Genomic DNA, 52892 nt, shown 5'->3' with positions numbered 1-52892 from the left:
TTCGGCCCCTCTGCTGCGGCCGCGCGTCTCGAAGCCTCCAAATCCTTTACCAAAGAAATCTGCGACGCCTGCGCCGCACCCACCGCGGCCTATGGCCATTTCACCGACGCTGATGCGGCAAAAGCCCATATTCGTGCCGGAACGGCCCCTGTGGTGGTCAAGGCGGACGGGCTTGCCGCGGGCAAAGGCGTCATCATCGCCGAAACCCTCGAAACAGCCTGCGCGGCCGTCGATGACATGTTCGGTGGCGCTTTTGGTGGTGCGGGCGCCGAGGTGGTGATCGAAGAATTCATGACCGGCGAAGAAGCCTCGTTCTTCGTGCTCGTCGACGGCGAAGAATGTCTCGCCATCGGCACCGCGCAGGACCATAAGCGCGTCGGCGAAGGCGACAGCGGTCCGAACACCGGCGGCATGGGCGCCTATTCCCCCGCGCCGATCATGACCGACGCGGTGACCCAAAAGGCGATGGACGAGATCGTGCGCCCCTGCATGGCCGAGATGGTCAAGCGCGGCACACCCTATCAGGGCGTTTTGTACGTGGGCCTGATGATCGAAAACGGCCAGCCACGTCTTGTGGAATACAACGCCCGCTTCGGGGACCCCGAATGTCAGGTGCTTATGCTGCGGCTGGGGGGGCAGGCGCTTGACCTGATCCACGCCTGCGCCGAAGGCCGCCTTACAGAGGCGCAAGTCAACTGGGCCGACGACCATGCGATGACCGTGGTTCTGGCCGCCAACGGCTACCCCGGCAGCTATGAAAAAGGCTCTGTGATCAACGGGCTCGACGCCCTGCCCGACAATTCCACCCAGGTCATGTTCCACGCTGGCACCACGCAGCGCGGCGGCGATGTGACGGCCACGGGCGGGCGCGTTCTCAATGCCACCGCCCGCGGGGCCACCCTCTCCGAGGCGCGCGCGCGCGCCTATGCGCTGGTGGATGCGGTCGACTGGCCCGAAGGCTTCTGCCGCCGCGATATCGGATGGCGCGCGCTGTAAGCCTCAGCCCCGCCAACAACACGCAGGTTCGAATACAAATCGGCGCGCTCATACAGCGCGCCGTTATTTAGATGGGCGTGATCACTTCGGTTTCGGTCACGATCATATCGAGCGGCTGATCGGTCGCTTCCAGTGGCAAATCGGACATTTCCTGCGCAGAAAACGCAAAACCGATGGCCAGCGTGCCCCGTCGCGCGCGCAGCTGTTCCAAGGTACGGTCGTAGAAACCGCCACCATAGCCCAGCCGCCCACCAGCGCGGCTAAAGGCCACCAGCGGCACGATCAGGATTTCCGGCTCCATATATGCGGCATCTGCCGGAATACGTGCGCCAAACGCCCCGTCCATCATCTGGCAGTCCGGCTCCCACAGCGCAAAGCGCAACGGCTGCCCCTCCGCTTCGATCACCGGCACCCCGACTGGGCCATAGGCTGCGGCCTCTGCCATGGCGGCCATCGGGTCGATCTCGGTGCGGATCGCCATATAGCCTGCCATGGGCACCCCCCGATGACCCGCCAAAATCTCGCTCAATCGGCCCGCCTGCCCGGGTGCCCGGTCAGCAAATGCCTTTTTACGTGCAGCAAATGCCGCCTTTCGTGCAGCGGCCTTGCGCGCCTCCAGCGTCACAACAACACCATCACAGCCAGCCCGAGGAAGGCGAAAAAGCCCACCACATCGGTCACCGTCGTCACAAAGGCACCAGAGGCCAGCGCCGGGTCCACGCCGACCTTGTCCAACACCACGGGAATGATGATCCCCGCAAGCCCCGCAATCACCAGATTGATCACCATGGCCGCCGCGATCACCCCGCCCAGAGCGGGCGAGCCGAACCACAAAATGCCCACGATCGCCATGATCACCGCGAAGGCCACACCGTTGATCAGCCCCACCGCGCCCTCGCGCCGGATCACACGCCACAGGTTCGAGCCGGTCAAATCCTTGGTGGCCAAGGCCCGCACGGCCACGGTCAGACTTTGCGTGCCCGCATTGCCCCCCATCGACGCCACAATCGGCATCAGCACCGCCAGCGCCACAAGCTCGGAAATGGCGGTCTCGAACTGGGCAATCACCAGCGACGCCAGAACCGCCGTCACAAGGTTCACACCCAGCCACGGAATGCGCCGTTTCACCGTGTCCAAGACGCGGTCAGACAGGCGCGATTCCCCGTCCACACCCGCCAGCCGCAGAATGTCCTCCTCGTTTTCCTCGTCCAGAACGGTCATCGCGTCGTCGATGGTGATGACGCCGACCAGACGGTCGTTTTCGTCCACCACCGGGGCCGAAATCAAATGGTACTGGTTAAATGCATAGGCGACCTCGCCCTCTTCGCGCGTCACGGGGATGGTGTGAAACGACTCTTCGGCGATGGATTTCAACGTCACGGCGCGGGGCGATGACATGATCCGGCCAAGGGTCACATTGCCCACCGGACGCAGCTTTGGATCGACCAGCACCATGTGATAGAACTGCTCTGGCAGCTGGTCGGCTTCGCGCATGAAATCAATGGCTTCGCCCACAGACCAGTGCTCGGGCGCCATGACGACCTCGCGCTGCATCAGACGCCCTGCGGAGAATTCCGGATAGGTCAGCGACTGCTCTACCGCCAGCCGGTCGCTTTCGGGCAAGGCCCCCAGAATGGTCCCCTGCTGTTCCGCATCAAGGTCTTCGATCAGGTCGACCACATCGTCGGAATCCAGCTCGCGGACGGCCTCAGCCAGAACCGCAGGCGACAGCGCGTTGATCACGTCCTCGCGCAGGGTCTCGTCCAGTTCCGACAGGATTTCGCCGTCGAATTCCTGCCCGTAGAGCCGGATCAGACGGGTCCGGTCATAGGCGTTCACCTGTTCCAGAAGGTCGGCGATATCGGCCGCATGCAGCGGCTCCATCAGGGTGATAAGCTGTTCGCGATCTTCGGTATCGACCGCATACAGAATCGCGGCCACGGCCTTGCGATCCAGATCATACCCTTCGTCGCGCACCTCTTCGGATTCGGGTGCTTCGCTGATGTCTGCCATGTGCTCGGGCCTCCGCGTGACTCGCGCTGGACACTACGTCATAGACACTGCAAACGACAGGGCCGATTGAGCTTTTGCACCCGCAGAAATACCCTGCGGCGGAAGGAGACCGAAATGACCGCAGACCTGCACCTCGGACAGCTGATCCAGTTCGACGCAAACCCGTTTTTCGAAGGCCCCGCCGCCGGTCGCCATACCGCGCGCGCGGCCCTGCTGGTCGAGGATGGCAAGATCACGGACATCGGTGCAGCCGACCAGTTGCGCGCCGCACACCCCGACGCGGTTGTCCATGACCACGGGGCAAAACTGCTCGCCCCCGGTTTTGTGGACGCCCATGCGCATTACCCGCAAACCGGCATGATCGCGAGCTGGGGCAAACGTCTGATCGACTGGCTGAACACCTACACCTTCCCCGAGGAAAGCCGCTTTCACGATCCCGCCTACGCCGCCGAGATCGCGGGCCGCTATCTTGATCTGTTGATTGCCCATGGCACGACCACGGTGTGCAGCTTCTGCACGATCCACCCGACCTCGGTCGAGGCATTGTTTACGGCGGCCGAGGCGCGCAACATGCGGGTCTTCGCGGGCAAGACCTGCATGGACCGCAATGCCCCCGACAGTCTGCGCGACACCGCCCAAAGCGCCCATGACGACAGCAAGGCCTTGCTGCAGGCTTGGCACGGGCGGGGCCGCGCGTCCTATGTCATCACGCCGCGGTTTTCCCCCACCTCGACGCCGGAGCAGTTGATCGCTTTGGGCCAGTTGTGGGCCGAACACCCCGACTGTCTGATGCAGACGCATCTGTCCGAACAAACAGACGAGATCCAATGGGTGCAGTCACTGTTCCCGCAGGCGCGCGATTATCTCGACACCTACGAGGCGCACGGCCTGCTCGGCCAGAACGGCCTGTATGGCCACGCCATCCACCTGACAGAGCGTGAACGCGCCCGCCTCTCCGAGGTCGGCGCAGCGCTGGTGCACTGCCCGACCTCCAACACATTTATCGGCTCGGGGTTGTTTGACATGGATGGGCTGACGCGCGCGGGCCACACCGTGGGTCTGGCCACCGACACAGGGGGCGGGTCGTCCTTTTCCATGCTGCGCAGCATGGCCGCCGCCTATGAGATCGGCCAGTTGCGTGGGCGCGCCCTCCATCCCGCCGAGCTGCTTTGGCTGGCGACCGAAGGCTCTGCCACGGCGCTGCGCGACACCGGCATCGGACGGCTCGCCGTGGGGGCGGACGCGGATTTTGTCGCACTGGATCTGGAATCAACGCCCGCGATTGCCCAACGCAGCCAGCGCGCCGATGACATATGGGAGGCGCTCTTCCCCACCATTATGATGGGCGACGATCGGGCCGTGGCGCAAACATGGGTCGCGGGCGTGCCGCTTAAGGCCTAACCGCGTCAGCAGCCGTCACGACCCAGCACCAGCACCCAGATATCGCCTGATGCGCGGACCAACCCGTAATCCACCACCTGCGGATGCAGCATATTCGCGCGGTGGCCATCCGACTGCAGCCAAGCGCCCAGCACCTCGCTGACAGAGGTCTGGCCTTGGGCGATGTTCTCGGCAATTGCGCAGGCTCCATAGCCCGCCTGCCGCACCCGATCCATCACCGTGCTGCCGTCAGATCCGCGATGATCGAAAAACCCCTTGCGCGCCATATCCAGAGCATGGACCTCTGCCGCGCGCTCCAACCGGGTCGAGGGGGCAAGCGGCCCCAATCCCTGTTCCGCGCGAAATCCGTTCAACATCTGGCGCACCTGCTGCGCCTCCGCCGCCTGTGCCCCAAACAGCATGGCAATCACCGCGCAAAGACCAAAAAACTGTCGCATCAATACCTCTTTGAAACCGGCGCAACACGGGCGGACGGGCGCGGTTCGTCATCCGGCCAAACGGCGCGCCAACGTGTTCTGTCGCACGATAGCCTGCGCCAGATCAAAAGTCACCAAATGGCCGTCGCGGACGATCTCGCGCCCCTCGACCATCAGATGGCGCACCTGTTGCGGCCCCGCCAGCAGCAGCGCCGCCACATCCCAACTGCCCGCGCTTTCGATCCCTGACACATCCCACATGGCGATGTCGGCCCGTTTGCCCACAGTAATCTGTCCCACATCATGACGGCCCAGCACCTCGGCGCCGCCACGCGTGGCGATGCGCAATGCCTCGCGCGCACTCATGGCATCGGCCCCGTTGACCACACGTTGCAACAGCATGGTCTGGCGCGCCTCGCCAATCAGGGACCCCGCATCGTTGGACGCGGACCCGTCAACGCCAAGGCCCACCGGCACGCCCGCATCCCGCATAGCGCGCACCGGCGCGATCCCCGATCCCAGACGACAATTGGAGCACGGGCAATGCGCCACCCCCGTCCGCGTGCGGGCGAACAGGTCGATCTCCGCGCGGTCAAGCTTGACGCAATGGGCGTGCCACACGTCATCCCCGACCCAGCCAAGCTCTTCAGCGTATTGACCGGGGCGGCAGCCGAACTGCGCCTCGCTATAGGCGATATCCTCGTCGTTTTCCGCCAGATGCGTGTGCAGCATCACCCCCTTGTCGCGCGCCAGAATGGCGGCGTCGCGCATCAGCTCTCGGCTGACCGAAAAGGGCGAACAGGGCGCGACACCGACCCGCACCATCGCGCCCTCTGACGGGTCGTGAAAGGCATCAATGACGCGGATGCAGTCCTCCAGAATGGCCTGTTCCGCCTCGACCAGCGCATCGGGCGGCAGACCACCGGCGCTTTCGCCGATGCTCATCGCACCGCGCGTGGGGTGAAACCGCAGCCCCACCTCCCTTGCGGCGGCAATGGTGTCATCCAGCCGTGCGCCGTTGGGATACAGGTACAGGTGATCGGAACTAAGCGTGCAGCCCGACAGCGCCAGCTCTGCCAGACCGATCTGCGCCGAGATATACATCTCCTCCGGTCCGAAACGCGACCAGATGGGGTACAGCGTCTTGAGCCAGCCAAACAGCAGCGCATCCTGCCCGCCCGGCACCGCCCGCGTCAGGGTCTGATACAGGTGGTGGTGCGTGTTCACCAGGCCCGGCGTCACCACGCAATCGCTGGCGTCGATCACATCCCCCGTGGTGGCAAGCCCCTGCCCCAACGCCGCAATCACACCATCGCGCACCAGAATATCCGTGTTCTGCGGCGCATCATCTGTGTCGTTCATGGTCATGACCACGCGCGCATTGCGGATCAAGGTTTCCATGGCCAAGCCCCCTTAATAGGCGCGCAGCAGATCAATGGCCTGCGCATGCAGCGTGGCGTTCGCTGCGGCGACAACACGCCCGCCCTCGTGGGCGGGGCCGCCTTGCCAATCGGTCACGATACCGCCCGCTGCCTCGATCACCGCCAAGGGCCCTTGGATGTCATAAGCCTGCAAGCCCGCCTCGATCACCAGATCAATCTGCCCCGCCGCGAGCAAGGCATAGGCATAACAGTCCATCCCGTATCGCGTCAGCTTCACCCGGTCGCGCACGGCCTCAAAGCCCGCGCGCTCCTGCGCTGTGCCGACCTCGGGGAAGGTGGAAAACAGGATCGCTTCGGCCAGATCAGATGTCTGCCGCGTGGCAAGCGGCCCGGAGCCGCGCGGCCCACGCCATGACGCCTGCCCCAGACCGCCAATAAACCGCTCGCCGGTATAAGGCTGGTCAATGATGCCAAGACGGGGTCCGGTGTCGTCAGAAACCGCGATCAGCACGCCCCATGTGGCGGTGCCGGACATAAAGGCCCGCGTGCCGTCAATCGGGTCAAGCACCCATGTCAGGCCACTGTCGCCTGAGCTGCGGCCGAATTCCTCGCCCAGAATTGCGTCACCGGCACGGCGCTGCGCCAGAACCGCCCGCATCGCCTGCTCGGCGGCTTTGTCAGCGGCGGTCACGGGGTCAAAGCCATCCGCAAGCTTGTTGTCCGCCGCGATCCCGCCCACGGGACGGAACGCCGGAAGAATGACAGCCCCCGCCGCATCGGCAAGGGCATGTGCGGTGGAAATCAGATCCGCCGCAAGATCGTCTGAAATGTCCAAAGTGTCACCTCTGCGAAAGCCGGTCCTTACCGGCTAACGCAGACAGGCCACCGGCTCAAGCAACGTCGGACAGAACGCGTGCCAGTTCAAACAGGCGGCGACGCTGGTTTTCGGGGATCGCATAGTAGGAGCGCACCAGATCCAGCGCTTCCTTGTCGCCAAGGATGTCTGCCGGAACGCCTTCGGTGCTTTCCACCTCGGGGTTGTCGCTTTCGATGCCTTCAAAGAAGAAGCTCACCGGAACTTCCAGCGCGTCGGCGATGTCCCACAGGCGGGAGGCGCTGACGCGGTTTGCACCGGTTTCATACTTCTGGATCTGCTGGAATTTGATCCCGACCTTTTCCGCCAGCTGCTGCTGTGTCATCCCGACCAGCCAGCGACGGTGGCGGACACGCTTGCCTACGTGAACATCAACGGGGTGCGCCATCTTGTCATTTCCTGTTCTATGGGTGTGACCCGATGAGATTACTCCGGCATACTAGCTAAAACCCGATGTGCGTCTCATCCTGCACGTGTATGGTATGATGTTTTACATCAATGCTCTTTATCAAATCAAGTTTCGCGACCGCCCAAGGATAGTAAACAAAGCGACATATTCGCGTAAAAGTTGTTTATTACTTCAACGATATTGATGCCTCCGTGCTTACAGTTCATCTTATGTGGCCAAACCCCGACGCAATCGCGTTGAAGTAAGTCTCAAAAGGATAGGATCGCCCTATGCGCGCGTATGTTGTGCCTACCCCAGATAGTCAGCCGGTCTTGACAACTCTCCCCATACCGAAACCCGCTAAGGGTGAAATTTTGGTAAATATTGCCGCCTGCGGGTTGAATTTTGCCGATTTGCTTATGGTTAAGGGCACATATCAGGACACGCCCCAAACGCCCTTCACATTGGGGATGGAAGTCGCAGGCACCGTCGATTCGGTGGGCGAAGGCGTCTCGGGCTTTGCGCCAGGCGACCGGGTTGCGGTGTTCGGCGGCCAAGGCGGGCTGGCGGATATGGGCTGTTTCGATGCCAACCGTGCCGTCAAAATCCCCGACAGCATGTCCTTCACCGATGCGGCCGCCTTCCAGATCGCCTACGGGACCAGCCACGTGGCCCTGGACTACCGCGCGCGCCTGCAGCCGGGGGAAACCCTGCTTGTTCTGGGCGCGGCGGGCGGTGTCGGGCTGACTGCGGTGGAGATCGGCAAGCTGATGGGCGCGACGGTCATCGCCTGCGCCCGCAGCGCGGACAAATTGGACGCCGCCAGAGCTGCAGGTGCAGACCATCTGATCGACGCCAAAACCCAGGATATCCGGGCCGAGGTCAAAGCGCTCGGCGGCGCCGATGTGGTCTATGATCCCGTCGGTGGCGAGCAGTTCGAAGCCGCCTTTCGCGCCTGCAAACCCGATGCACGACTGCTGCCCATCGGCTTTGCCTCCGGCGATGTGCCACAGATCAAATCCAACCACCTTCTGGTGAAAAATCTATCGGTTCTAGGGGTTTACTGGGGCGGCTATCTGACCTTCAAACCCCATGTGCTGACCGACAGCCTTGCCACCTTAATGGACTGGCACAGCGCGGGCCGGATCAAGCCGCATGTCTCGAACGTGTTCACCTTGGAAGAGGCGGACAAAGGGTTGGAGATGCTGCGCAGCCGCAAATCCACAGGCAAGGTCGTGATTACCATTCAGGACCTGTAACGAAACGGCGCGCGCACATCAGCACGCGCGCCCAAACCCTTAGCCGCGATCATGGGCCCAGATCATGTCGATCATGGCCTGCGTCCCGCGCGAGAATTCCAGCGGACAGGGATAGTCCGCCCCATCCAGCACCGATGCGTTGAACGCCTCCACCTGACGGACGTAGTGGTTCACTGCAGGGAAACGCCAGACCTGAAGGCCGCCGTCCTTGGCGCGCAGCTCAAGCTCGGCCTGCCCATAGACCTGCGGGTTAAACGGCGCGCTCAGCCGCAAGACGCCCTTGTCGCCGTGGAACAGCATCTCTTGGAACGGCGCCATCCGCATCGAGACGACACCGCTGTAATGAAAGCTGGGAAAGCGCGCGGTGACATGGGTCCAGATATCGACACCGTTTTCGCGCTCGATCTCGGTCGACAGGATCTCCTGCGGCTCTTCGCCGGTCACAAACCGGGCCGTGCCATAGATGTAGACCCCGATATCCGGCACCGCGCCGCCGCCCTTGGCCGCATCATTGCGGATATTGCCCGCATCAGCGCTGTTGTCGTAGGAGAACGCCCCCGATACGCGGCGCAGACGACCGATCGCGCCCGATTGCACAAGCTCGCGCGCCTTGATCCACTGCGGATGATGGACGACCATATAGGCCTCTGCCGCCAAAAGGCCGCTGCGGTCGCGCTCGGCGATCACCGCGTCGAATTCATCCGCTGCCATGGCCATGGGCTTTTCCACCAGAACGTGTTTCCCTGCGGCCAAGGCTTTTTGCGTATACTCCACGTGCAAATGGTTCGGCAAAGGGATGTAGACCGCGTCAATCTCGGGGTCGGCCAGCAGGTCATCGTAAGACAGGTGAACCCGCAAACCGGGGACAAAGGCCTGAAACGGCGCAGCTTTCTCGGTGCTAGAGGTCGCGAGCGCTGCCAGCTCCCCGCGTTCGGCCGCGTGGATCGCCCGGCCCATGTGCTCGCGGGCGAATTTCGCCGCCCCCAATATCCCCCAACGCACGTGATCTGCCATAACCTGTCCTCCTGTGGTTGCGGCGCAGGCTAATTGGCTGCGCCGGACATGCAACCCGTCAAACGGCGATTTCGCTGACAATCGACAGCCGTCACGCAAAACCCCGCCGGATTGCTCCGACGGGGACCCCGTGCCTTTGAACACGTGAGGAAAGTCTTGGGCCGGGGTATCTTTACGCCGGCCGGACGAGGTTAAACGCCCGCCAGCAGACCTTGTTCCTTGGCCAGATCACGCATGCGTTTTTGCAGCTTTTCAAACGCGCGCACCTCGATCTGGCGAATGCGTTCGCGGCTGACGTCATACTGGCCGGACAGGTCCTCCAGCGTGACAGCCTTTTCCGCCAGACGGCGCTGGGTCAGGATGTCCCTCTCACGGTCATTGAGCACATCCATCGCCTGCGTCAGCAGCTCGCGGCGCGCTTCCAGCTCGTCACGTTCGGCGTAATCACCGGCTTGGTCGGCGTCCTCATCCTCCAGCCAGTCTTGCCATTGCATCGTGCCCTCACCTTCGGAGCCGACAGTGGCATTCAGCGACGCATCCCCGCCCGACAGGCGGCGGTTCATGGAAATCACTTCCTGCTCGGTCACGCCCAGATCGGTGGCGATTTTTTCCACGTGTTCGGGACGCAGATCACCGTCTTCCAAGGCGCCGATGCGCGACTTGGCCTTACGCAGGTTAAAGAACAGCTTCTTCTGCGCCGAGGTGGTGCCCAGTTTCACCAAGGACCACGACCGCAGGATATATTCTTGGATGGACGCGCGGATCCACCACATCGCATAGGTCGCAAGGCGAAAGCCCTTTTCGGGATCAAAGCGTTTGACCGCCTGCATCAGGCCCACATTGGCCTCCGAGATCACCTCGGCCTGCGGCAGCCCGTAGCCACGGTAGCCCATGGCGATCTTGGCCGCCAAGCGCAGGTGGCTGGTGACCATCTTATGGGCGGCTGCTGTGTCCTCTTCTTCGACCCAGCGTTTCGCCAGCATGTATTCTTCTTCCGGTTCCAGCAGCGGGAACTTGCGGATTTCCGACAAGTAGCGGCTCAGACCGGCCTCCGGCGAAGGCGCCGGGAGATTTGCATAGTTGCTCATGTCTGTCCCTTTTCACGTCATATGTAACGAGCTTTAACATCCAGATGGGAAAGCTACGCCACAATTTCAAGAGGCTTGCCCAACAAACGTTTCCACCTAGTTAAGGTTTCCCTGCCCTAAGGGAAGGGTCTGTTACACGGCCTCACACCCATGTGCAGGACTGTAATACGCAGCTAGCGGGCAATTCCGTCGAGCGCGGCCTTCTCTGCGCGCCGCAGCCGGTCCAGCGCGGCGGCCTCCGACCCCTGTTCGGCCAGCGCGCGCCGCCAGATCGCAAGGCAGGATTTCGGGGACCACGGCAGGGCCGCCTCGGCCATCCAGCGGCGCACCGGTGCGGGCAAACGGTCAAACTGCGCCATCACATCCCCACCCCGCTTTTTGCGACGAAACGGAACCTGACCAAGATTGCGATTGTACATGACATCTCCCGAAGCGAACCTCGGGAGGAGGTGATATGATATAACAAAACCCCTCGCAAGAGCGGCGATCAGCCGCGCAGCGCCGCAATCATATCCGCCATGTCCGCAGGAAGATCAGAGGTGAACAGCATCTCCTCTCCCGATCCCGGATGGACAAAGCCCAGCTCCGCCGCATGCAGCGCCTGCCGGTCGAACCCCTGTGCCGCCTCGAATCCGGCGGCTGGCAGCGCGCTTTGTTTCAGTTTGCGCCGCCCGCCATAGGTGGGATCACCGACCAGCGCGTGACCGGCATGGGCCATATGCACGCGGATCTGGTGGGTGCGCCCCGTCTCCAGCCGACATTCCACCAAGGTCAGACAGGCCGGATCCCCGAAGGTTTCCAACGGCTTGGCATGGGTGATCGCATGACGCCCCTGCCCGTCAAAGAAAACCGCTTGCCGCTGGCGGTCGGTTTTATGCCGCGCCAGCCCGCTGGTGATGGTGATCTCGCCGCCGGGCGCAGCGGACACGCCGCGCGTGCCGATCAGACGCGGGTCCGACAGCATCGGCACCCCATGCACCACCGCCAGATAGGCGCGCCGTGCGGTGTGTTTTTCAAACTGCGCCGCCAGCCCGTGATGGGCGCGGTCGGACTTGGCCACCACCAAAAGACCGCTGGTGTCCTTGTCGATGCGGTGCACGATGCCGGGGCGCTTCTCGCCGCCGATGCCGGACAGGTTGCCGCCAAAATGGTGCAGGAGCGCATTCACCAACGTCCCCGAGGGCGAGCCCGGCGCCGGATGCACCACCATGCCCGCAGGTTTGTCCACCACGATCAGATCGTCGTCCTCATGGACAATGACCAGCGGAATGTCCTGCGGCAGCACGTCGTAATCCACCGCTTCGGGCACGGCGATTTCGACCACATCGCCCTCGGCCACGCGGGCCTTGGCATCGGTGACGGCCTGCCCATTTACGCTGACCGCGCCCTCGGCGATCAGCCGCGACAGGCGGGTCCGCGACAGCGATGCCTCCTCTGGCACATCGCGCGCCAACGCCTTATCAAGACGCGGCGGCGGATTGGCCGTTATCGTGACACAAAGGCGATCCATGGACGACGCTCCGAACCCTGCTGAGTATCAGCCCCCCCGCAGCCTGCGCATCCTGCAAGCCATGGTGACGCTGCTCATGGTGGTGATGATGGCCGGCATCATCGCGATCGCCAGCCTGCTTTGGCTGCGCTATAGCAAGGCACAGGCCCCGCTGCCAGAGGTCATCACCCTGCCCGGTGGCACAACCGCCACCGCCTACACCCAAGGGTCGGACTGGTATGCGGTCGTGACCGACGCCGATACCATCGTGATTTTTGATCGCGCCACCGGCAGGCTGCGCCAAACCATCCAGATCGATTAACAGACCAGACCAAGGTCGCGCAGATGGCCAAAGCCCTGCGGGACCATGTTGTGATCGGCCAGTTCCAGCACCAGATGCGGCGTGCTTTTGCACTCCGCCAGCGCACGGAACACCGCAGGCCATGCGATCTCCCCCTCGCCCGGCGGCCAGTGACGGTCGGCGTGACCATCCAGATCCTGTAGATGCACATGCGCAAGCTGAGCCCCCGCATCGCGCAGGAAATAATCCACCGGCGGGGCACCGGACTGCCGGTGCGCCAGATGCGCGTGGCCCGTGTCCACCGACAGCGCAATTGCGTCCGACCCGAAACTGTCCACCAATAGCCGCCGCACCGCCGGATCAACGTCGAGGATATTCTCGACCACCAGCGTCACGCCCATCACCTCGGCCTCGCGCACGACGGGGCCAAGGATCGCATGGATGCGCGCCAGCATCTCCTCGGCATAGCCCGCATGCGCCAAGCGGTTGTTATGAAACCAGCGATCGTAGGGGGAATGCAGCACCATCTGGCGCGCGCCGATGCGGTCTGCGGCCTCGATCCCGCGCAGATAGCGGGTGGTGATCAGCGGGCGCAGCTCGGGGTCGGGGTTGTCCATATCCAGCCCGTAAAACGGCCCGTGGATGCCGCGCCGCCCTGTGTGCCCTTGCAGCGCGGCCTGCGCCCCCGCCACCAGATCGGCGAAATCGGTGGTCAGCGCCGTGGGCCGCAGGAAATCCTGCACCTCGATGTCGCGCGCGGCGTCAAACAGCCAATCGCGATGCGTGGCGATTTGCGCCACATCCAGAGCGGCTCCGATTTTCAAGGGGGTCATGGCGGGTCTCCTGTGGCGGGGCAGTGGTCGCCCACCTCACCACCCGCAAGTAACCGCGCCACGACGCCGCTGTGACACTATCGTGACGCGGCGCTCTCGGCAGCCAGTTTGGCAGAGACTTCGGCGATCACCTCCCCCGCCAGCATCACATCCGCCCGCGTGCAGTCAAACTGCCCCACTTGAAAGCGCACAACACGGCATCCCGCGTGCATCCCTTGGGTGACATAGATCCGGCCGTCGGCATTGAGCGCATCGACAAGCGCCTGCTGCGCCGCATCATCCCCGGGGCCGCGAAAGGTGAACAAGGACAAGATCGGCTCTGTCACGATCTCGAAACCACGGGCGCGCAGGTCGTCGCAGACCTCCTGAGCCCAAAGGATATGATTGCGCATCCGCGCACGCAGACCGTCCAGCCCGTAATAGCGCAGCACAAACCACAGCTTCAGCGCGCGGAACCGCCGCCCCAACGGGATCGTCCATTCGGAATAGTTCACCACCTCCGCGCCGCTGGTGCGCAGATATTCCGGCTCGATCTTCAGCGTGTCGATCTGCTGCTGCGGGTCTTTGAGAAACTGCACCGAACAGTCAAACTGCGCGCCGAGCCATTTGTGCGGGTTGAACACGATGGAATCGCAGCCCTCGACCCCGCGCCACATCTGCGCGCGCAGCTCGGGGCAGATCATCGCCGACCCCGCCCAAGCCGCATCGCAATGCAAATACAGCCCCTCGGCCTGCGCGACCTCGGCCACCGCGGCCAGATCGTCCCATGCGCCAATCCCCGTGCCGCCTGTCACCGCCACGATGCCCGCAGGGGTATGACCCGCCGCACGGTCCGCCGCGATGGCCGCGCGCAAAGCCGCCACATCCATGCCAAAGGCAGGCGCGCCGCAATCGGGCAGTTTCACCAGATTGTCCTGCCCGATCCCCGCCACCCAACAGGCGCGATCGACCGAGCTATGCGCCTGCGCGGACACGTAAATCCGCAAATGCCCCTGCCCTGACAGGCCCGCACGGTTGCCGGTCCATCCGGTGGCCCGTTCCCGCATCGTCAGCACAGCGGACAAGGTCGCCTGCGACGCCGAATCCTGTATCACCCCCGACCAGCCCTCTGGCAGGTCCATCGCCTGCCGCAGCCAGTCGATCATGACGCCTTCCATCTCTGTCGCCACAGGCGAGGTCTGCCAAAGCATACATTGCGGCGCCATCACGCTGACCAGCATCTCCGCCAGCATCGACGGCGGCGCGGCATTGGCCGGGAAATAGGCAAAAAAACGGGGGTGCTGCCAATGGGTCAGCCGGTCAGGCACAATGTCGAGAAAGTCCTGCCAGATGTCACCCATCGCCGCGCCGTGCTCTGGCGGCGTGGCAGCGATCAGGTCACGCGCGGCCCCCGGTACGACATCCGGGCGCACGGGCCGGTCCCGCAGCCCCTTGTGATAGGCCGCACCGAACCGTGCCACCTCCTCACCCCATCGGGCAAACTCTTCCCAATCCATCGCGCTCCCCCCCTTTCGCTGTCGGACAAAGGGGTGGCGCAAGCGCGGCACAAAGGCAACCGTCAGCCGCCGCCCTGCTCGCACAACCGATAGCCGCTGTCGCGCGCGATCACATCCAGATGCAGGTGGTCGTCATGCGCCGCATTCGACCCCGGCCCCAGAACCGTGGTGAATTCCAAGCAGGCCGAGGCGCGCACCGCATCTTGAAAGGCCTCCGCCATCGACCCTTCGGCCTCGCGCGGGGTGATGGCGATCTCCGGCCCCGTGGCAAAGACAAAGCCCATCACGTCCAGCGCATTGCCCAGCCCATGCTCGGACGGCTTGCCCGATCCGTCGCCATTGCGCGACCGGCAGACGTAGCCCGATCCATTGCGCACCGCCGTCAACGCCCCGCGATCCGGGGCCACCCGTGCGGCTGCGGGCAGGACAAAATCGCGGACCCAGCGCCCGGCGGCCCGCGCCGTCTCGCACCGCATGGTCCCGCTTGGCTCCAACGCCACCCCTTCGGCCAAAGACGTCACCTTCAACGGGCGCAGGATGCCGCAAGTCAGCGAATCCTCCGGCAACATCGGGTCAATTTCGGAATACTCAACGCCAAGCGCATCCAGCTCCGCCAGACAGGCGGCATAGTCCGCATCCCCCATCCACGGCAACTCCCGCGACGGCTCTGCCTCTAGCGCGGCGGGGGTCTGTTCCGCTGGAGCCTCGGCGCGCGCCTGCGGACGCAAGGCGCTGTCGGGGGCCGCATCTTGCGCCGCCACCGCGCTGCACAAAACCAGCCAACAGCCCCCCAGCCGCAGCGCCGCGATCACGGCAAAAACTCCACCGACACGCCCTCGCTGACCATCGCGGCAAGCTCGGTGATGTCCCAATTGGTAAAACGCACACAGCCATGGCTGCGCTGCGAAAACAGCTTGGCAGGCTCGTCCGTGCCGTGCAGCCCATAGGTGGGTTTTGACAGATCGATCCAGAAACTGCCCACCGGCCCGTTCGGCCCCGGCGGCAGGATCAGCGCCTCTTTGACGCCATCGGCCTCGAAATTCACATCCGGATTATAGCTGTAGGTCGGATCAGGGGCGAGCGCGGTGACGCTCAAAGCCCCCTCCGGCGAGGGTGTCTCATCAGAGCCAATCGCCACAGGGTAGTCCGAGATTTCGCGCCCCGAGGCATCAAAGGCCACCGCGCGCCGTTCAGATTTGCGGATCTCGATTCGCGCGACCTCGCCCTGTTGGTCCAGACCGGGGTCCGCCACCATAACCGTCTCGCCCACCTCGAAGGCCGCTTGCGGGTTCATGGCGCGCAGCACATCGTCGTCCATGTGGAACTGCTCGGCCAGCGCCTCTGACAGGCTGGTGTAGCCCAGACGGTCCATCGCGGCCTTCTCGCGGACGTTGTCAGGGATCGCTGCAACCAGACCCTCGGCATCTGCGGGCTGGATCGTGTAGGCCATCATCACCGGCCCGACAGTGTCACCGCCCAGCCGCGCCCAGACCTCTGCATCCAAAAGGCCGTCGACCACAAACCCTTCGCGCGCCTCAAACCCGCGCAGGGCGCTTTCGCTCATGCCGCCCTTGTGGCCGTCGATCACACCCGGCGACACACCGGCGCGGTCCAACAAAATCTGGGTTTTCATGGTCAGCGCCGATTGCCCGTCCGGCAAGGGCGTACCCTGATACGTCGCCGCATTCACCGCATCGGCGGTCAGCGGTGCCTGTTCGGGCGCCTCTTGCGCCTCCGGCAACGGCTCCCCGCCCAGCGGCAGGTCAGTGCTTTGGCCAAAGGCCGGCGCAGCAAGGGACAATATCAGGGCGGGGGCGGTCAATCGCATGGGATACTCCGTTCGTGTCCCAGCCAACGCCCTGACAAACCAATAGGTTCACCGCCGCCGCGCTTTGCTCCCCTTCCGCTTGGGCCGTTCCTGCAACCGCCGCGCATTGGCAGAGGCGCTCGCCTCAATCGGTTTCAGCGCCTCCGACAGTGTCACCGCATAGCCCTTGTTGCCCGCCATGGCGCGCATCGCCATCTCGCCACTGCGGGCAAAGGCCGACGGCTTTTCCATAACCATGCGGGTGAATTCCTGCGGCTGCATCACACCTAGGGCCATCTGCATGGTCCGCGCCTGCACCACGGCCCCCGCCGACAGCCACAGCCGCGACCCCGCCCAGGCCACCGCCTGCCATTCGCCTATTGCCTTCGCCAAATGGAACATCGCCCAGACTCCTGTGATCCTATGACAAGCCAACCACAGGTCAGCCCATCGGTTCCACATATTTCTGCACCGCAGCATAATGACGTAGCGCGCAACAGCACACGCCCAAAAATGCGTCGGATTTTCTGAAATGTCGGGGGAAGGAGTGGTACCACCTCCCCGGCTCGAACGGGGGACCTCCTGATCCACAATCAGGCGCTCTAACCAACTGAGCTAAGGCGGCACTGCGGGGCGATTTACAGTCAGCCCACCACGAATGCAAGACGCATCGCGACAGTTTTTTCATCTTTCTGTCACGCGCCCCGCCGCTCCCCCAACTTGCATTGATCGGGCGGGCAAGCTAGGTCACGTGATCATCGCAAGAGGCAAAGCCATGGGCATCAACGACGAATCCGACATCGAAGCAAACCTGCAAATCGGCCCCACCGATCAGGGCATGGTGCGGCTCTTCATGTTTGCGGGCGACATCGAAATCCCGATGGATTTCGACCCCGAAGAGGCCGACGACATCGCCGAAGAGCTGCGCGCCGCTGCCGAAACCGCGCGCCAGATTACCAAAGGCGGCAAGCGCAAATAAGCGCTAGCCCCAGTGCACCCCGGCCTGCGGATCACGCAGGCTTTGCAGGCGGCGGGCTGCGCAAAAGGCGAACTTCTGTATCAGTTTCTTGCGCCGCGCGGGCGCGACCTTGTCCTCTCGCGGCATGCGGATGATCTCTGCGTCATAGCCATCGGCGATCATCAACCCGCTGTCGGCGGGCAAAAGGTCGGTGTCGAACTGCTGGTCCACCGCCCAGAAATAGCGGTCACAAAACGGCAGGTAGCCCTGCCATTTGCTGTCGGACATGAAATCCGCGCGCGAGGATTTGCATTCCACGATCCACAGCTCGCCCTTCGGGCCCAAAGCCATCACATCCACACGCATCCCGCGATCGGGCACGAACTCCTCAAGCGTGGCGAATCCCAGATGCGCCAAGTGACGCGACACGCCGCGCGCCAGAATTTGCCCCGCTGCCAGCACGGGTTCCGTTGGGTCCACTCGCAATTCCATGCCGACAAATATGAACATTTCGTGAACAAATGCAACCCACCGCCTGCAGAGGTTGCAAATCCCCGTTGAACAGACATCTTTTTACCGTTCACCGCCGGAGACCCCATGCAGCCCGACAATGCCCCCCTCACCCGCGAAGCGGCCCGCGGCGTGCGCCACGCCCGCGAACTCGAAGATCACATCACATGGCTCGACACCTTTTCCGGCACCGCGCTTGGCGTTCTGTCCGTCGCTTCGGGGATCTACACCTATCTCGGCGTGTCCTCGCTGCTCGATGAAAACGGCGCCATGTCGGTCTTTGCGGCCATCGCCTATTCCACGGCGGTGTCGGTGGGCATCTTCGTCTTCTGGTCCTACCTGATGCGCCTGTTTCCCGCCGTCCGGTCCACCCGCGCACGCGGCGGCCTGCTGGCGGCCATGGGCATCGGCAGCCTTGCCATCGTGGCCATGTCGTCTTGGCTGAACGCCGCCGCGCTGGCGGGATCGGCAGCGGTGGAACAGCATCTCGCCAAGACCGTGCAGGATTACCAATCCGCGCTGGAACGCGCCCACGAGATCGCCCTGACCGGTCAGGCACTGGAACGCGATGTGGCCCGCACCCGCCAGTCCTTCGAGGACCTGTCTGAACAAGAAGCCGAAGGCACCCTGTCCGGTCTCGCGGGCCGTGGCGCGGTGTTCCGTGTCCTGCGACAGAAATCCGCCGAACTCGCCGCACTGGAAACCCAGATCGCGGCGCAGACCCCGCTGGTGGAAAACGCCTTCACCGAGGGCAACACAATCCTGTCGCGGATGCGTGCGCTCACCGTCGAGCCCGGCAACGTCGAGGCGCGCTCTGTCGAATTTTCCGAGGCTGCCGTCCGCCTGCAAGGGTTGATCACCCAGCTTCGCCAACTGTCGGTCGCCCCGCTGGTGGAACGGGCGGCGCAGGATCTGTCGGCCTCGGTCGTGCTGCCCGAACTCGACAGCTCCACCGCTGCAGGGCGCGCCGATCAATCCGCCACGATCACCTCCGTGCTCGAGGTGCTGGGCCAGCGCGCCGCAACGCTGGAACGTGCCGCGCAGAACGTCCAGACCCTCGAACAGCCCACCGATGTCACCTACACGCCCGTGTCCGCCGCCGATGCGGTCATCCTTTATGCGCGCAACTTTGTGCCCTCTTGGGCCGGGGCGATTGCCATCGACCTGCTGCCAGCGGTTCTGGTGCTGATCCTGACCGTCACCCACGGCGCGATCCGGCAAAGCCGCGACGGCACCGGCATCGAGGACACGCTGACGCTGGCCGAACTGCGCGCCGCCATGACCGCGCTGCGCGACGTCGAAAGCCTGTCACACGCGCCCCTGCCCGACAGCCCGCCGCGACGCGAGGCCGCAGAATGACCGCGCAAGACAGCCAGAGCGTCGCAAAATCCGCGCGGCCTGTGGCCCGGACCCTCGGGGCTGTGCTGATCTTTCAGCTTGGCATCGGGGGGCTGCTGATCCTTGGGGATATGCGCGATGCCCCCTTGTCGCTGCCGTTCTCGCGGCCCGATGCGCCGCGCCTGTCGGACCCTGTGCGCCCCGGCGACCAGCGCCGCACCTTTGACCCCTCGCGGGACCGGCCATCGGTCCAGCCCGCCCGTAATCCCGGCGATCTGCCCGACCGGCTGACGCTGACCTACGAATCCGGCGCGTGGCGGCTCGAAGGGGCGATCACCGCCGGGGATGCGGAACGGCTGATCCCGCAGATCGACCGCGCCGATCCCGAAATCACCGATCTGATCCTGCAATCCCCCGGTGGCTCTGTCCAAGATGCGCTGGTGCTGGGGCGGCACCTGCGCGACCGCGAAATCGACACCCGCGTGCTGAGCGGCGAATTCTGCTATTCCGCCTGCCCCTACCTGTTCGCAGGAGGCCCTGAGCGGCAGGCCGAGACCAACGCCTCCATCGGGGTGCATCAGCATTCCTTTGGCGAGAATACCTTTTTACCCGCCTTCACCGCCATCGACGACATCCAGCGCGGTCAGGCAGAGGTCATGTCCTACCTCGATGACATGGGCGTGGATGTGCGCGTCATGCGCCACGCGCTCGCCACCCCGGCGGCGGAAATCTACATTCTGCTGCCCGAAGAGCTGGAAGACTACAATTTCGTGACACCCGAGGCGAGCTAGCCCTTGTCACCGGGGCCCCGCCGACTTACCTGCCTGTCAGGCGGGTTCTGCCCTTCCCGTTACACGGGTACATTCCGGTGGCCTTAAGCAAATCCGAGGGAGCTGGCTCTGATGTGGCCGTGGCTACGTTACCTGGCGCCCACCTGTATATACAGGTCCTCGGGAATGCGTCACCCATACGGTCGAGGCGGTTCCCGCCACTCCCCTCGACGGATCGCTGAATTTGAACCGCGCATGAAAAAAGCGCCCCACATCGCTGTGGCGCGCCTGAAATCTCGCGGTCGTGTGGCGCTCAGCGGCGCTTTAAAACATCCCGGCGGGCAACAGCCTCTGCCCGGATCGGCAGCAGCTCACCGCGCTGCGGGCGGCGGTCCTGATGCGCCGGTCCAGCAAGCAGATCGAACAGCTGCGCGATCGGCTGGATGATAAGGGTTTCGACCAGTTTCTGCATGGCGTCCTCCGTTTCTGTTACAAAACCTACATCACGACCTTGCAAAGGCAAGGGCGCAAATGCGTCATGGTTGATCCGTTAACGTTTCTTGACCCAACGTCATTCTACGAAAGTTAACAACCGACCGGAAAATCGCCTGAACCGGCCGGTTCGTCGGTTAACGCCCGTTCACGAAGGTTACGTTTCTCGCAGGCCATAGCCCCCGCCCCACCCGATGCCAAAAAATGATGTGGCGAAACGACAAACGCGCGGCGGGTTAACCCCACCGCGCGCTGCGTAAACCTTAACGCTGTCAGACAGCCCTCAGAAGGCTTCGGGCCGCGCCTCGCGTGCCATGTGGTCCAACACGGCATTGACGAACTTCGACTCTTTGCCCTCGGGGAAGAACGCTGCTGCCACGTCGACATATTCCACGATCACCACCTTTGGCGGTGTCTCCGTCGCGACGAATTCCGCCCCCGCCGCGCGGAACAACGCCCGCAACACAGGGTCGATGCGCGCGATGGGCCATTTCGCCACCAGCGCGCGATCCGTCATTTGGTCGACCTTCGCCTGCCAGTTCACCGCTTCCTGCAAGACATTGGAAAACAAGTCGATATCGCCATCGACGAATTCATCGCCCTCTTCTGTGGTCATGCCGAACCGATGGTTGAGGAACTCGGCGCGCACGCGATCCAGCCCCTGTTCCCCCACTTCCATCTGGTACAGCGCCTGCACCGCATAAAGCCGCGAGGCCGACCGCATCTTGCGCTTTTGATTGTTCGACAAGGGCTTGGGCGCGCGGGGCGCCTCGTCCTCGTGGTGTGTGTCGTCGTCGGTCATGCAACCGGTCCCTTTCCGTCGCCTGCGACCTGATATTCACCCGCCGCAGGTTTAAAGCCGACGCCTTCGCGCTGGCCCCCATATTTCCGAGCCAAAGCAATAAGATGCAATGCCGCCGCCGCTGCGCCGCCGCCCTTGTTCTGGCCCTCCGAATCGGCGCGAACCGCCGCTTGTTCATAATTCTCGACCGTCAGGATGCCGTTACCGATGCACAGCCCCTGCAACCCCAACAGCGTCAAAGCGCGCGAGCTGTCATTGCATACGGTGTCGTAATGCGTTGTTTCGCCACGAATAACACAGCCAAGCGCGACATATCCGTCGAAATTTGACAGCCGTTCCGCGATGCCGATGGCGGATGGCACTTCCAGCGCGCCGGGCACTTCGATGATTTCATGCCAACCGCCTGCGGCCTCAACCTCGGCGGTCGCGCCCTTAACCAATTGGTCAGCGATGTCCTTGTAGTAAGGCGCAACCACAATGGCGATCTTAACCGGTTTGTCGAATTCCGCCCGCGGCAGGGTGTAATGTGATTCGTTCGATGCCATTAACCCAGCTCCGAGATTTTGCGCGTTTCAACGATTTCCAAACCGTAGGCCTCTAGCCCGACAACCTTGGGTTTGGGCGAATTGGTCAAAAGGACCAGTTGCGACAGACCCAGCGACGACAGGATCTGCGCGCCCAGCCCGTATTGCCGCAGCGTCTGGGGGGAGACCTCATCGCCCACGTCCAGACGGGCCGAGGTGTCACGCAGCAGCACAACCACCCCGCGCCCTTCGGCGGCGACAGCCTCCATCGCGCGGCGGTATTCATCCGCCCGCCCTTTGGGTCCGGTGCCCACGATATCCAGCATCGGATCCAGCGCGTGCATCCGCACCAGTACAGGCTCGGGGCCGGAAATGTCGCCTTTGACCAGGACGATATGCTCATCACCATGGGTTTCGTCGGCGTAGATGCGCATGGTCCAGTCGCCACCGAATTCCGAGGCGATCACCTCTTCCTTGGCGATCTTCACCAGATTGTCGTGGCGGCGGCGATAGGCGATCAGATCCGAGATCGTCCCGATCTTCAGACCGTGTTTCTGGGCAAAGGCCACCAACTCGGGCAGACGGGCCATCGTCCCGTCATCATTGATAATTTCGCAGATCACCCCCGACGGATTCAGCCCCGCCAGACGCGAGACATCCACGGCCGCCTCGGTGTGACCGGCCCGCACCAGAACGCCGCCGCGCTTGGCGCGCAGCGGAAAAACATGCCCCGGCGTCGCAATATCCTGCGGCCCCTTGGAGGCGTCGATAGCAACCTGCACCGTGCGCGCACGGTCCGCCGCCGAGATGCCCGTCGTCACGCCCTCGCGCGCCTCGATCGAGGTGGTAAAGGCCGTCTCGTGGCGCGAGGAATTGTTCGTCGACATCAGCGACAGCCCCAGTTCCTCGATCCGCTCCGGCGCCATCGCCAGACAGATCAGGCCACGCCCGTACAGCGCCATGAAGTTGATCGCATCCGGCGTCGCCCATTGCGCGGGAATCACCAGATCGCCTTCGTTCTCGCGGTCTTCGTGGTCGACAAGAACGAACATACGCCCGTTGCGCGCATCCTCGATGATATCCTCGACAGAGGAAATCGCGTCGCTCCAGTTCTGCTCCACCGGGCCGGGGGTCTCGTAGTCGCTCATGGCACCTCGCCTTCTGATCAGGGGCGAAATACGCCGGAATGAGACCAAAGGCCAGAGCTTCGCCCAAGCGAAACTGGCGAAAAAGCGTCACACTGCCGCTTTGGGCTAGTCGAAGATGTCCTCGATGAGGTCAAACGCCTCGTGCAGCAGACCCTTGCGTTTCTTGCGCTTGGGCCGTTTGACCGATTTGCGCAGGGCGATCTCCATCAGGTCCATCGGGCTTTGCACCGATTTGCGCGCGCCCTTTTTGCCCTTGCGGGCGGGCTGATGGGCCGTGGCATCCACCGAAGCCGTGCGCAATTTCTTGAGGTCATGCAGCGGGGCGCCGCATGAGGCGCAGGCCAGCTCATGGCTTTGCGCGCCCTTCAGAACCAGCGCCGCGCGGGTCCCGCAATAACAGCAGGTGGCTATTTTGGTGTTCGACATATCAGCTAGATAGGCAGCCCCGCAGCGGGTTTTCAAGGCAGCATAGGCCAAACGGGGGCGCTGCCCCCGCACCCCCGAGGTATTTCCACCAAGAAAAAGCTAGGCGCGCACTGCGTAAAGCGCAACCGCCGCAGCATTCGAGACGTTCAATGAGCCAAATTCGCGGGCAAAGGGGATTTTCACCAAGGCGTCTACGGTTTCGCGGGTTTTGGGGCGCAGGCCGGGGCCCTCGGCCCCGAGGACGAGCGCGATGGGCTGATCAAGCCGGTCTTTGGCGGCTTCTTCGATTGTCTGGTCGGCTTCGCCATCGAGACCGAGGACGAGATAGCCCATGCCCTGGAGTGCGACGATGGTATCCGCCAGATTGCGCTCGCGCAGGTAGGGCTGGCGTTCCAAGGCCCCGCTGGCGGTTTTGGCCAGGGCGCCGGTTTCGGGGGCCGCGTGATGGCGGGTGCCGATTACAGCCTGTGCGCCGAACACCTCGGCGGAGCGCAGGATAGCGCCGACGTTGTGGGGATCGGTCACACGATCGAGCAGGACCAAGCGCAAGGCTCCGGTGGCACTGATGGCCACGTCCTCCAGACGACCCCAGTCGAGCGGTTTGACCTCCAGCGCGGCGCCTTGGTGCACGGATTGCGGGTCGAGCGGGGCAGCGAAGCGGCGCGGGTCGCTGATTTCCGGTGTGATGCCTGCAAAAGCCGTTGCGTCGGCGAGCTTGTCTGCCGCGTTCGGCGTCAGGACAAGGCGCAGCTTTTCACGGCGCGGGTTCATCAGCGCATCGCGCACCGCATGCAGGCCAAAGAGCCAGACGGTTTCAGCCGCCGACGCTTTTCTGGCCTGTTCTTTTTCCACGACCCATTTCGGTTTCTTCGCCATTCCCGCGCCCTTTTTGCTGTATGCCCCCTCTTGCATGGCAGTTTGTCGGAATCCAAGAATTTTTCTTGTTGACGCCCCCAGAGTGCGGCTGTAATCAGCCCCCCACGCTCCGAGGCGATAGGCAACGGGGCGCACGGTGGGCGACAGGCCGCAAGGTGTGGCAGGGGACTGTAACTCCCTCGCGGAGACGCACGCTTGGTTCGATTCCAAGGTCGCCCACCATCTTCTTTTCATTGAAAAGCAGATGGTTAGCCCGCAATCATGTGGGACTTTTCCGCGTGGCACAGTTCAACGGGCGTCCGGCCGCAGAGTTGCAGCCGGGGTTTGTTTTGCAATTTAGCGGCGGCCTGCGAGCGCGCTGATGCCAAAGAGGGCAACCGCCGCGCAGACAACGCTTGGCCCGGCGGGCGTGTCAAAGATCCACGCTCCCCAAAGACCGCCCAACGCGGCGAGAACACCCAAACCCGCCGTTGCCGCCAGCATGCCCTCCGGCGTGCGGCAAAAGGGGCGCGCGGCCGCAGCAGGAATGATCAGCAGCGCGCCGATCAGCAGGGCACCCACGACTTTCAGCGCGACCGCCACTACCACAGCCAGTGACACCATCAGCACAAGACGTTCGTGGCGCGGGTTGATTCCCGCAGCCCAGGCCAGATCCTCGGACACGGTTGCCGTGACGAGCTTTTGCCACCGCGACAACAGCAGCCCCGCCACCAACAGGCCGCCGCCCCAGATCACGGCGAGGTCGGTTTTGCTGACCGCAAGAATATCGCCGAACAGATATGATTCGAGACTGACGCGCGGACCTTCGACAAGGCTGACAGCCACCAGCCCCAGCGCCAGCGCGCCGTGGGCGGCTACGCCAAGCACCATATCAGAGCTGTGGCCCTGCCCCGCCAGCCGGGCCACCATCAAGGCCATCAAAAGCGCCACGATCAAGGTGCCCGCGAAGATGGGCACGGAGATCGCCAAAGACAGCGCCACGCCCAGCACCGCAGCATGCGCCGTGGCGTCGCCGAAATAGGCCATCCGGCGCCACACCACGAAAACACCCAAGGGGGCGGCGGCCAATGCTGCGCCCACCGCCGCCAGAACGGCGCGGACCAGAAAATCATCCAACATCACTGTTGTCCTTCGACCGAATGCGCATGTGTGTGATCATGGCCGCAACCGTCATCATGACGGTGCGAATGTTCATGGCGATACAGCGCAAGTGCCCCGCCGGTCCCCGTGCCGAACAAGGCGCGGTATTCCTCGGCCTGCGCCACAACTTCGGGGTGCCCTTCGCAGCAGATATGGCCGTTAACGCACAGCACACGGTCCGATGCGCTCATGACCACATGCAATTCGTGGCTGACCATCAGCACAGCACAGCCAAAACGGTTACGGACCTCTTCGAGACGCTGGTAAAACGCCGCCTGCCCGGGCTGGTCAAGCCCGGTGGTCGGTTCATCCAAGATCAAAAGTTCCGGGCGATCCAGAAGCGCGCGGGCCAGAAGCACGCGTTGAAACTGACCACCCGAAAGCGCGGTCAGCGGGCGATCGTCCAGACCGGAGGCTCCCGCCTCGTCCAACGCTTGCTCTTGTTCAGCGGCCCCGACCCGGCGCGGCAAGTTCATGAACCGGCCCACGGTCATCGGCATCGTCGGATCCAGCCGCAATCCTTGCGGCACGTAGCCCAGCCGCAATCCGCGCCGACGCTGCACCCGCCCCGTGGCGGCCGGCAAGGCCCCAATCAGCGCCTTGAGCAGAGAAGACTTTCCCGACCCGTTCGGCCCGACGATGGTGACGATCTCGCCCGCGGCGATGGAAAACGTCACGTCGCGCAGGACCTGTCGCCCGCCTTGATGAACGCTGAGCCCCTCTGCACGGATCAGCGGTGGCGTCGCCATGTCTTTCACGCTGCGGCGTCCTTGCACGCGGGGCAAAGGCCCTCGGCCTCGATCACCATCCGTTCGACGTCAAAGCCCAGATCGCCAGCCGCATTGCGAACCACCCGCGCGGCACGGGGCGCAGGGGTTTCGGCGATTGCGGAACAGGACCGACAGATCAGAAACGTGGGTGCGTGGTCTTTGTCCGGGGCGCTGCAGGCGACAAAGGCATTGAGCCGCTCGACACGGTGGATCAGCCCGTTCTTGGACAGGAAATCAAGCGCGCGATAGGCCACAGGCGGCTGCGAGCCAAGCCCCTCTGCGCGCAGCACATCCAGCACCTCATAGGCGCCCATCGCGCGGTGTTCGGTCAACAGGATTTCCAGAACGCGGCGTCGCACCGGCGTCAGCTGTACGCCCCGCGCCTTGCAGATATCCTCGGCCAGCTTCAGACCTGTGTGAATGCAATGCGCATGGTCATGCGTTTCAAAGCCTTTGATGTCCATGTCGACGCCTCCATTGCGTTTCAGCTTGATATGTTATCGTGTAACGATTTACAAGACGCGGGACCATTGCAGAGGACCGCCAGATGACCGCCCAGACCACATTTCGCAACGTTATGTACGCCACAACATTCGCTGCGGCGCTCGGGCTTGGCACCGCGTCGCGTGGCTTAGCCGATATTGCGCAAAGCGTCACGGATATTCCACCCGTGTCCAGCCTTGTGGCGATGGTGGTGGGTGACACGGATGCCGTGGTGACGCTTTGGCAGCCCGGCACATCGGCCCATGATATCGCCTTGCGGCCCAGTCAGGCGCGGGCCATGCGCGATGCCGGTCTGATCGTCTGGATCGGGCCGGATCTGGCCCCCGGCCTGACAGACCAGTTTGCCGCCCTCGCCGGTGATACGCCGCAGATCATCCTGTCAGAAGTGGCTGGGACACAAAAGCTGGCCTTTCGCGAGGGCAGCATCCTGACGTTGGGCGCGCCGCACGATCACGGCCATGACGATCACGCCGGTCACGATGACGACCACGGGCATGATGATCACGCCGGTCATGACGATGACCACGGCCATGACGATCACGCGGATCACGACGACGACCACGGGCATGACGATCACGCTGATCACGATGACGACCACGGGCATGACGACCACGCCGGTCACGAAGACGATCACGGGCACGAGGATCACGCCGGTCATGACGATGACCACGGGCATGACGACCACTCAGATCACGACGATGACCACGGGCATGAGAAGCACGACGAACACCACCACGACGATGCGAATTTCGACCCGCATCTGTGGCTTTCACCGGACAATGCCGTTTTGTGGCTGGACGCAATCGCAACAGAGCTCGGCCGCATCGACCCCGACAACGCCGAGACCTACAGCAACAACGCCCAAGCCGGAATCGAGCGCATTCGCAGTGCCACGGCCACGGCACAGGATGCGCTCTCGGGCCTCGGTGACGCGACATTCGCAACGACCCACGACGCGCTTCAATATTATGAGGCAGCCTTTGGTCTGACGATGGCCGGCGCCATGTCCGATGGGGACGACGCGATGCCCGGACCCGCCCGTTTGGCCGCCTTGCGGGAGCATCTGGGCGAAAATCCCCCGGCCTGCATTCTGATGGAACCCGGTGCGGACACGCGTCTGCTGGCGGCCATCGCCGCCGATGACATCCCGCGCGCCGAAGTTGATATTCTCGGTGCCAATCTAGAGCCGGGCGCCGATCTGTATCCAACGCTGATCGAAAAAACCGCAGCGGATATCGCGGCCTGCGCCGCCGAGTAAACCGACAATTCCCCCACGCGCGGCACCCGCTGCGCGTGGGGGAATGCGTTATAGCCGGCCGCGTCGCCCCTCGAAACGGACAACCTCGATCCCGCTGTCTTCAAGCTGTTTGCGCACGGAACGGGCAATCTCCAAAGCGGTCGCGCCATCCCCATGCAGGCAGATCGTGTCCACCGCCGCTGGAATCGGATCGCCGGTTTCCGGCAGGATCGCCCCCGCCTGCACCATGCGCACAATCCGCTCTGCCGCAAAGGCCGGATCGTGGATCACCGCACCGGGTTGCGCACGATCCACCAATGTCGCATCTGCGTTGTAGGCGCGATCAGCAAAGATCTCCCCCGCCCACAGACAGCCCAGATCCTCGACCACGCGCTGCTGTTCGGTGCCTGCCAGCACCATGACAATAATATCCGGCGCGATCTCCAAAGCAGCGCTGTAGCACGCACGCGCCATCTCCGCGTCTTCGGCACACATATTGGCCAAGGCGCCATGCAGCTTCAGGTGCCGCACCTCGGCCCCCGCAGCCCGCGCCATGCCCAGCGCCGCGCCCAGTTGATACTGCACCAGCCCGCGCAACGTCTTGAGCGGTAAATGCATCCGCCTGCGGCCAAACCCCTGTAGATCGGCAAACCCCGGATGTGCCCCGATGCCCACGCCGTGACGGGCGGCCACGGCCATCGTGTCGGCCATGACCTCCGGATCGCCCGCATGAAAGCCGCAGGCGACATTCGCCGAGGTGATGACCTCTAAAAGCGCCGCATCCTGCCCCATAACCCACGGGCCAAAGCTTTCGCCCATATCAGCGTTCAGATCGACCTTCATCGCATCACCTCTCCGTCTGTTACGCCGCTGACCAGATCATAGGCCAGCAGGTTGATCGTACGCGGGTCGCGGACCAATGGCGTGATCCGCTTACCCAGACCCGCGATGCCATCGCGGAACCGTTTTTCAGCATCCAAAGCCACCTCGCGCGTGACAAAGCGGAACTGCAGCCGGTCCGCCGCAGCCGCTTGTGCCACCCGTGGCAAATCAGCAGGGATCACGGTGCCGATGCGCGGATAGCCCCCTGTCGTCTGACATTCTGCCATCAGGATATAGGGCGCCCCATCACCGGGGATCTGGATGTCACCGGGGGTGATGATTTCGGACAGGATACGCCCGCCCGCATCCAGCCCGTAGCCTTCGCCTTGGGGCAGCAGACGCACCCCCATCCGGTTGGCGCGGCTGTCACGGGCAAAGCTCTCAGCCTCGAAACGCTGGCGCATCTCCTTGGGGAAGACCTCTGTCTGCATAGATGGCAGCACCCGCAGCACACCGCCGCCAAAGCGATCATCGCTGGGCAAGCTCACAGCATGCGCGCCCCCGCGATCCGCACCTATGGGGAGGGTCTCTCCGGCGGTCAGCGGCGCGCCGATCCCTGCCGCCAGATGCGTGCTTTGCGCGCCCAACCGCACAGGCAGATCAAAACCGCCCCCCACGCCGAGATAGCCGTAGACGCCCCTGGTCACCGCACCGATGTCCAGCACCGCGCCCTCGGGGATCAGGTGACAGGCATTCCACGCCAGAGCTGCGCCATCGACACTCACCCGCATGGGCGCGCCGGTCAGCGCGACGCGCGTGTCAGCATCAAACCGGAACCGCCCGCCGAAACCCGCCATCTCCAAAACCGCAGCGTCTGTTTGTCCCAGCAGCGCGCGCGCCTCTGCCAGCGCCAGCCGGTCCGCAGCACCACCCCGCGACAGACCCGCCGCAAGGTATCCGCGGCGCCCGTCATCCTGAAGCGTCACGCCCGGCCCTGCGGACAGCACAGTCATGGTGCTCATGTCAGGGCCTCCACCGTCACGCCGTCATCTTTCATGGTATCGAACGCCTCTGCCGAGATGGCCGGAAAGCGCACCACATCCCCCGCCCGCAGCAAAAAGGGCTGATCGTGATCCGGTCGGAACAGCCGTGCATGGGTCTGCCCCACATGCCGCCAGCCCGTGGGCGTCGTCACCGAGAACAGCACAAGCTGCCGGATCGCCACCACCAAGGCCCCCACCGGCACTTGTGGCGTCAGGCCCGTCTGGCGCGGAATGTCCCAGACCTCGGGCAATGTGCCCAGATAGGGCTGTCCGGGAGCAAACCCTATCGTCGTCACGCGGACCTCTGCCTGCGACAGCGAGGCGATGGCCTCCTGCTCGGACAGACCGGCGGCCTGCGCGGCCTCGGCCAGTTGCGGCCCGTGCCGCCCGCCATAGACGGTGGGAATGCTCACCCGCCGCCGCCCCGAGGGGAGATCGGCGGCATACCAATCATGCTCTGCCAGACGCTGCGACAGCGCCGCGTGGATCTGGTCCACCCCCACGGCCAACGGATCGAACCGCACATAGGCAGACACCAGCGAGGTCGAACATTCCTCGACCCCGTCCGGCGTATCCCGCTCCAAGGCTGCGGAAAAGGCCAGCGCCGCCCGATTGGCCGCCTCGGACAGGTCGTCGGCAAAGCGCACCAGCACCCCGTCCAACCCGACCGCATCCAACCGGGGAAACCCCTGCGCCCCCTGCCCCGTCATCCCAGAATGCCCTGCATCACGGACAGAAAGCGCCGCACTTCGGCAGGGCTGTTGTAATGCGCCAGCGAGACACGCACGCAGCCCGGCTGCCCCAAAGGCGTCAGCACGTTGCCCGAGTAGTGATCGGCTTTGCGCGTGTGGGTGCGGATGCCCTCGGCATTCAGCTGCGCCACCAGATCGGGCGCGGCGTGGCCATCCGCGTAAAAGCTCACCAGCCCCTCACGCGCGGCATTGTCGGTGCCGCCGATGATCGTCACGCCGGGCAGATCCGCCAGCCCCGTCAGATTGTCGATGCCGTGGATCATCGCCTGTGTCAGCGCGCTTTCATGGGCGTGGATGGCGCGGCCTGCGGCCTCGATCCGGGCGCGCGGGTCGGTCGCATCGCTGACCTGACCGCCCAGCCATTCGAAATAGCCCACCACATCGGAAAATGTCGCATAAGCGCCGGTGTCCCGCGTGCCCAGTTCCCAGTTACCCTCTGGCCCGCCGATCAGCGCGTCATGGGCCAAAGCTGTCAGCCGGTCGGACGCCCAAGCCACACCATAGCCGTGGCGCGAGAACACCTTGTAAGGCGAAATCACATAGCCATCGACGCCCGCAGCAGTCACATCGATCCCGCCGTGGCAGGCATGCTGGATGCCGTCCACAATGACATAGGCCTCGGGCGCTGTGGCGCGAACCGCCGCCACAATGCCCGCCAGATCCATTCCGATGCCGGTCACCGGCGAGGTGTGCAGGATCGTCACCACAGCCGTCTCCGGCGTGATAGCGGCGGCATAGTCCTGCGGATGCACGCAGCCCTGCGCATCATCATGGCGGATCAGAACATGGGCGCGTCCGGTTTGCGCGGCCCAGCGATCCGCCGCGCTGCGCGAGGCGGGGTGTTCCACGCTCGATCCCAGAACCGCCCCCTCAGGTGCGCCCACACAGGCATCACGGATCAGGCGGAACAACAGCTCGGTCCCGCTTTCGCCAAAGATCACCGCTCCGCCCTCGGCGTTCAAAAAGCGGCGCACATCCTCGCGCGCTTTGGCAATGACGGACATCAACGCCTGACTGGCGGGGTTGTCGCGGCCCTGATTGTCGGGGATCGCGGCGAAACGCGTGGTCGTCTCGACCACCGCGTTCAGCGTCAATGCGCCACCGGCGTTTTCAAAGAAAATGCGCGGGCCGGTGAAGGGGCAATCCTCCACATGGGCGAACCGCGCGCGAATGGCGGAAAGGAGCGTTTCGTCGAACATGACAAAAGCCGTACGCCTGTCCCGCGCCTTTGAAAAGTCCCCACCGCGCAACAACTGTCTTGCGATGGGTGACGTAGACGTCAATGCGGTTTTGAACCGTCTTCTCCGGCCTCGAGCGCGCTCAGGATGGCGTCGGCGGCCTCTTCCATATCCTCGGGATCGTCAGAGGGGATCGCATAGCCCCCGCCCAGCCATTTCGCCAGATCCACATCCGCACAACGGCGCGAACAAAAGGGGCGGAACTTCGGGTCTGTGTCATTGGCGCAGATAGGACAGCTCATATCAGCCCCCGCACCGACACCCGATCCCGCTTACGCTGCAGCTCCAGCAGACCAAGGTTGGTCCACCCCACGACGATGGTTTCGACGCGGTCCTTTTTCAGCGCGGCTTTCAGGGCGGTTTCGGCCTGACGGCGGTCCCGCTTGGGCATGGGGGCCGGATCGACCACGACCACACCGCCAAGCCCGCGCAGGCGCAACTGGCGCGGCAGATCGCGAAACGCCGCAATCGTCGCCTTCAGCCCCGCCGCGGGCGAGGTGTCGTTGCCGGTGTTCACATCCACCGCCACCAGCGCGGTTGTGGGTTCGATCACCATGGACGCCCCGCCGCCCAGCGGCACCACGGGGGATTTCAGCGCTTCCAGCATCTCGTCGACACCGTGGCGGGCAAAGCTGCCCTCGGCATCATCGACCTGTGCGGGATCGGTCCATTCGCGCCACGCCAACCCGTGCGGCCCATCGCCTTCGACCAGCAGCTCTGCCGGTCCCTGCGCATCCGCCAGCACGTTGCGGGCCAGCTCACACATGGCGATGATATCATCGGCGATGTCGTCCTCATCGCCCTGCGTACAGGACGACCGCAGGATCAGGCCCGCCCCCTCTGGCAGCTCCGTCTCGGTGAGCGTGTCATGGACCAGCTCCAACAGGCTTTCGCGCAGGTCGTCGTCGCGGATCTGGCGCGAGACATTCAGCCCCGGCGCGCCGGGGGTCACAATCGCATAGCGCGACTTGAACAGGATCTTCTGCGTCACCGGCAGCGCCTTGCCCGCCTCGGCAAACCCTGTGACCTGCACCAACAAGGGCGCACCGGGGCTGAGACCTTTGACCTGACGCAGAAACGCGCTGCCATCGGGTGTGTCAAGGAACATGCCCCCCTGCCCTTTCATCGGGCGCTGCGCGATGGCGCGATACAGATTGCCCGGTGTGGGGGCATCCGCCTCGATAAAGAAATCCTCAAGCTGGCCATCGACGATCAGCGCGGCGGCCTCGCGTCCGTTCCAGCTGTCCAATGCGATTGTCGTGCCCTTCATGACGCGTCCTTGTACAAGTTGAGGCCAGCGGCCTGTAGCAAATGGGCGGTTTCCGCCAGCGGCAGACCGACAACCGCCGTAAACGATCCCGAAATCCACGGGATAAAGGCCCCCGCCGGCCCTTGGATGCCGTAGCCGCCTGCCTTGCCCCGCCAGTCCCCTGAGGCAAGATAGGCGTTGAGTTCCTCGTTTGACAGCATCTTCATCTTGACCTGCGTGACCACGTCACGCTCCCAGATGCGGCTCCCCCGCCGCACGGCCACCGCCGTGATGACGCGGTGACGCCGCCCCGACAAAGCGGTCAGGAAAGCGGCAGCTTCTTTTTCATCCGCCGGTTTGCCCAGGATACGGCGGCCCAGTGCGACGGTGGTGTCCGCGCTGAGCACGACCTCGTCCTCACTGGCCTCGATGGCCTGTGCCTTTTCGCGCGCCAGTCGCACGCAATAGGGGCGCGGCAGCTCGCCCTTGAGCGGGTCTTCGTTGATGTCGGGCGGGCGGATGGCATCAGCGGTCAGGCCAAGCTGCGCGATCAAATCACGGCGGCGCGGACTGCCGGAGCCAAGGATAAGGCGGGGTTGTGTCATGATCGGCCCTGCTGAATGAGTGGCATGCCCGTCGGGGCACAGCCCCGACCTACAAAAGACCGGCGCTCAGGAAAAGCCGCGCCGGACAAGAAAAAAGCCGGACCAAAGCCCGGCTGTTTTCAAAAGCTGCGGCAGATGCCGCAACCCGTCATTTGAAACGGTAGTTGATCCGCCCCTTGGTCAGATCATATGGGGTCATTTCAACTTGGACCCGGTCGCCGGCCAGAACACGGATGCGGTTCTTGCGCATCTTGCCTGCCGTATGTGCGATGATCTCATGGCCGTTATCCAGCTCGACCCGAAACGTCGCATTTGGCAGGAGTTCCTTCACGACACCGGGAAATTCGAGCGTATCTTCCTTGGCCATGGTCTCTCCTAAAATGGTCGCCCCCGCGCAGGCAGGGGCAAGGCGAGCTACGATATGGTCCGATTGCGCAGCTTTTTCAAGTCACATCTTGACAGGAGATCATTTCAATTCCGTCACTGCCGGAACGTCATCACGCCCCTGCTGGTCCGTCCAATGCAGCCGATTGAGCACCACACCATCGTGGCGGACGGTCTCGACCTGACGCAGATCGACCTCGGCAAAGGTCCAGCCGGGCTGGTTCAGAACGCCCTCGGCGATGACGCCGGTGGACGGAAACCCCACATCCGGCGGGCAAAACACTCCGCCCATGCCCACGTTTGTGTCCACGGCTTCGGACCACGGACAGGCCCCCACGGTCGAGGACATGGCCACCACGCACTGGTTTTCCAACGCCCGCGCCATAGAGCCGATGCGCACCCGCCAGTAGCCTGCCAGAGCCTCTGTCGCGGAGGGCACCAGCAACAAGGACGCGCCGCCCACAGCCCGCCCCAGCAGGGGAAATTCCGAATCATAGCAAATGAGCACAGCGATTCGGCCAAGCTCCGTATCGAACACCCGCAAGGGATCGCCGCCGCGCACGCCCCAATCCTCGCGCTCGAACCGGGTCATGATCTGTTTGTCGATGGTGGCAATGGCACCGGAGGGCGCGACCAGACGCGCACGGTTCACCGGCAAGCCCTGCCCTGCCTCCACCGGAGCCGACGCTGCAAGGATATAGACGCCGTAACGTGCAGCCAGCCGGCTGTGCAGCGCATCCGCCTCCGGCACCCGTTCGGACACAGCGCGGATCGACGCCTGCAAGTCGGCGGCCACATCCAGCCCCGCCAGCGTGGCCAGCTCCATCGCGCCGTATTCGGGAAAGACCAGCAGATCGGCACCACCCTGCGCGGCCTCACGCACCCAAGCTTCGATCTTTGTCTCGTAGGCGGCCCAATCGTCGAGCACATCCATCTTATAGGCGGCGGTGGCAATCTTCATGTCGGACCTTTCATAGCTGTTTGATCCAGGCTTGGAGGCTGTGAGGGGTCTCACCCGTGCCGCCAACATCCGTCCAGTGGAATGTGGCGGTCACCCCTTCGGCGGGGGCATAGCCCCGCTTGCGCCAGAACCCATCCAGCGGGCGGTACCCGACGGGGCGCGCAGGGTGGTCGGCGGGACGCTGCACCGCGCAGAACAAACTGTAGCGGAACCCCAGTTCGCGGGCCTGCGCCTCGCGCAGATCAAAGAACGCATGCCCGAAGCCCTGCCCGCGATAGGGTTCCAGCAGCACACTTTCGGCGCAGTAGAAAATCTCGTTGATCGGTGGCAGGTCCCCGGTCATCTGCGCCGCATCCCCGTGGTCCGCCAAAGGCATCCCCGTCGCGGCCCCCACGATGCGCCCGTCCTGACGCGCCGCGACCAGAACGGCGCGCGGATTGTCACGATACGGCGTAAGGTAGCCCTTCTCGTAAGACAAATCCCCATCGTAGAGATAGGGAAAGGCGCGAAACACCTCTATGCGCAGCGCCGCCAGATCCGGCAGTGCCGCCTGCAGATCCGCGCCAGTCAGACGGGAGACGCTCATGACACCTGCCGCACCCAATCGGCCAGATTGTAGTAGGTCACCACACGGCAAATCAGCCCATCGCGCAGGGTAAAGAACGACCCCGCCGGCAGGCAGTAGCTTTGCCCGCGCGCCTGCGGCAGCCCATCATCGCTGCGCAGATAGGTGCCGTTGACGGTATATTCCGCCGCCGCCCGCGTGCCGCTGTCATCGGCAAAAATCACCATGTCTGTCAGGGTCTCCGCATAGCAGCGGTCCATGTGACCCAGAAATTCGGCAAATTTGTCTTTGCCGCTGCGCACCTGCCCCTCGTTGACGTGATGCGCCACGTCGGGGGTCAGGCAGGCGAGCATGCCATCGGCATCATTTGCGTTGAAAGCGGCAAAATACCGTTCGATCACATCATGGGTCATGCGACATCTCCTGTGCTATGCCATGCATAGCTAACAGAAGACGCGGGCACCACACCCTCCGTGATCGGCATTAGTTGGTCAAAAACGACCTAACCGCCCCAATTGTCACGCAATTTCTTGACGATCTGGTCACGGGTCTGGCGATAGGCGTTCAGCTTCTGCTCGCGCGTCTCGCCAATGCCTGTGGGGTCGAGGATCGGCCAGTAATCCACTGTCAGATGGTAGTAGCGCGTCAGATCCAACGCGCGCCGCTGCGCGGCAGGGGTCATGGTCACAACGCGGTCAAAGCCTGACAGCATCTCGCCCATCTGCTCCATCTCTTCAAAAGACCGCGCGCGATGGGTTTCCAGTTCGACGCCGATTTCCTTGCACACCGAAATGGCAAAACCGTCGATTTCCAGATCGTTCACAACGCCCACAGACTGCACATAGACCTGCGCGCCATAGAGCTTTTTCATGATCCCTTCGGCCATGGGCGACCGCACGGCATTGTGGTCGCAACTGAACAGAACCGATTGCGGCAGTTGGCCCAAGTCACCCCCCGAAGTGCAAGACGCAGACAAGCGTAAATAGCCTGCGGGCAGTTGCTTCGTCTACCTCTACCTTGCCTTCCAGACGTTCCTGCAAGATGCGGGCCCCTTCGTTGTGGATGCCGCGCCGCGCCATATCGATGGTTTCGATCTGGCTGGGCGGCATGGTTTTCACCGCATCAAAGTAGCTTTTGCAGATCTGAAAGTAATCCTTCACCACCTGCCGGAAGGGCGACAGGGAAAGATGGAATTCCGCTGCCCTTTCATGGGCTTCGGTCATAACGTCAAACACCAGACGCTTGTCGCGGATCGACAGGCTGACATGATACGGCCCCGCTGGCACCGTGCGGTCATCACGGTTTGGCAGCGTAAACGTATTCTCTTCCATCAAATCGAATATCGCCACGCGGCGTTCCTGTTCGATTTCCGGCGTCGGCGGCGGCAGGTTGCCGTCATCGAGATTGATCTGGGCGATACGTGTCATGGGCGGCCTTTCGCAGCTGCAGCAAAAGTTAACGCCCTGTTGGCCAACTTGGCAAGCACCGCCCGCGAGACTTTGGCCCTAGTTGACAGGAACTGAACGTCACAACACCGCCCCTTGCGTGTGGCAAGGGGCCGGTTTTCGCGCAGCTTATCGGTTGAGCTTATCGAGCCGCGCAGTCACGGACAGCCCATGCGCCTGAAGGCTTTCCGAACGCGCCATCACCTCTGCCGCAGGTCCAATGGCGCGCAGCGCCTCCGGCGTCATCTTGGCCATGGTGGTGCGTTTGACGAAATCCATCACCGACAGCCCCGACGAAAAGCGCGCCGAACGCGCCGTGGGCAACACGTGGTTCGGGCCGCCGACGTAGTCACCGATTGCCTCGGGCGTCCAACCGCCCAAGAAAATCGCCCCGGCATGCACACATTTCTCTGCCAGCGCGTCCGGATCCGCCACGCACAGCTCGAGGTGCTCCGGCGCGATGCGGTTCGACAGGGCCGCCGCCTCGTCAAGATCCTTGGCCACGATGATCGCGCCAAAGTCCCGCCAGGACGCGCCCGCAATGGCCCGCCGGTCCAGCGTCTCCAGCCGTTTGTCCACCGCCTGCGCCACGGCCTCTCCGAATGTCGCATCGGTGGTGATCAGCAAGGATTGCGCGCTTTCGTCGTGTTCGGCCTGGCTGAGCAGGTCAAGCGCGATCCAGTCGGGATCATTGTCCGCATCCGCTATCACAAGGATCTCGGACGGGCCTGCGATCATATCTATCCCGACCTTGCCAAAGACACGACGTTTCGCCGCCGCAACAAAGGCATTGCCCGGCCCCGTGATCTTGTCGACGGGGGCGATGGTGTCTGTGCCGTAGGCCAGTGCCGCAATCGCCTGCGCCCCGCCGATGCGGTAAATCTCGTCCACGCCAGCAATCCGCGCCGCCAGCAACACTGCCGGATTGGCGATGCCATCCGGCGTCGGCACGCAAATCGCCAACCGCTGCACACCGGCCACCTTGGCGGGCACCGCGTTCATCAAAACAGAGGACGGATAGCTGGCCAGCCCGCCCGGGACATAAAGGCCCGCCGCCGACACGGGCGTCCAACGCCAGCCCAGCGTGGCTCCTTCGGGATCGGTCCAGGACGCGTCTTCGGGCATCTGGCGCATGTGATAGGCCCGGATGCGTTCCGCCGCCAGTTCCAGCGCGCGGGCCTCCGCCTCGGGGACCTTTGCGCATTCGGCTTCGATCTCTGCCTCTGAGAAACGCATGCCCTGCGCTGTCAGCGACAGACGGTCGAACTTTTCGGTCAGCTCCAGCACCGCCGCATCTCCGCGCGCGCGCACATCCGCGATGATCTCCGCCACCACATCGTCCACGTCGGGGCTGTCTTCGCGCTTGGCCGACAAAAGCGTGGCGAAATGCGTGTCAAAGCCCTGATCGGATGTGTTCAAAAAGACGGGCATGGGCGTTCCTCCAATAGGTTGCGGCCTGATATACCGTCCGTGCCCGACGCTCAACCGCATGGGCACGGGCATCTGTGTCGCAGGCCGCAACAAAAGACCCGCCAGATTGGCGGGTCCGTTGCGGTATTACAATGAATGATCCGGCAGTTTGCCCGATGGCGCCACGTAAGGCCGCGTGACATCGCGCAGCCCAACATCGAGCGCCTCGACCCGGGCGCGCAATGCGCCATCACCGGCGAGCGTCAGCACCACGTGGCCCTCCGCGTCTTCACCCGGCTCCCAAGTGACGGTCAGGATCTGCAACACCAGATCCTTATCGGCGCGATCCACCCCCTGCGAGGCCACGCCAAGCACGTTGTCGATCACCAAAAGCGATTGCACCCGCTCGACCGGACGGCCCTGCCGCTTGGCCGGTTCCACATCCTCCCAACGGATGCGGTTGACCAAAAGGCCCAGCCTGCGGTGCGCCGCCTGCCAGCGGATTTCCGTCACCGGCAGGACCGCATCCTGCACAAGTGCGGCAATCACCCCCAGATCCTCGGCGTCCAGCGCGCCAAGGTTCAGCGGGCGTTCACCGCCGTCCTCAAAGCGGGCGTCCTCGGTCATTGGCCCTGCACCCGCTCGATCTTGGCCCCCAGCGCACCGAGCTTTTCCTCGACGTTCTCGTAGCCGCGATCCAGATGGTAGACGCGGTTGACCATGGTCTCGCCTTCTGCGGCAAGCCCGGCAAGGATCAACGACACAGAGGCCCGCAGATCGGTCGCCATGACCGGCGCGCCCTTCAGACGCTCAACGCCGGTCACCGTGGCGTGGCCGCCCTGAACGTCGATCTTGGCCCCCATGCGCATCAGTTCGGGCGCATGCATAAAGCGGTTCTCGAAAATCTTTTCCTCAAGCACCGAAGTCCCCTCGGCGGTGCACATCAGCGCCATCATCTGCGCCTGCAGGTCGGTCGGGAAACCGGGGAAGGGTTCGGTGGTCACATCCACCGCCTTCACACGACCATTGCGGCACGCGACCTTCAGACCCTTTTCGGTTTCCTCGACCGAGATCCCCGCCGCGTCAAGCTTTTCGCAGAAGGCTTCCAGCAGGCTGATCCGCCCGCCCAGACAGGTGACTTCGCCGCCACAGATCGCGGGAGCCAACATATAGGTGCCAAGTTCGATCCGGTCAGTGACCACGCCGTGGGTCGCCCCACCCAGACGATCCACGCCCTGAATGGTCAGCGTCGAGGTCCCCGCCCCTTCGATCTGCGCGCCCATCTTTTGCAGACATTCCGCCAGATCGACGATCTCGGGCTCGCGCGCGGCGTTTTTCAGCACGGTTGTGCCTTTGGCCAGCGTCGCCGCCATCAGCGCGTTTTCCGTCGCCCCGACAGAGACAAAGGGGAATTCGAATTCGCCACCGCGAAGCCCGCCCGACGGGGCCTTGGCATGGACATAGCCGTCACGCAGCTCCATCTCGGCGCCCATGGCTTCCATCGCCTTGAGGTGCAGATCCACCGGGCGCGCGCCAATGGCACAGCCACCGGGCAGCGACACCTCGGCATAGCCGAACCGCGCCAGCAGCGGCCCAAGCACAAGAATAGAGGCGCGCATTTTGCGCACGATGTCATATTCTGCCCGCTGCGAGGTCAGGTTGTGCGACGACATCGCCAGCACCTTGCCCTCTTGCAATGCGGTGACCTCGGCGCCCAGCGACTGCAACAACAGCGTCATGGTACGAATGTCGGACAGGCGTGGCGCATTGGTCAGCGTCAGCGGCTCTTCGGACAGCAAGGTCGCAGGCATCAGGGTCAGACAGGCATTCTTTGCGCCCGCGATGGGGATGTCCCCGTTCAGCGGACCATTGCCCGTCACCAGAATTGAATCCATTGCAGTCCTGCTCCTATGCCTTGTCGCCCGACGGATCGGCGTCTTTTGGTTCTGTGGGTTCCGCACGGGCGCGGGCCTGCGCCTTGCGCCGTGCCAGATTGGCCTTCAGCGCCGCTTTCAGCCGGTCTTCGCGGGCCTGTGCGCCCGCATCCGTGGTTTTCCGAGTACCCTTGTTCATGGTCTCGGATTTAGCCGTTTCCGGCCATCCGGTCCAGTCCGCAAGACGGGGTGATTTTTTTCAAAAAACCCTCTTGCGCCCCCCGAAGACAAACCGTAGAAGCCCCCCCACGGCGCTGCTGTAGCTCAGAGGTAGAGCACTCCCTTGGTAAGGGAGAGGTCGAGAGTTCAATTCTCTCCAGCAGCACCATATACCTAAAACGACTGACTTTCGGACGCAGCTTTCGTGCGCGCAGTTCCCCTCACGCTGTCGCGTTGTAGATCCGGCATCATTCGGACTACATAGATGTCAAACGCGACGCAGGCGGAGGGCACGGTGCAGATATTCGTAGGTTTGGGCAATCCCGGCAGCAAATATGCCGCCAATCGGCACAACATCGGCTTTATGGCACTGGACCGGATGGCCGAGGATCACGGGTTCGGGCCATGGAAGTCCAAGTTTCAGGGCAAAATCGCCGAAGGCATGCTGGGCCGTGAAAAGGTTCTGCTGCTTAAACCCGAAACCTTCATGAACCTGTCCGGCCAATCGGTGGGAGAGGCCATGCGGTTCTACAAGCTCGAAAGCGCAGACGTCACTGTATTCCACGACGAGCTTGATCTTGCGCCCGCGAAATGCCGGGTCAAAATGGGCGGCGGGCATGCGGGTCACAACGGCTTGCGCTCAATCCACGCCCATATTGGCGAGGCCTATCAACGGGTGCGGCTGGGCATCGGCCACCCGGGCCGCAAAGAGCTTGTCGCCGGATATGTGCTGCATGATTTCACCAAGGCCGACCAGACGTGGCTGGATGATCTGATGCGCGGTCTGTCCGACGGCGCGCCGCATCTGGCCGCCGGAGACACCGGAAAATTTCAGAACGCCGTGGCGCTGCGCACCGCGCCGCCGCGATCGTCGACCACGGCCAAACAAAAACCGGCAGAGCCCGCAGCCCCCACCCCCGACACGGGCGAGCAGACGGATGCGCGCAGCCCGTTGCAGCGGCTCGCGGACAAGTTCCGCTGACATGCTGCGTCGCGCTCTGATCGCTTTGGTCTGCGCGATGGCCTGCCTGTTGGCCATAGGCCTGTGGCAACGCGACGCCATCACGCGGCTGATGGCCGTGCAGACCCTGTTCGCCCCGGATCAGATCGTCGCGAATTTCAGCAACATGGACGCGCTTTTCGAGCATGTGGACCTAAGTGTCAGCGGCACGCCCACACCCCTGCCCGCCACCGCCACCGGCCCGCTTCCCGAGGATCTCGACGTCTGGACGGACCGCCGCTCGGTGACAGGCATGGTTGTCCTGCGCGACGGCGCGCGGGTTTTTGAAACCTACCGGCTTGGCACCAATGCAAACGATCCGCGCATCTCTTGGTCCTTGGCGAAATCCTATCTCTCCGCGCTGTTCGGCATTCTGCGCGCCGAGGGGTACTTTCCCGATCTCGACGCGCCGGTGACCGGTTTCGCACCAGAGCTTACCGGCAGCGCCTATGACGGCGCATCCCTGCGCCACGTCCTGCAAATGAGCACAGGCGTTGCCTTTGACGAGGACTACCTCGATTTCTGGAGCGATATTAACAAGATGGGGCGCGTTCTGGCCCTTGGCGGGTCTATGGACCGCTTTGCCCTTGGCCTGACGGAACGGCAGGCCCCGCCCGGAACGCGCTGGCAGTATGTGTCGATCGACACCCATGTGATGGGCATGGTGATCCGTGGCGCGACCGGCCAGAGCCTGCCGGACCTGATGACGGACAAGCTGTTACAGCCCATGGGCACCTATGGCGCGCCGTTCTTTCTGACCGACGGGCATGGGGCGGCCTTTGCCTTGGGCGGGCTGAACCTGACGACCCGCGATTATGCCCGTTTGGGCGAGATGTTCCGCAACGACGGGCGGTTCCAAGGCAAACAGATCGTCCCCGCGGACTGGGTGCGCGAAAGCACCCGCGCCTCTGCCGACACGCCCGCAGGGGCCAAGGGCTATGGCTACCAGTGGTGGACACCGGCTGATGCGCGCGCGGGTGAATTCATGGCGCAAGGCGTCTATGGTCAGTATATCTACGTCGACCGACAAAGCGCGACAGTTGTGGCCATCAACGCGGCCGACACAAATTTCCGCGCTCGCGGTGCGGCGGATGACGCGCTGGACATGATGCGGCGAATTGCATGGAAGGACAGCCAATGATCGAAAAACTGCCAGCGGTGAACGTCTTGGGCGGTGAGCTGCAAATGTGTTCCACCGCGCCGATGACCGGATTTTTCCGCGACGGGCATTGCAACACCTGCGCCGAGGATCACGGAAGCCACACGGTCTGCGCCGTCATGACGGCAGAGTTTCTGGCCTATTCTGCCTATGTCGGGAATGATCTCAGCACCGCGCGGCCCGAATTCGGTTTTGCCGGTCTGCGCCCCGGCGACCAGTGGTGCCTGTGCGCGGGCCGCTTCCTGCAGGCGCACGACGAAGGCTGCGCCCCGAAGGTCCATCTGGCGGCGACGCACCAGCGCGCGCTGGAGGTGGTCCCGCTGTCAGTGCTGCAGACCCATGCTATCGACGCGTCCTAAGACGTGCGCGGGATGTCGGCAGACGCCCCTTTCGATGCTGCGGGCAAGGCCGGTTCGGTCAACAGATCATCAATGAAAAGGCTCAACAACTGGCTGCGCCCCGTCACCCCGGCCTTGCGGTAAATCGCGTTTGATTGCGCCTTTACCGTCCCTTCAGATGTCTCGCGCAGCGCGGCGATCTCTGCAATCGACAGCCCCTTGAGCGCGAACATCGCCACGTCACGTTCCGCAGGGCTCAGATGCCACTCGGCAAAGCGCCCCTCGACCACTTGCATAAACGCCCCCGACGCAAGCCGCAGCCGCGCCTCCGCATCGCTTTGACGGGCAGAGGCGCGTTGCAGCAGCCGCGCACTGACAAGCGTCCCCGCCAAAAGCCCAAGGATCGCGCCGACTTCGATCAACTCGATCACCGCCCAGGGCAAGGGGACATAGGACACGCCAAACAGCGACGACGCCACCTCCCACAGCAACACCAGACCGCAGATCAACTGCAGCAACATAAGCGCCGCAACGGACAGGGGCAGCTTCACTGGCGATCCGCCTTCGCAGAAGCTTTGGCCGATGCGCTGACGGGTTTTGCGGTGTCCTTGGCGGCCTTGCTTGCGGATTTTGCCCCCTTGGCTGCATCCTTTGCCGCGTCGCGCGCGGATTTTGCGCTGTCACGCGCTTCGGCTGCGGCGGATTTGGCGTTGTCCCGCGCAGATTCCGAAGGTTTGGAGGACGCGGATGGCGCGGCATTCGCGCTGGCACCGGCGGTTTGCTGATCCCCTCCGGCTGACTGATCGCCTTCGTCAGCGCCCCCAGCGCGCGCTGCGGGGGATCTGTCCCCATCTTCATCGCGCCCTGACGGGCTTGCGATGACCGATGGGGGCACGCGCTCTGAACGGGCTGTCACTCCGCGCGAATAGTCGCGCAACACCGCGCCGCTAGACGGATGCACCACGATTTCACGCTGCGTCTCATCCCCTCGGGCAATCACACGGATCCGGCCAAGGAACGTGCGCTGGACAACAATTTCGTTATAATCCTGCGTCTGAAGGCTTTGCAGCAAAGCAGCGATAGGGTCGGCGTGCACAGGTGTTGGAAGCGTTAAAATCGCCAATCCCCAAACCCTGATATATCGCACGACCGACCCCTTCGTTCGTTGTGAGTGGTGCCTTCAGCCTACCGACAAGGCATGCCAAAGAAAAGCACGGCGATGTGCCGCAAACACTGCAAGCCTCGGCCAAATGCCGTACGCGAAGTAGGTTGGGGACATAACCCCGCGCAGCCGCAGCCTGCCTGCACATCACCGTGCCTGCCTTGCTACATGCGCGGGCGATGCATATTTCGCAATAAACCCAAGATTAAGGGCCATAAACCGAAGTTTATGGCCCTTGTTTTCTCAGCAATTCAGACGACTTAGCGGCCCGTGGGCTCACCCCATGTCAAACCCGAGGTGTTTTGCCACGGTAAAGATGTCCTTGTCGCCACGGCCGCACATGTTCATGCAAATGATGTGATCCTTGGGCAGCTCGGGCGCGATCTTCATCACATGCGCCAAGGCGTGCGATGGCTCCAACGCGGGAATGATGCCTTCGGTTTCGCAGCACAGCTGGAAGGCGCCCAGCGCCTCACTGTCGGTGATCGACACGTATTGCGCGCGCCCGATGTCATGCAGCCAGGCGTGCTCTGGCCCGATGCCGGGATAATCCAGACCCGCCGAGATCGAGAACCCTTCAAGGATCTGCCCGTCCTCGTCCTGCAGCAAGTACGTGCGGTTGCCGTGCAAAACACCCGGACGCCCGCCCGTCAGCGAGGCGCAGTGCTCCATCTTGTCGTTCACGCCCTTACCGCCAGCTTCGACACCGATGATATTCACCGATTTGTCGTCGAGGAACGGATAGAACAGGCCCATCGCATTTGACCCTCCGCCGATGGCAGCAATGATGGTGTCGGGCAGACGGCCCTCCTGCTCCATCATCTGTTCCTTGGTCTCCTTGCCGATGATCGACTGAAAATCGCGGACCATCGCCGGATAGGGGTGCGGGCCCGCAACGGTGCCGATGCAGTAGAAGGTGTCGCGCACATTGGTCACCCAGTCGCGCAGCGCGTCGTTCATCGCATCTTTCAGCGTGCCACGGCCAGAGGTCACGGGGATCACTTCCGCGCCAAGCAGCTTCATGCGGAACACGTTGGGCTGCTGGCGTTCCACGTCATGCGCACCCATGTAGACCACGCATTTCAGACCGAACTTCGCACAAACCGTCGCGGTCGCCACGCCGTGCTGGCCCGCGCCGGTTTCCGCGATGATGCGGGTCTTGCCCATGCGGCGCGCCAGAATGATCTGGCCCAGCACGTTGTTAATTTTATGCGCGCCGGTGTGGTTGAGCTCGTCACGCTTGAGGTAGATCTTCGCCCCGCCCAGACGTTCCGTCAGGCGTTCGGCGTGATACAGCGGCGAGGGACGGCCGACGTAGTGCTTCCACAGCCAGTCCATTTCGGCCCAGAAGCTGTCGTCGGTCTTGGCCTTCTCATACTGGTCCTCCAGCTCAAGGATCAGTGGCATGAGGGTTTCGGACACGAACCGGCCACCGTGGATGCCAAAGCGGCCCTTTTCATCCGGTCCGGTCATGAAGCTGTTTACGAGATCGTCCATTGCGCCTCTCCCCTAATTGACTGCAACTCAATAGAGGATGCGGCACGCAAAAGGCCAGAGGCAAAACACCTCTGGCCCATGTGGCATTGCGTCAAACAGCGCGGGGCGCTCAGGGTTTGATCATCACCTTGCCGGTGCGCCCGGCACTGCGCGAGGCTTTGGCGGCCTCTGCCCCCTGATCCAGACCAAAAACCCCATCGGTGGTCAGCGGGATTTTGCCCTGTGCGGCCAGTGTGACAAGCTCGACCATCAGATCCTTGCGATGCTCCGGTGCCATCTCCTCGATGACCCGTTTGCCCCAGAAGCCTTTGATCACAATGTGTTTGAAGATGATCGCCCCGGTGTCAAAGGTCAGCGGCGCGCCGGTTGCGGTGCCAAAGGTCACCAGCAGACCGTCCTGGCCCAGAAGCGTGACCAGATCACCGCCGATGTCACCGCCGACGCTGTCCACAGCCGCGCGCGCGCCGTCGGTCCCGATGATCTTTTGCGCCTGTTCGACCCAATCGGCATCATCGGTGACAACGATGTTCTCCAGCCCCAGCTCTTTGAGCTCGTCGCGGGCCCCGGCACGGCGCACGATGTTCAGCACCTTGATCCCGCGCGATTTCGCCAGCGCGGCCAAGATCTTGCCCACGGCACCATTGGCAGCGGTCTGCACGATCCAGTCGCCTTTGGACACGTTCAGGAAATCCAGCAGCGTGATCGCAGAGAACGGCATGGCCACAAGCTGTGCGCCCGCCTCGTCCGACAGAACCTCCGGCAGGGGAACCAGCGTGGCGGCGTTGGCCAGCGTGTATTCCGCATAGGCCCCTTTGACGCCCGCCGCATTCACGCGCTGGCCGATCAGATCCTCAGACACGCCGGGGCCGACCTTTTCGACGACGCCCATCGCTTCAGATCCGGCAATGGCGGGCAGATCGGGTTTCACCCCGTAAGAGCCGTGAATGGTCCACAGATCGTGGTTGTGGATCGGGGCCAGCCCCACTTTCAACAGCACCTGCCCTTCCTTGGGCTCGGGCGTGTCGACCTCGCGGGTTTGCAAAACCTCGGTGGGATCGCCGAATGTATCGTGGACGATGGCTTTCATAATGTATCCTTACGTGATGTTCAGGGCTGACGGATCAGCCGGTGTTTCGTATCGCTGACGACCCGCCTGAGGGCGGTGGGGTCGCCGGAAAGACGCGTCAGAACAGCCGCCCCCAACAGCGCGGCATAGAGCGTTTGTGCCTCTGCCAACGGATCGGCCACCTGCAGCGTTCCGTCGCGCACGCCCCGGTCCAGCAGATCGGCCAGTCTTTGCGTAAAGCCGTCCACCCCGCGGTTCATTGCGGCGCGCATGGGTTCCGCCAGATCCGACACCTCTGCCCCCAGTTTGACCACAAGACAGCGACTGCCCTGCCCCTCGCTCCACGCACTCAGGAACTGCACCAGCCGGTCCGCCGCGGTGCTCTGCTGGTCCAGAAGCGTGTCCAAAGCGGCAGTGTAGCGGTCGCTGTAGGCTTCGATCACCTCGCGGCCGAAATCCTCCTTGGAGGAGAAGTAGTGGTAGAACGATCCTTTGGGCACGCCCGCAGCCTTCAGGACAGCGGACAGCCCGACACCGGCAAAGCCATGCTGCAGCATCAGCGCCTCGCCGCGCGCCAGAATCGTGTCCTTGGTGTCATGTGTGTCCTGCGTCATACCGGCGAGATAGGCAGTATTAGACCAGTCGTCTAGTGCGTTGCCAAACACCTAATGTGCGCATACGGGAATGGGACATGGGCAATTGCGCTTTGGCCGCGCCTTGCCTAAGCCTACTGGCAACTTTTCCAAAACCGGATGGACAGACCGATGGCCTTCAGCAGACGTGGATTTCTTGGCACTTGTGGTGCGGCTTTGGCGGCGACCGCCCTTCCGCAGGGCGCGCGCGCGGCCTATGCCCCCCGCCCCGAAGGCTGGCGCACCTTTGAAACCGTCACCCGTGTTACGCTGCCGGCAGGTGAAACCGGTGCGCAGGCCTGGGTGCCTGTGCCCTCGTTTCAGGCCGCCGATTGGGCGCGTCCGGGCATCAACTCCTTTGACACCAACGGCACAGCCGAGCTGGTGATGGACGAGACGCAGGGCGTGGCCTTTGTCCATGCCCGTTGGGAGGCAGGCGTGATGCCAGAGCTGACCGTGACCTCGACCATGGACACCCAAAGCCGCTATGTCGATCTGACCCCGACCGGCGTCACCCTGACCGACGCGGAGCGCGCCACGCTGACCGCGCCCACCGATCTGATCCCCACCGATGGCATCGTCGCGGACACAGCGGCGCAGATCACCGATGGCGCGAGTGGCGATCTGGAAAAGGCGCAGCGCATCTATGACTGGGTCGTCACCCAGACCGAACGCAACCCCGAAACCCGTGGCTGCGGTTTGGGCGATGTGGCCTCGATGCTGCACACCGGCGATCTGACCGGCAAATGCGCCGACCTCAACGCGCTCTATGTCGGTCTGGCGCGGGCGGCGGGTCTGCCTGCGCGTGATCTCTACGGGCTTCGCGTGGCGCCGTCGGCCTTTGGCTACAGCGCCTTGGGCGCGGGCTCCGAGGTGGTGACCGGCGCGCAGCATTGCCGCGCCGAGGTGTTCCTTGACGGGATCGGCTGGGTGCCGGTGGACCCCGCCGACGTGCGCAAGGTCGTGCTGCAAGAGGACGGCGGCCTGTCGCTGGAGGACGCCAAAGTCGCAGAGGCCCGCAAAGGCCTGTTCGGCAGCGCCGAGGGCAACTGGATTGTCTACAACGACGCCCATGACGTGGTTCTGCCCGGATCGGCGCGCGACGCGCTGCCCTTCCTGATGTATCCGCAGGCGGAGATCGACGGGCGCGCGCAGGACGAACTGGACCCTGCGCGCTTTGTCTACACCATCACGGCGCGTCAGCTTTAAGCGCGTCCCGTTCCAGCGCGGGGTAGCGCAGGCCAAGCGTCACGCCCCGCGCCACAAAGGACACCATCAGCGCCGCCCACAGCCCGTGGTTGCCCATTACCGGCGTCAGCGCAAAAACGGCGGCGAAATACAGCCCCGCCGACAGCGCCATCATATTGCGCATGTCCCCCGTGCGGGTCGCGCCGATGAATATCCCGTCCAGCATAAAGCAGGCCAACCCGAACAGTGGCGCCACCACAACCCACGGCAGGTAATCCCGCGCCGTGGCCTGCACCTCGGGCGCTTTGGTCATCAGATCGATGATGGCCCCGCCAAACAGGGCAAACACCAGCATAAAGACCACCGTAGAGCCCAGCCCCCACAGGCTGGTGCGCAGCCCCGCCTGCCGCAGCCGCGACACCGCCCGCGCTCCCAGCGCTTGGCCGACCAAGGCCTCCGCCGCAAAGGCAAAGCCGTCGAGCGCATAGGCCACGATGTGCAGAAACTGCAAAAGCACCTGATTGGCCGCCAGCGTGACCGCGCCAAACCGCCCGCCCCACAGCAGAAAGCTGACAAAGATCGCCTGCAGCATCAGCGAACGCAGCATTATGTCAGTGTTCACCACCGCCATACGTTTCAGCCGCAGCCGGTCGAACACCCGCGCGCGGTCCTTCCATGCACCATGGGCAAAAGCCGCGCGGCACAAATATAGACCCAGCGCCAGACCGGACCATTCCGCCAGAAAAGTCGCAAAGGCCACGCCGGACACTCCCCATCCCAGCGCCAGCACAAACAACAGGTCCAGCGCCACGTTCACGCCGTTCATCCAAAGCTGCAGGATCAACACATGGCGGGTGCGCTCTTGGGCGATCAGCCAGCCGTTTATGCCGTAAATCGCGATGGCCGCCGGAGCAGACCAGATGCGGATCTGCATGTAATTCCGCGCCAGCCCTTCCACCTGCGGGCCCGCAGGCGAGATCGCAAAGGCCCCCGCAAACACCGCCGATTGCAGCACAATCAGCAGCAGACCGCCGGCCACCCCGATCAACAGCGAACGCGTCAGCAGCGCCGCAACCTCGGCAGTGTCGCCCTGCCCGCTGGCCTGCGCCGCAAGCCCCGCCGTGCCCATCCGCAAAAAGCCGAAAATCCAGTAGACCGCGCTCAGCACCACGGCCCCGACACCCACGGCGGCGATGGGCTCTGGCGCGGGAATCTGACCCACAACGCCTGTGTCCACCGCGCCAAGAATTGGCACGGTGACATTGGCCAGCAAAATCGGCACCGCGATGTTCAACACCCGCCGGTGCGTGATCTCATTGCTCATATCTGCCCCCGTTCATCTGCGGGCAAGGGACCGTGCCTGCGCCATGCCGTCAAGGGGCGACAGCACCTTACCCCTTGCGGGGCATCAGGAAATGCGCCGTGGCATGGGCCAGAGGCCGGTCGCGATTGTCCTGCCAGGCCTCCGCCCGGACAGAGGCATAGCGCCGCCCCGACCGCGTCACATAGGCCCGCGCATAGGCATCCCGCGGCAAACCGGAGCGCAAATAATCCACCGTGAAATCGATCGTTTTGGGCAGGCGCGGCAGATGCCCCGCCATGTCAAAGGCATCCAGCGCACCGGATTCCACATCCTCCCACAGCCAGTTCCAGCTCAGCGTGATCATGGCCGTAATTTCCAGAAAGGCCGCCGTCACGCCACCGTGGATCGCAGGCAGCATGGGATTGCCGATCAGATCGTCATTATAGGGCAGAATGGCGGTCAGCTCGTCGCCCCGCCGGTCAAACCGCACCCCCAGCCACGTGACATAGGGCACACCTTCGACCAAAGCAGAAAGCGCCGCATCGCGTCGCTGTTTGATCACCTGAACCGGTTCGGGCGCACTGCGCATCACACGTCTCCCTTTGATGGTTTGGGCGCACCTTCGACGGTAAAGGCCCCCGTGGCTGTGGCAACGGGGCGGTCCGTGTCCTCATCCAAGGCCGTGGCACGGATAAAGGCGACAGAGCGCGTGATATGATAGCATTCCGCCCGCGCCGTGATCGTCTGGCCGGGCGTAGCCGGGCGCATATAGTCGATGCGCAGGTTGATCGTCGCGGTGCCAGCGGGCGCGCGCGGATGGCTCATGACCGCCGCCCCGCTGCAGGTGTCCATCAGCGCAGAGACCGCACCGCCGTGAATCACCCCCGTCTCGGGATCACCAATGAATCTTGTATCATAGGGCATCGTAATTTCCGCCGTCCCGTCGCCGATATTGGTGATGGTCATGCCCAATGCACGGGAATGCGGAATGTTTTCAATAAATTGCTTGGCGATTCGCGCCTTGTTTGCCGACTGATCTGCTGTCATGTCTTGTCCCGTTCCTATGTTGGGCAAACGGTTACATGCGCGGTCCATATGGTCAATCTGTCTGGTGGTGGTTGTCCTCGCGGGTTACGCAACTTAGCTTAACGTCCGGGGACGAGAAAAGAGGCGAGTGATGGAAGACCAGCGTCTGAGCTTCAAGGAAATGTGTGCGCGGTTCGATGTGACGCCGCGAACCTTGAGGTATTACGAATATATCGAACTGCTGTCCCCCGACCGGGAGGGGCGCTCGCGGTTCTATGGTCCGCGAGAGGTGGCGCGGATGACCCTGATTCTGCGCGGACGCAAGTTCGGCTTTCAGCTCGAAGACATCCGGCAATGGCTGCAGATGTACGAACAGGAAGGCACGCAGGCCCAGATGCAGACGTGGATCGAAATGGCCGACCGCCAGTTGCGCGAACTGGCGGAGCAGAAGGCCCAGATCGAGGACGCCATGAACGATCTGAAATCCCTGCGCGACGACACAGAGGCCAGCCTGAACGGCTGACCCCCGCCCCCGGCAGCGCCAAAGACGCGCACATGCCGGGCGGCCAAGAGCAAAACAGAACCGCAGAACGCAAGGACGTTACGTCGAAGGTCAGGATTTCCTGACCCAATTGCCGTTGCGCCATGTAACAAAATGACGACAAGACCGGTCGGGATTGCGGGAAGTTACGTCAAACGGGAAGTGACGCAGCGTATGAGTTACGTCAACGGAATTTCCCATTGTATGAATGGGACGTAACCCGCAGTTCCAGCGTTGGTCACTGACACAGCAAAGGAAAGGCGAGATGACCGAAGACAAGTTAATGACAATCCGGGAGATGTGCGACACCTACGATGTAACCCCGCGAACACTGCGCTTTTATGAACAGAAAGAGCTGCTGTCCCCCATCCGTGAGGGCCAGAAACGTCTGTACACAAAGCGCGAACGGGGCCGGTTGACGCTGATTTTGCGCGGCAAGCGCTTTGGCTTCAGCCTCGAGGATATTCGCCAGCTTCTGGACATGTACAGCGTAGGCGACCAGCAGCGCATGCAGTTGGAAAAGGCCTATGAAATTGCCGAAGCGCGGCTGGCGGACATGATCCGGCAACGCGACGAACTGGACGCCGCCATTGGCGAGCTGAAGGAACAAATGGAATGGGGCGCAAAGATGATCGCCTCGAGTGAGACACAGGCCGCGGCGGAATAAGCCCCCCACCGCGACCTGACCGGACAGACCTCCGGTAAACGGACTAGGGAGAGAGACCATGCCGAGCTACAATGCACCCGTCAAAGACCAGATGTTCGTGCTCAACGACCTGCTGAAGGTTGGCGAACAGGAAATTCCGGGCTTCGACGACCTTGATCGCGAAACCCTTGAGGCGATCCTCGAGGAAGCCGGCAAGGTGGCCCGCGATGTGATGGCCCCGCTGAACGCTGTTGGCGACACCGAAGGCTGCGTTCTGGAAAACGGTGTCGTGCGCACGCCCAAAGGCTTCAAGGCGGCGTTTGACGCTGTGCGCGAAGGCGGCTGGACCGCGCTGGACTGCGACCCCGAATACGGTGGCCAGGGCCTGCCCTATGTGGTCGCAACCGCGGTCGGCGAACAGTTCTCCTCCGCCAACATGGCGTTCAACATGTACCAGGGCCTGACGCACGGTGCCTACTCGGCGATCCACGCCCATGGCTCCGACGAACAAAAGG

The 52892-nt window shown here is 63.4% G+C and carries 65 protein-coding genes and 3 tRNA genes (2 of these 68 only partly in view); 17 read left to right on the top strand and 51 right to left on the bottom strand.

What is annotated here, in order from left to right:
- A protein-coding gene (gene purD / locus ACN5AZ_RS08115; RefSeq protein WP_419428355.1) for a phosphoribosylamine--glycine ligase crosses the window boundary here: on the top strand, positions 1–996 show its 3' portion. Its footprint begins 267 nt before the window's first position; the window shows 996 of its 1263 coding nt (coding positions 268–1263); its start codon lies off the left edge, out of view; it ends in the stop codon at positions 994–996.
- 67 nt (positions 997–1063) lie between these two features.
- Here purD and ACN5AZ_RS08110 read toward each other — a convergent pair whose 3' ends face one another.
- Both ACN5AZ_RS08110 and mgtE read right to left on the bottom strand, forming a co-directional pair.
- Positions 1064–1621, bottom strand: coding sequence for a 5-formyltetrahydrofolate cyclo-ligase (locus tag ACN5AZ_RS08110; protein ID WP_419428354.1), 558 nt, complete (start codon positions 1619–1621; stop codon positions 1064–1066).
- Positions 1618–3009 (bottom strand): magnesium transporter, encoded by a 1392-nt coding sequence (mgtE, locus tag ACN5AZ_RS08105; RefSeq protein ID WP_419428353.1) that lies wholly within the window; start codon positions 3007–3009, stop codon positions 1618–1620. The genes ACN5AZ_RS08110 and mgtE overlap by 4 nt, the downstream gene beginning before the upstream one ends.
- A 114-nt stretch (positions 3010–3123) precedes the next feature.
- On the opposite strand from mgtE, the gene guaD reads away from it, so the two are divergent.
- Positions 3124–4410: a guanine deaminase gene (guaD, locus tag ACN5AZ_RS08100; protein ID WP_419428352.1), complete on the top strand. Its 1287-nt coding sequence runs from the start codon at positions 3124–3126 to the stop codon at positions 4408–4410.
- Between the two features lie 5 nt (positions 4411–4415).
- Here the strand turns inward: guaD and ACN5AZ_RS08095 are convergent, their stop codons facing one another.
- The 4 genes from ACN5AZ_RS08095 to ACN5AZ_RS08080 are packed head-to-tail and all read right to left on the bottom strand — an operon-like array spanning position 4416 to position 7470.
- Complete coding sequence (locus tag ACN5AZ_RS08095) at positions 4416–4847, bottom strand: CAP domain-containing protein (RefSeq protein WP_419428351.1); 432 nt, start codon at positions 4845–4847, stop codon at positions 4416–4418.
- Between the two features lie 48 nt (positions 4848–4895).
- Entirely contained in the window at positions 4896–6227 is a 1332-nt protein-coding gene (locus ACN5AZ_RS08090; protein ID WP_419428350.1) for an 8-oxoguanine deaminase, read from the bottom strand.
- A 12-nt stretch (positions 6228–6239) separates the two neighbouring features.
- Complete coding sequence (locus ACN5AZ_RS08085) at positions 6240–7043, bottom strand: inositol monophosphatase family protein (protein WP_419428349.1); 804 nt, start codon at positions 7041–7043, stop codon at positions 6240–6242.
- A 55-nt stretch (positions 7044–7098) separates the two neighbouring features.
- Positions 7099–7470, bottom strand: coding sequence for a helix-turn-helix domain-containing protein (locus ACN5AZ_RS08080; protein ID WP_419428348.1), 372 nt, complete (start codon positions 7468–7470; stop codon positions 7099–7101).
- Positions 7471–7760: 290 nt separating this feature from the next.
- Here ACN5AZ_RS08080 and ACN5AZ_RS08075 point away from each other — a divergent pair, with 290 nt between their 5' ends.
- On the top strand, positions 7761–8729 hold the full coding sequence (locus tag ACN5AZ_RS08075; protein ID WP_419428347.1) for an NADPH:quinone oxidoreductase family protein: 969 nt from the start codon (positions 7761–7763) through the stop codon (positions 8727–8729).
- Positions 8730–8768: 39 nt separating this feature from the next.
- On the opposite strand, the gene ACN5AZ_RS08070 is transcribed toward ACN5AZ_RS08075, so the two are convergent.
- The 4 genes from ACN5AZ_RS08070 to ACN5AZ_RS08055 form a co-directional block, all read right to left on the bottom strand.
- Positions 8769–9743 (bottom strand): Gfo/Idh/MocA family protein, encoded by a 975-nt coding sequence (locus tag ACN5AZ_RS08070; protein WP_419428346.1) that lies wholly within the window; start codon positions 9741–9743, stop codon positions 8769–8771.
- Between the two features lie 191 nt (positions 9744–9934).
- On the bottom strand, positions 9935–10831 hold the full coding sequence (rpoH, locus tag ACN5AZ_RS08065; RefSeq protein ID WP_419428345.1) for an RNA polymerase sigma factor RpoH: 897 nt from the start codon (positions 10829–10831) through the stop codon (positions 9935–9937).
- Positions 10832–11004: 173 nt separating this feature from the next.
- Complete coding sequence (locus ACN5AZ_RS08060; RefSeq protein ID WP_419428344.1) at positions 11005–11250, bottom strand: DUF6525 family protein; 246 nt, start codon at positions 11248–11250, stop codon at positions 11005–11007.
- A 68-nt stretch (positions 11251–11318) separates the two neighbouring features.
- Positions 11319–12341: an RluA family pseudouridine synthase gene (locus ACN5AZ_RS08055; protein WP_419428343.1), complete on the bottom strand. Its 1023-nt coding sequence runs from the start codon at positions 12339–12341 to the stop codon at positions 11319–11321.
- Here ACN5AZ_RS08055 and ACN5AZ_RS08050 point away from each other — a divergent pair.
- Positions 12340–12642: a DUF6476 family protein gene (locus ACN5AZ_RS08050; protein WP_419428342.1), complete on the top strand. Its 303-nt coding sequence runs from the start codon at positions 12340–12342 to the stop codon at positions 12640–12642. The genes ACN5AZ_RS08055 and ACN5AZ_RS08050 overlap by 2 nt on opposite strands.
- Here ACN5AZ_RS08050 and ACN5AZ_RS08045 read toward each other — a convergent pair.
- The 6 genes from ACN5AZ_RS08045 to ACN5AZ_RS08020 form a co-directional block, all read right to left on the bottom strand.
- Entirely contained in the window at positions 12639–13454 is an 816-nt protein-coding gene (locus ACN5AZ_RS08045; RefSeq protein WP_419428341.1) for a sugar phosphate isomerase/epimerase family protein, read from the bottom strand. The genes ACN5AZ_RS08050 and ACN5AZ_RS08045 overlap by 4 nt on opposite strands.
- Positions 13455–13531: 77 nt before the next feature.
- Positions 13532–14950 (bottom strand): pyridoxal phosphate-dependent decarboxylase family protein, encoded by a 1419-nt coding sequence (locus ACN5AZ_RS08040; RefSeq protein WP_419428340.1) that lies wholly within the window; start codon positions 14948–14950, stop codon positions 13532–13534.
- Between the two features lie 62 nt (positions 14951–15012).
- Positions 15013–15762, bottom strand: a complete 750-nt coding sequence (locus ACN5AZ_RS08035) for an extensin family protein (protein ID WP_419428339.1) — start codon at positions 15760–15762, stop codon at positions 15013–15015.
- Entirely contained in the window at positions 15759–16778 is a 1020-nt protein-coding gene (locus tag ACN5AZ_RS08030) for a L,D-transpeptidase family protein (RefSeq protein ID WP_419428338.1), read from the bottom strand. Before ACN5AZ_RS08030 ends, ACN5AZ_RS08035 begins: the two co-directional genes overlap by 4 nt.
- A gap of 48 nt (positions 16779–16826) precedes the next feature.
- Positions 16827–17159 (bottom strand): hypothetical protein, encoded by a 333-nt coding sequence (locus tag ACN5AZ_RS08025; protein WP_419428337.1) that lies wholly within the window; start codon positions 17157–17159, stop codon positions 16827–16829.
- 146 nt (positions 17160–17305) lie between these two features.
- Positions 17306–17382 (bottom strand) — tRNA-His (locus tag ACN5AZ_RS08020).
- Between the two features lie 150 nt (positions 17383–17532).
- On the opposite strand from ACN5AZ_RS08020, the gene ACN5AZ_RS08015 reads away from it, so the two are divergent.
- A complete protein-coding gene (locus ACN5AZ_RS08015; RefSeq protein WP_419428463.1) occupies positions 17533–17736 on the top strand; it encodes a DUF6324 family protein in 204 nt (67 codons plus the stop codon).
- 3 nt (positions 17737–17739) lie between these two features.
- Here the strand turns inward: ACN5AZ_RS08015 and ACN5AZ_RS08010 are convergent, their stop codons facing one another.
- The gene (locus ACN5AZ_RS08010) at positions 17740–18207 is read right to left on the bottom strand and encodes an MmcB family DNA repair protein (RefSeq protein WP_419428336.1); all 468 of its coding nucleotides are present in this window, start codon (positions 18205–18207) and stop codon (positions 17740–17742) included.
- A 105-nt stretch (positions 18208–18312) separates the two neighbouring features.
- On the opposite strand from ACN5AZ_RS08010, the gene ACN5AZ_RS08005 reads away from it, so the two are divergent.
- A complete protein-coding gene (locus tag ACN5AZ_RS08005; RefSeq protein WP_419428335.1) occupies positions 18313–19584 on the top strand; it encodes a hypothetical protein in 1272 nt (423 codons plus the stop codon).
- A complete protein-coding gene (locus ACN5AZ_RS08000; protein WP_419428334.1) occupies positions 19581–20354 on the top strand; it encodes a hypothetical protein in 774 nt (257 codons plus the stop codon). Before ACN5AZ_RS08005 ends, ACN5AZ_RS08000 begins: the two co-directional genes overlap by 4 nt.
- A gap of 292 nt (positions 20355–20646) precedes the next feature.
- On the opposite strand, the gene ACN5AZ_RS07995 is transcribed toward ACN5AZ_RS08000, so the two are convergent.
- The 6 genes from ACN5AZ_RS07995 to rlmB form a co-directional block, all read right to left on the bottom strand.
- On the bottom strand, positions 20647–20805 hold the full coding sequence (locus ACN5AZ_RS07995) for a hypothetical protein (RefSeq protein ID WP_419428333.1): 159 nt from the start codon (positions 20803–20805) through the stop codon (positions 20647–20649).
- Positions 20806–21108: 303 nt separating this feature from the next.
- Positions 21109–21627, bottom strand: a complete 519-nt coding sequence (gene nusB, locus ACN5AZ_RS07990; RefSeq protein WP_419428332.1) for a transcription antitermination factor NusB — start codon at positions 21625–21627, stop codon at positions 21109–21111.
- Positions 21624–22172: a 6,7-dimethyl-8-ribityllumazine synthase gene (locus tag ACN5AZ_RS07985; RefSeq protein WP_419428331.1), complete on the bottom strand. Its 549-nt coding sequence runs from the start codon at positions 22170–22172 to the stop codon at positions 21624–21626. The genes nusB and ACN5AZ_RS07985 overlap by 4 nt, the downstream gene beginning before the upstream one ends.
- A complete protein-coding gene (gene ribB, locus ACN5AZ_RS07980) occupies positions 22172–23299 on the bottom strand; it encodes a 3,4-dihydroxy-2-butanone-4-phosphate synthase (protein ID WP_419428330.1) in 1128 nt (375 codons plus the stop codon). The genes ACN5AZ_RS07985 and ribB overlap by 1 nt, the downstream gene beginning before the upstream one ends.
- Positions 23300–23404: 105 nt before the next feature.
- Complete coding sequence (locus ACN5AZ_RS07975) at positions 23405–23725, bottom strand: hypothetical protein (protein WP_419428329.1); 321 nt, start codon at positions 23723–23725, stop codon at positions 23405–23407.
- 99 nt (positions 23726–23824) lie between these two features.
- Positions 23825–24601, bottom strand: coding sequence for a 23S rRNA (guanosine(2251)-2'-O)-methyltransferase RlmB (rlmB, locus tag ACN5AZ_RS07970; protein ID WP_419428328.1), 777 nt, complete (start codon positions 24599–24601; stop codon positions 23825–23827).
- Positions 24602–24739: 138 nt separating this feature from the next.
- Here rlmB and ACN5AZ_RS07965 point away from each other — a divergent pair.
- Positions 24740–24823 (top strand) — tRNA-Tyr (locus ACN5AZ_RS07965).
- Between the two features lie 114 nt (positions 24824–24937).
- On the opposite strand, the gene ACN5AZ_RS07960 is transcribed toward ACN5AZ_RS07965, so the two are convergent.
- The 3 genes from ACN5AZ_RS07960 to ACN5AZ_RS07950 are packed head-to-tail and all read right to left on the bottom strand — an operon-like array spanning position 24938 to position 26975.
- A complete protein-coding gene (locus ACN5AZ_RS07960; RefSeq protein WP_419428327.1) occupies positions 24938–25720 on the bottom strand; it encodes a metal ABC transporter permease in 783 nt (260 codons plus the stop codon).
- Complete coding sequence (locus tag ACN5AZ_RS07955; protein WP_419428462.1) at positions 25720–26490, bottom strand: metal ABC transporter ATP-binding protein; 771 nt, start codon at positions 26488–26490, stop codon at positions 25720–25722. Before ACN5AZ_RS07955 ends, ACN5AZ_RS07960 begins: the two co-directional genes overlap by 1 nt.
- Positions 26491–26495: 5 nt before the next feature.
- Positions 26496–26975, bottom strand: a complete 480-nt coding sequence (locus ACN5AZ_RS07950) for a Fur family transcriptional regulator (protein ID WP_419428326.1) — start codon at positions 26973–26975, stop codon at positions 26496–26498.
- An 83-nt stretch (positions 26976–27058) separates the two neighbouring features.
- Here ACN5AZ_RS07950 and ACN5AZ_RS07945 point away from each other — a divergent pair, with 83 nt between their 5' ends.
- The gene (locus ACN5AZ_RS07945) at positions 27059–28273 is read left to right on the top strand and encodes a zinc ABC transporter substrate-binding protein (RefSeq protein ID WP_419428325.1); all 1215 of its coding nucleotides are present in this window, start codon (positions 27059–27061) and stop codon (positions 28271–28273) included.
- A gap of 48 nt (positions 28274–28321) precedes the next feature.
- On the opposite strand, the gene ACN5AZ_RS07940 is transcribed toward ACN5AZ_RS07945, so the two are convergent.
- From ACN5AZ_RS07940 to ACN5AZ_RS07860, 17 genes are all read right to left on the bottom strand, one after another.
- Positions 28322–29095, bottom strand: coding sequence for a LamB/YcsF family protein (locus ACN5AZ_RS07940; protein ID WP_419428324.1), 774 nt, complete (start codon positions 29093–29095; stop codon positions 28322–28324).
- Positions 29092–30096 carry a biotin-dependent carboxyltransferase family protein gene (locus tag ACN5AZ_RS07935; protein ID WP_419428323.1) on the bottom strand — a complete coding sequence of 335 codons (1005 nt, stop codon included), beginning with the start codon at positions 30094–30096 and terminating at the stop codon, positions 29092–29094. Before ACN5AZ_RS07935 ends, ACN5AZ_RS07940 begins: the two co-directional genes overlap by 4 nt.
- Complete coding sequence (locus tag ACN5AZ_RS07930; RefSeq protein ID WP_419428322.1) at positions 30093–30827, bottom strand: 5-oxoprolinase subunit B family protein; 735 nt, start codon at positions 30825–30827, stop codon at positions 30093–30095. Before ACN5AZ_RS07930 ends, ACN5AZ_RS07935 begins: the two co-directional genes overlap by 4 nt.
- Positions 30824–32068, bottom strand: a complete 1245-nt coding sequence (locus ACN5AZ_RS07925) for an aminotransferase class V-fold PLP-dependent enzyme (RefSeq protein WP_419428321.1) — start codon at positions 32066–32068, stop codon at positions 30824–30826. Before ACN5AZ_RS07925 ends, ACN5AZ_RS07930 begins: the two co-directional genes overlap by 4 nt.
- A gap of 80 nt (positions 32069–32148) precedes the next feature.
- Positions 32149–32349: a DNA gyrase inhibitor YacG gene (locus ACN5AZ_RS07920; RefSeq protein WP_419428320.1), complete on the bottom strand. Its 201-nt coding sequence runs from the start codon at positions 32347–32349 to the stop codon at positions 32149–32151.
- Complete coding sequence (locus ACN5AZ_RS07915) at positions 32346–33377, bottom strand: ribonuclease E/G (RefSeq protein WP_419428319.1); 1032 nt, start codon at positions 33375–33377, stop codon at positions 32346–32348. The genes ACN5AZ_RS07920 and ACN5AZ_RS07915 overlap by 4 nt, the downstream gene beginning before the upstream one ends.
- Complete coding sequence (locus ACN5AZ_RS07910; protein WP_419428318.1) at positions 33374–33961, bottom strand: Maf family protein; 588 nt, start codon at positions 33959–33961, stop codon at positions 33374–33376. Before ACN5AZ_RS07910 ends, ACN5AZ_RS07915 begins: the two co-directional genes overlap by 4 nt.
- 148 nt (positions 33962–34109) lie before the next feature.
- Entirely contained in the window at positions 34110–34328 is a 219-nt protein-coding gene (gene infA / locus ACN5AZ_RS07905; protein ID WP_023849011.1) for a translation initiation factor IF-1, read from the bottom strand.
- Between the two features lie 99 nt (positions 34329–34427).
- Positions 34428–35306: a carbon-nitrogen hydrolase family protein gene (locus ACN5AZ_RS07900; protein ID WP_419428317.1), complete on the bottom strand. Its 879-nt coding sequence runs from the start codon at positions 35304–35306 to the stop codon at positions 34428–34430.
- A gap of 10 nt (positions 35307–35316) precedes the next feature.
- Positions 35317–35892, bottom strand: coding sequence for a GNAT family N-acetyltransferase (locus ACN5AZ_RS07895; protein ID WP_419428316.1), 576 nt, complete (start codon positions 35890–35892; stop codon positions 35317–35319).
- Positions 35889–36284 carry a ketosteroid isomerase-related protein gene (locus tag ACN5AZ_RS07890; RefSeq protein ID WP_419428315.1) on the bottom strand — a complete coding sequence of 132 codons (396 nt, stop codon included), beginning with the start codon at positions 36282–36284 and terminating at the stop codon, positions 35889–35891. The genes ACN5AZ_RS07895 and ACN5AZ_RS07890 overlap by 4 nt, the downstream gene beginning before the upstream one ends.
- 89 nt (positions 36285–36373) lie before the next feature.
- Positions 36374–36817: a low molecular weight phosphatase family protein gene (locus ACN5AZ_RS07885; protein WP_419428314.1), complete on the bottom strand. Its 444-nt coding sequence runs from the start codon at positions 36815–36817 to the stop codon at positions 36374–36376.
- Between the two features lies 1 nt (position 36818).
- A complete protein-coding gene (locus ACN5AZ_RS07880) occupies positions 36819–37298 on the bottom strand; it encodes a UPF0262 family protein (protein ID WP_419428313.1) in 480 nt (159 codons plus the stop codon).
- A 147-nt stretch (positions 37299–37445) separates the two neighbouring features.
- Positions 37446–38747 carry a histidinol dehydrogenase gene (gene hisD, locus ACN5AZ_RS07875; RefSeq protein ID WP_419428312.1) on the bottom strand — a complete coding sequence of 434 codons (1302 nt, stop codon included), beginning with the start codon at positions 38745–38747 and terminating at the stop codon, positions 37446–37448.
- 126 nt (positions 38748–38873) lie between these two features.
- The gene (locus ACN5AZ_RS07870) at positions 38874–39353 is read right to left on the bottom strand and encodes a DUF2948 family protein (protein WP_419428311.1); all 480 of its coding nucleotides are present in this window, start codon (positions 39351–39353) and stop codon (positions 38874–38876) included.
- Positions 39350–40621 (bottom strand): UDP-N-acetylglucosamine 1-carboxyvinyltransferase, encoded by a 1272-nt coding sequence (gene murA / locus ACN5AZ_RS07865; RefSeq protein WP_419428310.1) that lies wholly within the window; start codon positions 40619–40621, stop codon positions 39350–39352. Before murA ends, ACN5AZ_RS07870 begins: the two co-directional genes overlap by 4 nt.
- A 13-nt stretch (positions 40622–40634) precedes the next feature.
- Positions 40635–40799: a hypothetical protein gene (locus tag ACN5AZ_RS07860; protein WP_419428309.1), complete on the bottom strand. Its 165-nt coding sequence runs from the start codon at positions 40797–40799 to the stop codon at positions 40635–40637.
- 114 nt (positions 40800–40913) lie between these two features.
- On the opposite strand from ACN5AZ_RS07860, the gene ACN5AZ_RS07855 reads away from it, so the two are divergent.
- The 4 genes from ACN5AZ_RS07855 to ACN5AZ_RS07840 all read left to right on the top strand — a co-directional run bounded on the left by ACN5AZ_RS07855 (position 40914) and on the right by ACN5AZ_RS07840 (position 43337).
- Positions 40914–40988: transfer RNA gene (locus tag ACN5AZ_RS07855), tRNA-Thr, on the top strand.
- A 126-nt stretch (positions 40989–41114) separates the two neighbouring features.
- Positions 41115–41801 (top strand): aminoacyl-tRNA hydrolase, encoded by a 687-nt coding sequence (gene pth, locus ACN5AZ_RS07850; RefSeq protein ID WP_419428461.1) that lies wholly within the window; start codon positions 41115–41117, stop codon positions 41799–41801.
- Between the two features lies 1 nt (position 41802).
- On the top strand, positions 41803–42960 hold the full coding sequence (locus tag ACN5AZ_RS07845) for a serine hydrolase domain-containing protein (RefSeq protein WP_419428308.1): 1158 nt from the start codon (positions 41803–41805) through the stop codon (positions 42958–42960).
- On the top strand, positions 42957–43337 hold the full coding sequence (locus tag ACN5AZ_RS07840) for a DUF2237 family protein (protein WP_419428307.1): 381 nt from the start codon (positions 42957–42959) through the stop codon (positions 43335–43337). Before ACN5AZ_RS07845 ends, ACN5AZ_RS07840 begins: the two co-directional genes overlap by 4 nt.
- Here the strand turns inward: ACN5AZ_RS07840 and ACN5AZ_RS07835 are convergent.
- The 5 genes from ACN5AZ_RS07835 to ACN5AZ_RS07815 all read right to left on the bottom strand — a co-directional run bounded on the left by ACN5AZ_RS07835 (position 43334) and on the right by ACN5AZ_RS07815 (position 47655).
- Positions 43334–43867, bottom strand: coding sequence for a helix-turn-helix transcriptional regulator (locus ACN5AZ_RS07835; protein ID WP_419428306.1), 534 nt, complete (start codon positions 43865–43867; stop codon positions 43334–43336). The genes ACN5AZ_RS07840 and ACN5AZ_RS07835 overlap by 4 nt on opposite strands.
- Positions 43864–44412, bottom strand: coding sequence for a hypothetical protein (locus ACN5AZ_RS07830; protein ID WP_419428305.1), 549 nt, complete (start codon positions 44410–44412; stop codon positions 43864–43866). The genes ACN5AZ_RS07835 and ACN5AZ_RS07830 overlap by 4 nt, the downstream gene beginning before the upstream one ends.
- 342 nt (positions 44413–44754) lie before the next feature.
- A complete protein-coding gene (gene trpB / locus ACN5AZ_RS07825; RefSeq protein ID WP_419428304.1) occupies positions 44755–45975 on the bottom strand; it encodes a tryptophan synthase subunit beta in 1221 nt (406 codons plus the stop codon).
- A 109-nt stretch (positions 45976–46084) separates the two neighbouring features.
- Complete coding sequence (locus tag ACN5AZ_RS07820; RefSeq protein ID WP_419428303.1) at positions 46085–47062, bottom strand: zinc-binding dehydrogenase; 978 nt, start codon at positions 47060–47062, stop codon at positions 46085–46087.
- A gap of 20 nt (positions 47063–47082) precedes the next feature.
- Positions 47083–47655 carry a TetR/AcrR family transcriptional regulator gene (locus ACN5AZ_RS07815; RefSeq protein ID WP_419428302.1) on the bottom strand — a complete coding sequence of 191 codons (573 nt, stop codon included), beginning with the start codon at positions 47653–47655 and terminating at the stop codon, positions 47083–47085.
- A gap of 138 nt (positions 47656–47793) precedes the next feature.
- Between ACN5AZ_RS07815 and ACN5AZ_RS07810 the strand changes: the two genes are divergently transcribed.
- Positions 47794–48882, top strand: a complete 1089-nt coding sequence (locus tag ACN5AZ_RS07810) for a transglutaminase domain-containing protein (RefSeq protein WP_419428301.1) — start codon at positions 47794–47796, stop codon at positions 48880–48882.
- Here the strand turns inward: ACN5AZ_RS07810 and ACN5AZ_RS07805 are convergent.
- The 3 genes from ACN5AZ_RS07805 to ACN5AZ_RS07795 all read right to left on the bottom strand — a co-directional run bounded on the left by ACN5AZ_RS07805 (position 48863) and on the right by ACN5AZ_RS07795 (position 51211).
- Entirely contained in the window at positions 48863–50185 is a 1323-nt protein-coding gene (locus ACN5AZ_RS07805; RefSeq protein ID WP_419428300.1) for an MATE family efflux transporter, read from the bottom strand. The genes ACN5AZ_RS07810 and ACN5AZ_RS07805 overlap by 20 nt on opposite strands.
- 67 nt (positions 50186–50252) lie before the next feature.
- Entirely contained in the window at positions 50253–50756 is a 504-nt protein-coding gene (locus tag ACN5AZ_RS07800; protein WP_419428299.1) for a PaaI family thioesterase, read from the bottom strand.
- Complete coding sequence (locus tag ACN5AZ_RS07795) at positions 50753–51211, bottom strand: PaaI family thioesterase (protein ID WP_419428298.1); 459 nt, start codon at positions 51209–51211, stop codon at positions 50753–50755. Before ACN5AZ_RS07795 ends, ACN5AZ_RS07800 begins: the two co-directional genes overlap by 4 nt.
- Positions 51212–51341: 130 nt before the next feature.
- Here ACN5AZ_RS07795 and ACN5AZ_RS07790 point away from each other — a divergent pair, with 130 nt between their 5' ends.
- From ACN5AZ_RS07790 to ACN5AZ_RS07780, 3 genes are all read left to right on the top strand, one after another.
- Positions 51342–51713, top strand: a complete 372-nt coding sequence (locus ACN5AZ_RS07790; protein WP_419428297.1) for a MerR family transcriptional regulator — start codon at positions 51342–51344, stop codon at positions 51711–51713.
- 283 nt (positions 51714–51996) lie between these two features.
- Complete coding sequence (locus ACN5AZ_RS07785) at positions 51997–52398, top strand: MerR family transcriptional regulator (protein ID WP_419428296.1); 402 nt, start codon at positions 51997–51999, stop codon at positions 52396–52398.
- 58 nt (positions 52399–52456) lie between these two features.
- On the top strand, positions 52457–52892 hold the beginning of the coding sequence (locus tag ACN5AZ_RS07780) for an acyl-CoA dehydrogenase C-terminal domain-containing protein (RefSeq protein WP_419428295.1). It continues 1346 nt past the right edge of the window; the window shows 436 of its 1782 coding nt (coding positions 1–436); the start codon lies at positions 52457–52459; the stop codon falls past the right edge of the window.

This window comes from Sagittula sp. SSi028 (assembly GCF_048553715.1).
Classification (GTDB): Bacteria; Pseudomonadota; Alphaproteobacteria; order Rhodobacterales; family Rhodobacteraceae; genus Sagittula.
Note: the sequence above shows the minus strand (reverse complement) of the source record. Positions and strands in the feature narration are given on the sequence as shown.

What these genes read in the sequence shown, in the direction of transcription:
- ACN5AZ_RS07840 (WP_419428307.1), top strand. Translation starts at nt 42,957, where the DNA reads ATGATCGAAAAACTGCCAGCGGTGAACGTCTTGGGCGGTGAGCTGCAA.
- ACN5AZ_RS07910 (WP_419428318.1), bottom strand. Translation starts at nt 33,961, where the DNA reads ATGACACAACCCCGCCTTATCCTTGGCTCCGGCAGTCCGCGCCGCCGT.
- ACN5AZ_RS07815 (WP_419428302.1), bottom strand. Translation starts at nt 47,655, where the DNA reads ATGACGCAGGACACACATGACACCAAGGACACGATTCTGGCGCGCGGC.
- trpB (WP_419428304.1), bottom strand. Translation starts at nt 45,975, where the DNA reads ATGGACGATCTCGTAAACAGCTTCATGACCGGACCGGATGAAAAGGGC.
- ACN5AZ_RS07810 (WP_419428301.1), top strand. Translation starts at nt 47,794, where the DNA reads ATGGACAGACCGATGGCCTTCAGCAGACGTGGATTTCTTGGCACTTGT.
- murA (WP_419428310.1), bottom strand. Translation starts at nt 40,621, where the DNA reads ATGGATTCAATTCTGGTGACGGGCAATGGTCCGCTGAACGGGGACATC.
- ACN5AZ_RS07945 (WP_419428325.1), top strand. Translation starts at nt 27,059, where the DNA reads ATGACCGCCCAGACCACATTTCGCAACGTTATGTACGCCACAACATTC.
- ACN5AZ_RS07805 (WP_419428300.1), bottom strand. Translation starts at nt 50,185, where the DNA reads ATGAGCAATGAGATCACGCACCGGCGGGTGTTGAACATCGCGGTGCCG.
- ACN5AZ_RS08090 (WP_419428350.1), bottom strand. Translation starts at nt 6,227, where the DNA reads ATGGAAACCTTGATCCGCAATGCGCGCGTGGTCATGACCATGAACGAC.
- ACN5AZ_RS08025 (WP_419428337.1), bottom strand. Translation starts at nt 17,159, where the DNA reads ATGTTCCATTTGGCGAAGGCAATAGGCGAATGGCAGGCGGTGGCCTGG.
- ACN5AZ_RS07860 (WP_419428309.1), bottom strand. Translation starts at nt 40,799, where the DNA reads ATGAACAAGGGTACTCGGAAAACCACGGATGCGGGCGCACAGGCCCGC.
- ACN5AZ_RS07985 (WP_419428331.1), bottom strand. Translation starts at nt 22,172, where the DNA reads ATGGCATCGAACGAATCACATTACACCCTGCCGCGGGCGGAATTCGAC.
- ACN5AZ_RS08045 (WP_419428341.1), bottom strand. Translation starts at nt 13,454, where the DNA reads ATGACCCCCTTGAAAATCGGAGCCGCTCTGGATGTGGCGCAAATCGCC.
- ACN5AZ_RS08050 (WP_419428342.1), top strand. Translation starts at nt 12,340, where the DNA reads ATGGACGACGCTCCGAACCCTGCTGAGTATCAGCCCCCCCGCAGCCTG.
- ACN5AZ_RS08060 (WP_419428344.1), bottom strand. Translation starts at nt 11,250, where the DNA reads ATGTACAATCGCAATCTTGGTCAGGTTCCGTTTCGTCGCAAAAAGCGG.
- ACN5AZ_RS08095 (WP_419428351.1), bottom strand. Translation starts at nt 4,847, where the DNA reads ATGCGACAGTTTTTTGGTCTTTGCGCGGTGATTGCCATGCTGTTTGGG.
- ACN5AZ_RS07975 (WP_419428329.1), bottom strand. Translation starts at nt 23,725, where the DNA reads ATGTCGAACACCAAAATAGCCACCTGCTGTTATTGCGGGACCCGCGCG.
- ACN5AZ_RS08015 (WP_419428463.1), top strand. Translation starts at nt 17,533, where the DNA reads ATGGGCATCAACGACGAATCCGACATCGAAGCAAACCTGCAAATCGGC.
- ACN5AZ_RS07920 (WP_419428320.1), bottom strand. Translation starts at nt 32,349, where the DNA reads ATGAGCTGTCCTATCTGCGCCAATGACACAGACCCGAAGTTCCGCCCC.
- infA (WP_023849011.1), bottom strand. Translation starts at nt 34,328, where the DNA reads ATGGCCAAGGAAGATACGCTCGAATTTCCCGGTGTCGTGAAGGAACTC.
- ACN5AZ_RS08010 (WP_419428336.1), bottom strand. Translation starts at nt 18,207, where the DNA reads ATGGAATTGCGAGTGGACCCAACGGAACCCGTGCTGGCAGCGGGGCAA.
- ACN5AZ_RS07955 (WP_419428462.1), bottom strand. Translation starts at nt 26,490, where the DNA reads ATGGCGACGCCACCGCTGATCCGTGCAGAGGGGCTCAGCGTTCATCAA.
- ACN5AZ_RS07995 (WP_419428333.1), bottom strand. Translation starts at nt 20,805, where the DNA reads ATGCAGAAACTGGTCGAAACCCTTATCATCCAGCCGATCGCGCAGCTG.
- ACN5AZ_RS08040 (WP_419428340.1), bottom strand. Translation starts at nt 14,950, where the DNA reads ATGGATTGGGAAGAGTTTGCCCGATGGGGTGAGGAGGTGGCACGGTTC.
- ACN5AZ_RS07900 (WP_419428317.1), bottom strand. Translation starts at nt 35,306, where the DNA reads ATGAAGATTGCCACCGCCGCCTATAAGATGGATGTGCTCGACGATTGG.
- ACN5AZ_RS07915 (WP_419428319.1), bottom strand. Translation starts at nt 33,377, where the DNA reads ATGAAGGGCACGACAATCGCATTGGACAGCTGGAACGGACGCGAGGCC.
- ACN5AZ_RS07880 (WP_419428313.1), bottom strand. Translation starts at nt 37,298, where the DNA reads ATGACACGTATCGCCCAGATCAATCTCGATGACGGCAACCTGCCGCCG.
- ACN5AZ_RS07935 (WP_419428323.1), bottom strand. Translation starts at nt 30,096, where the DNA reads ATGAGCACCATGACTGTGCTGTCCGCAGGGCCGGGCGTGACGCTTCAG.
- ACN5AZ_RS07790 (WP_419428297.1), top strand. Translation starts at nt 51,342, where the DNA reads ATGGAAGACCAGCGTCTGAGCTTCAAGGAAATGTGTGCGCGGTTCGAT.
- ACN5AZ_RS08070 (WP_419428346.1), bottom strand. Translation starts at nt 9,743, where the DNA reads ATGGCAGATCACGTGCGTTGGGGGATATTGGGGGCGGCGAAATTCGCC.
- ACN5AZ_RS08000 (WP_419428334.1), top strand. Translation starts at nt 19,581, where the DNA reads ATGACCGCGCAAGACAGCCAGAGCGTCGCAAAATCCGCGCGGCCTGTG.
- rlmB (WP_419428328.1), bottom strand. Translation starts at nt 24,601, where the DNA reads ATGGCGAAGAAACCGAAATGGGTCGTGGAAAAAGAACAGGCCAGAAAA.
- ACN5AZ_RS07960 (WP_419428327.1), bottom strand. Translation starts at nt 25,720, where the DNA reads ATGTTGGATGATTTTCTGGTCCGCGCCGTTCTGGCGGCGGTGGGCGCA.
- guaD (WP_419428352.1), top strand. Translation starts at nt 3,124, where the DNA reads ATGACCGCAGACCTGCACCTCGGACAGCTGATCCAGTTCGACGCAAAC.
- ACN5AZ_RS07785 (WP_419428296.1), top strand. Translation starts at nt 51,997, where the DNA reads ATGACCGAAGACAAGTTAATGACAATCCGGGAGATGTGCGACACCTAC.
- ACN5AZ_RS08030 (WP_419428338.1), bottom strand. Translation starts at nt 16,778, where the DNA reads ATGCGATTGACCGCCCCCGCCCTGATATTGTCCCTTGCTGCGCCGGCC.
- ACN5AZ_RS07870 (WP_419428311.1), bottom strand. Translation starts at nt 39,353, where the DNA reads ATGACCGAGGACGCCCGCTTTGAGGACGGCGGTGAACGCCCGCTGAAC.
- ACN5AZ_RS07930 (WP_419428322.1), bottom strand. Translation starts at nt 30,827, where the DNA reads ATGACGGGGCAGGGGGCGCAGGGGTTTCCCCGGTTGGATGCGGTCGGG.
- hisD (WP_419428312.1), bottom strand. Translation starts at nt 38,747, where the DNA reads ATGCCCGTCTTTTTGAACACATCCGATCAGGGCTTTGACACGCATTTC.
- ACN5AZ_RS07820 (WP_419428303.1), bottom strand. Translation starts at nt 47,062, where the DNA reads ATGAAAGCCATCGTCCACGATACATTCGGCGATCCCACCGAGGTTTTG.
- ACN5AZ_RS08080 (WP_419428348.1), bottom strand. Translation starts at nt 7,470, where the DNA reads ATGGCGCACCCCGTTGATGTTCACGTAGGCAAGCGTGTCCGCCACCGT.
- ACN5AZ_RS07940 (WP_419428324.1), bottom strand. Translation starts at nt 29,095, where the DNA reads ATGAAGGTCGATCTGAACGCTGATATGGGCGAAAGCTTTGGCCCGTGG.
- nusB (WP_419428332.1), bottom strand. Translation starts at nt 21,627, where the DNA reads ATGACCGACGACGACACACACCACGAGGACGAGGCGCCCCGCGCGCCC.
- mgtE (WP_419428353.1), bottom strand. Translation starts at nt 3,009, where the DNA reads ATGGCAGACATCAGCGAAGCACCCGAATCCGAAGAGGTGCGCGACGAA.
- ACN5AZ_RS07845 (WP_419428308.1), top strand. Translation starts at nt 41,803, where the DNA reads ATGCTGCGTCGCGCTCTGATCGCTTTGGTCTGCGCGATGGCCTGCCTG.
- ACN5AZ_RS08005 (WP_419428335.1), top strand. Translation starts at nt 18,313, where the DNA reads ATGCAGCCCGACAATGCCCCCCTCACCCGCGAAGCGGCCCGCGGCGTG.
- rpoH (WP_419428345.1), bottom strand. Translation starts at nt 10,831, where the DNA reads ATGAGCAACTATGCAAATCTCCCGGCGCCTTCGCCGGAGGCCGGTCTG.
- ACN5AZ_RS08075 (WP_419428347.1), top strand. Translation starts at nt 7,761, where the DNA reads ATGCGCGCGTATGTTGTGCCTACCCCAGATAGTCAGCCGGTCTTGACA.
- ACN5AZ_RS07950 (WP_419428326.1), bottom strand. Translation starts at nt 26,975, where the DNA reads ATGGACATCAAAGGCTTTGAAACGCATGACCATGCGCATTGCATTCAC.
- ACN5AZ_RS07795 (WP_419428298.1), bottom strand. Translation starts at nt 51,211, where the DNA reads ATGACAGCAGATCAGTCGGCAAACAAGGCGCGAATCGCCAAGCAATTT.
- ACN5AZ_RS07895 (WP_419428316.1), bottom strand. Translation starts at nt 35,892, where the DNA reads ATGAGCGTCTCCCGTCTGACTGGCGCGGATCTGCAGGCGGCACTGCCG.
- ACN5AZ_RS07925 (WP_419428321.1), bottom strand. Translation starts at nt 32,068, where the DNA reads ATGTTCGACGAAACGCTCCTTTCCGCCATTCGCGCGCGGTTCGCCCAT.
- ribB (WP_419428330.1), bottom strand. Translation starts at nt 23,299, where the DNA reads ATGAGCGACTACGAGACCCCCGGCCCGGTGGAGCAGAACTGGAGCGAC.
- ACN5AZ_RS07890 (WP_419428315.1), bottom strand. Translation starts at nt 36,284, where the DNA reads ATGACCCATGATGTGATCGAACGGTATTTTGCCGCTTTCAACGCAAAT.
- ACN5AZ_RS08055 (WP_419428343.1), bottom strand. Translation starts at nt 12,341, where the DNA reads ATGGATCGCCTTTGTGTCACGATAACGGCCAATCCGCCGCCGCGTCTT.